This window comes from Streptomyces sp. NPDC048383 (genome assembly GCF_040651775.1).
GTDB lineage: Bacteria > Actinomycetota > Actinomycetes > Streptomycetales > Streptomycetaceae > Streptomyces.
Genome location: NZ_JBEZKS010000059.1, coordinates 1 through 54,707 on the forward strand (window position 1 = coordinate 1; position 54,707 = coordinate 54,707).

A 54,707-nucleotide genomic window follows, 5' to 3' on the forward strand; every position below is an offset into this window, starting at 1 on the left:
GGGGGGGGGGGGGGGGGCCCGGGGGGGGGGGGGGGGGGGGCGGCCCCCCCCCCCCCCCCCCCCCCCCCCCCCCGGCGGGGGGGGGGGGCCCCCCCCCCCCCCGCCGCTACGCGTCCAGGTACCGCAGCACCGCGAGGACTCGCCGATGGCCGCTCCCCGAAGGGGGCAGATCCAGCTTGGCGAAGATGTTCGCCACATGCTTCTCCACCGCTCGCTCCGACACCACGAAGGACGCCGCGATGTCCTGGTTGGCCCGGCCCTCCGCCATGAGCGACAGCACCTCGCGCTCGCGCGGGGTGAGGACGTCCAGGGCCGAGGCGCGGCGGCTGGCGCCGAAGAGCTGGGCGACGACCTCGGGGTCGAGGGCCGTGCCGCCGGCGGCCACGCGCCGCAGGGCGTCGACGAACTCGCCGATGTCGACGACGCGTTCCTTGAGAAGGTAGCCGACGCCCGCGCCGCCGTCGCCGATGAGCTGGGCGGCGTACTTCGTCTCGACGTACTGCGAGAAGATCAGTACGCCGGTGCCGGGGTGGGCGCGACGGATGTCGACAGCGGCGCGGAGCCCTTCGTCGGTCTGGGTCGGCGGGAGGCGGATGTCGATCACGGCGGCGTCCGGAGCGTGTTCGGCGACAGCCGCGCGCAGGGCGTCCGCGTCACCGACCGCGGCGGCGATCTCCAGGTCGCGCAGGCTGAGGAGTTGGACCAGGCCGTCACGCAGAATCGCGGAGTCTTCGGCGATGACGATACGCATGGGCCCTCACGGTCGGCGGTGACCGCCGGCGGCGGCAGTCAGGAGTACGGGAGTACGACGGTGACCATCGTAGGCCCGCCGGCCGGGCTCGCGCAGGTCAGCGTGCCGTCGACCGTACGCACCCGGTCGAGCAGCCCGCGCAGGCCACTGCCGCCGCCCACCGCCGCTCCGCCGCACCCGTCGTCCCGTACGACGAGCCGGAGTTCGCCGTCCGCGCCCGTCACGTCGACCTCCGCCGCCCGCGCCCCGCTGTGCTTGATCACATTCGTGAGGAGTTCGGCGGCGCAGAAGTAGGCGATGGACTCGATGGCCGGCGAGGCACGGCCTTGGAGGTCCGCGGTGAGGGTGACCGGCAGGGCGCTGTCGGCGGCCAGGGTCGCGAGGGCGGTGTCGAGGCCCTGGTCGAGGACGGGCGGATGGATGCCGCGTACGAGATCGCGCAACTCCGCGACGCCCTGGGTGGCGCTGCCCTGCGCGGTGTCGACGACGGCGAGTACCCGCTCGCGGTCGGCATCGGCGGTGAGCAGTTCGCGGATGATCGTGAGCTGCATGCCGAGGCCGACGAGGCGGGCCTGGGTCCCGTCGTGGAGGTCGCGCTCGATGCGGCGCAGGGTGGCCGCGGCGTCGTCGACGGCGTGCGCGCGGGTCTCCTCCAGGGTGCGGATGCGGCGCTCGGTCCGGTCGGAGCCGAGGAGGGTGCGCAGGACCATGCGGTGCGGGACCAGGGCATAGTGCAGCAGCCAGGGGGCGGCCATGAGCAGCGCGGCGCCAGCCGCGACGACGGCCAACCAGCGTGGCCAGCTGTCGAGTTGGATGTTCGCGATTTCCAGGGACACCCGCCGGGTGCTGCCGTCGGGGTCGCGGACGAGGTGGTAGTTCCAGTTCTTCAGCAGCGGGTGCAGCACGAACATCACGCCGTATACGTACGTGAACACGGCGACGCCCAGCGCGAGTGCGGCCGTGAACGGCACGGCCAGGGCGCACCCGACGGCCCGCCAGCCCTCCCGGTCCCCGAGGACCGCCCGCCGCCAGCCGAACGCTCCCGGCGCCTCGGTGCGGCGCTGCGGGGTCTCGATGTCCAGCCCGAGCAGCCCCCGGGCGAGCCTCCGCTGCACCTCAGCGAGGGCCAGCGCGCCGCGCACGGTCCCCGCGATCAGCCAGGGCCCGAGCGCGGTGACGGTGAGCACCCCGCCGAGCAGCAGGCCGAGCAGGACGAGCACGAACGACACTAGGGCGAGGGGCAGCGCGAGGGCCGTGTACATCAGGGCGGTGAGGGCCCGCCGGGTGAAGGGGGCGGCGGCGAGGGCTCGGACGTGCGGCATGGGGTTCAACCTAGAGCTGGTGGGGTCAGAGCTGGTGGATGACCGGGATCGACAGCAGCACGCACCCGGCGGCCACGGCGAGCGCGATCGCCGCCGAGCTGCGCAGCCCTTCCCGGCCCGCCCCGTGGAAGGCGCGGACCAGTCGGGCCTGCAGCTTGGTGAAGCCCTTGATGATCCACGGCATCACGAGCCCGACGAGCACGGTGCCGCCGAGCAGATGCACGGCCCAGGCGCCGGCGAGCGTGGGGCCGCCCCAGGAGTGCGCGTAGTTGTCGCTGTCGGGGCGCAGCGGATAGCCGAGGTTGATCAGCATGACGAACCAGAAGTAGCCCGTGACGACCGTCGCGATGAGATTCAGCGGCAACGTGAGCACGGCGTGCGCGAGAGCCAGCGGCTTGCTCGCTCGATCCGCTTCCGGCACGTCGGCGCCGAGCAGTCGCCGGGCCAGGGAGCGCTGGATGCGGCCTGCGGCCGGGCTGCCGATCAGGGCGAGGGGGAGGCAGAGGACCGCGGCGGGGAGGGCGAGTAGGAGGTACGCCGCGCGGCGCCAGGTCTCACCGGTGAACGGGGCACGCAGCATGCTCCGCCAGACCGGCCGGGTACGGGCTGCGAGGGTTGCCGTAGCCATGAGAACCACCACTTCCTAGGGAGAACGCGACCCCTCAAGCGTCCCGCCGACCCCCCTCCCGAACGATGGTGCAGGCACGGAACCCGGGGGTGGGGCAAACCGAACCATCACCTGAATCCAGCCCGTCCGACGTCCCAATCCAGCCCTCCCCACTCAATCCAGCCCGCCCGGCGTTCCCTGAGTGGGCGTTAAGTCCGATCTTCCTTGGTTCGTGATCACTCGATCGTGGTACTGATCGTCACGTCTACCACCTATTGGGCATGCCCATGCTGAAATGCGGCGCATGGAGCGAGAGCCTTACCCCAGCGACTTGTCGGACGAGCAGTGGGCGTTGACCGAGCCGGTGATCGCGGCGTGGAAGGCCCGGCATCCTTCGGCCAGCGGTCACTAGGGCAAATACGCGATGCGGGAGATCGTGAACTCGGCCGCGGACTTCGAGATGCCGAACAGGGGCGCGATCTGCCGCAGCGTCAGGTTGGTTCGCCAGTAGACGGCCACAAGCAGGACCCGATCCTCAAGCGACAGTGACCACGGGCGCCCCCGGCGGACCTCGTCCGCGCCCTCACGGCGAAGGACGGTGATCAGCTTGCGGAAGAGCTGCGGGCTCAGCCCGGTAAACGGGACTATCCACGAAGGCTCCGAGCCATGATCACACCAGCCATACCAAGATCATGGCAGGCAAAGATCACGCCTTTCCCCAGCTCAGGCAGTTTCCAGTGCTGGGGGAAGGTTCGCGCTCGTGTAGGCGTCCGCGACGCTGAACACACTGGCGCAAGTCGGGCACTCAGCACGGCCGAAGAGGTGCCTGATGCCCTCCGCGATGCGCTGTTGCCCGTCGCGGACCGCAGTGGCGTGCATCCAGCGGCCGGGGTCGGGAAGCCTCTCGACTTGGGCCGGCAGCAGCTCCCGCCGCTCGACGTCGCCGCGATCCCAGTCGCGGATGGCCGAGTAGAAGCCGTAGTCCCCGATCGCGATGGTCACCTCCGCCACGCAGTGCGGACAGGACACCGTGTAGAAGTCGTCGGCGAAGTTCTCCAGGGCGGCACTCCAGTGGTACTGCCCCGCGAGCGCGAGCAGATCACCGAAGACCCGGTGGTACTCGGCAGGGCGGCTCCGCAGTCGCTGGTCCGCCAGGTCGCGCAGTCGGCTGAGCACCTCTGGACGGTCCGCGAGCAGGACTTCCCCGTCAGGATGCTGCAAAGTACCGCGCGCGATGGCGCCCGCCAGTTCAAGAGCCTGCGCAGTTGCGGGGGCCAGGTCCGCCAACCGGGGCAGAGCGGCAAAGCTCGCCGGCGAGACAGTCTCACCGTGCAGGCATAGACGATCCCAAAGCTCCTCCCATGCCTCGGGAGCTTCCTCGCGCTCGACCAGATCGAGAAGCACCGGCACTCGCTCAGTCTCCCCGTGGGCGTCCACCACCTGCGTCCAGTCCGTCACCACGGCATTCAACCGCTCCCGGAGCCCCCGGTGTCAACTAGCCAGAGGGCGGAGCCGCACTCTTCCTTGATCATTACGGGACAGCCCTTAGGGCGCGGTGTTGTCGTTGATGGTGCCGATGTGGGTCCAGCCGTTGGGGCCGGAGGAGTCGCCTCCGTTGTAGAGGTAGGCGGTGGTGCTGCCCGTCGGGGTGGTGAGGAGGTAGTCGGCATGGGTGTCGGCGTTGAAGTCGACGAGGTGGACCCGGTCCTGGGTGGTGGTTGTTCCGGTGGCTGTCTGGTTCAGGGGCTTCCAGCCGCCGTGGCCGTCGCCGCCGCGGTTGAGGTGGGTGGTGAGGCTGCCGTCGGGCCTGATGGTCCAGTAGTCGGCTCGTCCGTCTCCGTCGTAGTCGGCGAGGCGGATGCGACTGCGCTCGCTCGTGGTTCCGTAGGCGACCTGGCCCATCGGCTGCCACGGGGCGACCTTGTCACCGCCGCGGTTGAGGTAGGCGTGGACGGCTCCGTTCTCGGAGATGGTGAGGTAGTCGCCCTTGCCGTCTCCGTCGAAGTCGGCGATGCGGACCTGTTCGGGCCGGTTCGTCGTCCCGTAGGCGACCTTGCCGAGGTCTGTCCATCCGCCGCCGGTGTCACCGCCCTTGTTGAGGTGGACGTTGACGGATCCGTCGGTGTTCACGGCCCAGTAGTCGCTGCGGCCGTCGCCGTCGAAGTCCGCGAGGTGGACACGGCCGCGGTCGGTGGTCGTTCCCAAGGCTACGGTGCCGAGGGCCTTCCATCCTCCGCCGGGGAGGCCGCCCTGGTTGAGCCGGGCGCGTACTTTGCCGTCGTCGGCGATGGTGAGCCGGTCTGGACGTCCGTCGCCGTCGAAATCGGCCCATCGCACGCTTCCGGAGCCACCGGCCTCGGTTCCGGCCCGCGGGACGCGCGGCCGGGTGGCCCAGCCGTCGGTGACGGCCTGCTCGATACCGGCATGGTAGGTAGCGGCCATCTTGCGGTAGCCGGCGTCGTTGGGGTGCAACTGATCGGGCAGCTCGGCCGCCACGTCCAGCCGCGGCGGGGCGACGTAGCGGAAGTGCTCGCCGCGGCTTCGGCGGCCGGCTTCCTCGCCGGCGACGGCGGCGTTGAAGTCCCTGGTCTGCTGCTCGAGTCCGGGAGTTTCCGTGAGGAGGCCCTGGACGATGATGTCCACTCCGGGCCGGTTCGCCTGAATGCGGTCGACGAGCGCCGACAGGTTGGCCGCGGCCGTGAGGGGGTCCGCGCCGTGGTGTCGCAGGTCGTTGATGCCCAGATGCAGCAGCACCACATCCGGGTCTGCGGCGGTCTGCCACTGGTCGATGCCGGACCGGATGCCGTCGATGGTCCAGCCGCTGTGGCCCTCGTTGTCCGGGTCCTGGACGCTGCCGGAGGTTCCTGAGCCGACGAAGTCCGCGGTGTAGCGGTTCTGGCCGCTCATCAGGTCCCACAGGGGGGAGCGGTAGCCGGCGCCCTGAGAGCTGCCGACACCGGCGGTGATGGAGTCGCCCAGCGGCATGATCCTGATCAGAGGCGGTGCCGGCTGCGGCGCAGCGGCGGCCGTCCCGCCGCCCAGGCCGAGGAGGCCCAGAGCTCCGACGATGGTGATGCTCAGGGACACGATGCGTTTTGTCACGACAGTCTTTGGCCTTCGGTAGAGCGGGCCTGGACGCGGAGGCCAAGGGGCGCTTGGCCTCCGTGCGGGCCGGAGGATGGGGAAGGCCGGGCGCCTGCTGTGCGCCCGGCCCGTGAACAAGCTCGCCCGTCACCACGTGAGCCGAGATGACGGGTGGGCTGACAGGTGCACGGCCGCCTGGCAGGCCCTGTCCGGGCTGCCAAGCGAGCGTGGTCACCCTTGGGTGTGACTTACGGCGGGCCGGGGATCACACGCCGCCGTAGGCGACCTTGCCGATGTTGGTCCAGCCGTTGGGGCCGGAGGTGTCGCCGCCGTTCCAGCGGTAGACGGTAGCGCTGCCGGCCGTGTCCTTGTCGGCCAGGACGTAGTCGGCGTGGGTGTCGGCGGTGAAGTCGACGAACTGGACCTTGGTGTGGTCGGTGGTCGCACCAGTGGTGATCTGTCCGACCCACTGCCAGCCGTTGGCGACGACGTCGCCACCGCGGTTGAGGTAGAGATCGACCCCGCCGTTGGCCTTGACGACGTAGTAGTCGGCCTTGCCATCACCGTCGCTGTCGGCGAACCGGACTCGGGTGCGGTCGTTGGTGGCGGTGGTGACCTTGCCGATGCCCTGCCACGGCGCGACGCTGTCGCCGCCGCGGTTGAGGTAGACGTTGAAATTGTTGGCGTCGTTGAACACGATGTAGTCCGTGCGGCCGTCGCCGTCCCAGTCGGCGAAGCGGACCTTGCTGACGTCGGCGGTCACGCCGGTGGCGACCTGGCCGATCTCCTTCCACGGTGCGACCTTGTCGCCGCCGCGGTTGAGCCATGCCTTAACGGTGCCGTCGGGGTTGATGACGAGGTAGTCGAACTTCCCGTCGCCGTCGAAGTCCGCCAGGCGCACGCGGCTGCGGTCGGTGGTGGTGCCCACCGCGACCTGGCCGAGCTCCGTCCACCCGCCAGCGCCGTCGCCACCACGGTTCAGCCACACGGAGACGGCGCCGTTGTCAGCGATGCTGATGTAGTCCGGCTTGCGGTCACCGTCGAAGTCCGCCCAACGGACCCTGCTGCTGCCGCCGGCCTCGTTCACCGCGGCAGAGCTCCGCGAACGCTGCTCGCCGATCCAGGGACCGAGATCATCGACGCGGGTGTTGTAAGCCCCGGTACGGGTCTCTGTGCTGCCGAGGCAGCCGCCCTGCCAGGAGCGGCTGGTTACGGCGGCGAGCACGGCTTTCCCGTTCTCGGTCCGCGTTACAGCACTTCCGGCGTCGCCCTTGCAGACGGTGGCGTCGGTCGGAGTCTTGGCGGTCGTGTCGAAGCCCGTCGCCGCAACGGCGCCGACGGAGAATGCGGCGGTGTGGATCTTACTGGGCGCCCATTCGCCACGCGTGCGGCCGAAGCCGGCCGTGGTGAGCGCTTCGGCCGTGACGGGTGCCTTAGCCGACACGGGTGCCGGGGCGATGGTGAAGGCGGGCGTGTCGAGGCGAGCCATGACCAGGTCCCGGTCCGGGCGCGGCACGAGCTCCACGATGTCGGTCGTGTGCCCGCCACTCGTCGCGAGGTCGGAGCGACCGATGGTCAGGACAGTCTTGGTTTTCGGAGCGCCGGCAGCCACATCGATACTCTCCGCCGGCTTGTCGGCGAAGCAGCTCTTGGCAGTAAGGACCCAGCGCGGGTCAACCAGCGTTGCGGTGCAGGACCGGGTGTCACCGATGTTCAGCTTGCCGGCGAACGCCAGCGGATTTTCACCGGTCGGCGGCTGGGAGACAGGGGACTTGGACCCAGTGACCCGCATCTCCAACAGAACTGCTCGCTCGGGGTCATTGGCTTGCCCCTCGCCGATAGCCTCGCTGCTGCCCGCGGGGAAGGCCAGGGACTGCGTGCTGCCGTCGACGGATATGTTGGCCTTGATGTCCCGGTCGATCGTCTCGATCCGGTAGGCACGCGGGATGTTGACGGACAGGTAGCCCGTGTTGGCGGCCCTGAAGCAGATCGTGGATTCGGCCGTCTTCAGGTGCCTCGCCCAGACCATGATCTGGTACTGGCCGGGAGTGCAGCTGGTGTGGTTGATGTTGCCGTCGCCAGCGATGAGGCTGGCGCCCGTGGCCGCCAGGATGTCGTCGCTGTAGGGGTAGGCCCCGTCGTCAACCGCATGGGGAGCGCCGGCGTTGGCCGGCGGCGTCTCGACTGCCGCGGCGAGCGGGACGGGCGTACCGATGACGACGGCCGCGGTCACGGTAGCTGCGGGCAGCCATCTGCGTATGCGCACTGGTTTTGCTTCACTTTCACGACAGTGCCCCCGCTGTTTAACGATCGGGGTGCGCCAGGAAATGGGAGGCCGTGCCGCGTCGTTGCGGGCAGCGGATTTTGCCTGGGGGCCATCGAGCAGCATAGCCACATGCCTCCGGTTGACGATCATCGAGGTACGTCGCAGCTGTCAGCACGGCACCTCCAGGTAACGATGAGATAAAGATCGTTTTCTCCACTGCAACCATCCGGTCCCCAAGCGGATCTCTGTCCATGCTCAAGCAGAGCCGTACTGGGTCGAGAACCCGGCAAGGGCCTGTCGCCTTCGGCCTGGGGACGCCGAATCACAGAAGGCGGCAAGCCCGTTCCGCGGGCGCCGACCGGCAACGACGCCACCACCTCCGGCACTCGGGAAGTTCTCGCGCGCCGCACGGCATCCACAGACCAGCAAGAGGAACTTCTTCGTGCGTCATACCCAAGACCGTTGGGCACGAGCCCGGGGCAGAGGAGCCGCAGGTGCCGCTAGCGCCGCCCGCGGCCTGCTCCCGCTCGCACTGCTAGCCGGACTGATATCGGCAGCGCCCGCCGCCGCCGAGGGGCCGACTGTCCCCCCACTGACCGACCGCCAGCAGGTACTCCAGCACTGGAAGACAGGCGGCCCTGCCGTCAAGTCCACCGCTGGCACGGCGCTGTCCGGCAACGACGAGCAGATCCGCCAATACCTCACGAGCGGTCAGAAGGTCGCCGAGGAACTCGACCTGCGCGAGGCTGCGCTCAAACTCGTCACCGACGCGGGCCCCGGCCTCAGCGAGGCCGCCTCCAAGGCATTGGCAGGCACCCCGCAAGACCTCGCGGCATTCATGAAGGACGGCTGGAAACAGCCGCTCGCCGACGATGAACGCGTCCAGGCGACTCGCATCATCGACGCCGGTGGCCCCGGCATCCACGAAGCCGGCGACGCCGCGATGCGCGGCTCAATCGACGGAATCCGCGCCTTCCTGAGCGAGGGCCAGTACAAAGAGCGTGACGATGATGCCCGCGTTCGCGTGACGCAGATCGAATCCGCAGGCGGCCCCGCCACCAAGCGAGCGGCCGCTGAGGCCCTTCGATCCGGCATCGAAGCAGTTCGGGACTTCCTCACCTACGGGCAGCACATCGCCCGGGCCCAAGACCAGGAACACGCCACCATCGGCCAGCTGGCCAAGCAGACTGCCGACGCCGGCGCGGCGGCCGAAAAGGCCAGGAAGAGCACCGAGGAAGAGTCCGCGAAGGCCAAGACCTCCGCCGACCTGGCCAAGCAGGAGACCGCCAAGGCTGCACGCGAGACCGAACTCGCAAAGAACGACGCCGCCAAGGCCGCTGATGCCTCCCGCCGGGCTGCAGAGTCAGCCCGACGCGCCGCCGCCTCCGCGAAGTCAGCCATCGCTGCGGCCCGCGCCGCGAACGCAGCCGCCCAGACTGCCGCAATCGCCGCATACAACGCCGCCAACGCGGCACTGCAGGCCTCCCACGCCGCTACCGAGGCATGGAACGCCGCCGCCTCTGGCAAGGTCAACGAAACCATTGCAAATCATGCCCTCGAGGCTGCCGCCCACGCGGAGAAGATCGCCGACTCGGCTGAGGCGATGGCCAAGACGCTCGAAGCGGCCAACACCTCACTCCTGGCATCGATCAATGCGATCGGCGACATGGAAGCCGCCGCCGGCTTCGCTGAAACCTCCGGGAACTGGGCCAAGCAGGCAGGCGCCAACTCCGACCAGGCAACGTCGGCAGCGGCCTCGGCACGCCGCTACGCAGGCGAGGCGCGGCGCGCATCCGCCGCTGCCCAGGGGCATGCGGCCGATGCCATTAAGGCCGCTCGCCAGGCGCGTGACGCAGCCCGTTCGGCCGCAGGCCACGCCCGTAACGCGGCTGCGGCGGCTAGGAAAGCAGGAGAACACGCGGGCAACGCTCAAGCGGCTGCCAACGCCGCAAAGATCAACGCCGATCAGGCCCTCGTGTCGGCTACTGCCGCCGACACCGCGGTGAAGCAGGCACAGTCTGTTCAGGAAGCAGCTCGCAAGGCCGAGGCTGAAGAAGTCGCCGAGCGCACCAATGCATCCGTCAATGAGGCCAGGGACGCCAAGGAGGCCAGCAACCTCACCACGGCTGCTGCTGCCCGCCTCCAGCAGGAAGCGGCCAAACTGGACGCCGGCTTCACTCAGCTAGCGCAGCAGGCAGCCCAGCCTGGCGCCGACGCAGCACAGGTCGCGGCCGCCGGACGCAAGATGGCGCTGACCGCCATGCAGGCCCGCGGGTCATGGAGCCGTACTGCCGCCGAGGCTGCCCTAACCGGCGACAATGCGGCCGTCGTCGAGTACGCCCGCACCGGCTGGAAGAAGGCCGAGGATCAGGACAAGCGTGAAAAGGTCAACCGCCTCTCGCAGGACTCCCCCTACGACGACGTACGCACTGGGGCCGCGGCTGCATTGAAGGGCGACATCGCTCGGGTAGACGCCTTCCTCACCACCGGCCAGTACCAGGCCGCTGTGCCTGACCAGCGCATTGAGGTCACCCGGATCGGCGATGCAGGTGGGGAGGGTGTCAAGGACGCAGTCAAGGCGACCCTTGCCGACCCTAATCCGAAAGCCCTCACCGACTTCCTCACCGCTAAACAGCACCGGGCGCGGATTGAGGACTACCGCGTCGCCGCCGTCCGCCTGTCAGACGGAGGCGGTCCCGAGGTCAAGGCCGCAGCGGAAGCCGCACTGGCCAGCCCTGACACCCATCTGATGGCCTTCATCGAATCCGGCCAGTACCGTGCCAAGCGTCGTGACCAGCTGAACGCGGCGCACATCGCGCAGGTTCAGGGCATCATCGCGCAGGCAAGTGGCGTCGCTGCCACCGCGTTCAGGAATGCCTTCGAAGCTGCGAAGACGGCAGCCACTGCCCAAGGACACGCCGACGTAGCTGCCGGCCATGCCCAGAAGGCGGACTCCTACGCGAACCAGGCCGACACCTACGCCACCCAGGCCACGCAGTCAGCGAACCGCGCGGAAAAGTCCGCCGCCGAAGCACGTGCATCAGCGGCCACCGCCCGGAATGCAGAAAACCAGGCAGCACGCAGCGCGAGAAGCGCAGAAACCTCGGCGGCGTCCGCCCGGGGAAGCTACGTCGCCGCAGTCGGCTACGCCGAAAGCGCCTACAAGGCAGCCGAGTCCGCCCGCAACTCGGCCCTGAACGCGGGCATGAGCGCCAAAGAGGCCGAAGGGAAATACCACGCCACCCTCGACCGTTACCTGGTCGACCAGTTCCTCGAGAACGTGCAGGAAGCCCTCAGGCTTACATCGCTCAACATCCCGGACGACCCCTTCGATCGTCTCCCTCGCTGGGCCAGGATAGCCCTGTCCATGAACGGCATCACTAACCCCGAAGACGGTCGATTCATGATCGACTTGACTCATGCGTCTCTGGACCTCTTCGGCATGATTCCTGTAATCGGGGAACCGGCGGACGGCGCAAGCTGCGCGCTTTATGCAATCGAAGGAGTCATCGACCACTTCACACCCACAGGTGGCGAAAACCTCTGGACAGACGCAGCACTCGCCTGCGCCTCGATGATCCCCTTCGCAGGATGGGCGACCACACCGGCCAAGTGGGCACAGCACGCGGAGAGGCTCGGCCCCAGAGCAAAAGAAGTCTACGAAAACCTCGCAAGGTACTGGAAGAAACTTCCTCCATGCTCGGCAAGTAAGAACAGCTTCCCGGCCGGAACTCTTGTTCTCCTGGGAGACGGATCAACTCGGCCAATTGAGAAAATAAAGACTGGTGACCAGGTTCAGGCAGCCGATCCCGCTTCTGGACTTCATGGACCCCGGCGCGTAGATGCGACAATCCACACTCCGGACGATCGTGATTTCACGACCATCACCCTCGATGCTTCAGGCGGAGGCGGAGTTGTAACATCAACTGACCATCATCCTTTCTGGTCTAATTCCGCTTCCAAGTGGACGGACGCGCAGCAGCTGAATCCTGGCGATTCCCTGCGTACTTACGAGGGCGCTGCCGTGCGCATCAGTGAGGTGCTCCGCTGGAAGGGCCGCCAGAGCGCTTACAACCTTACGGTGAACGAACTTCACACGTACTATGTTCTCTTCGGGCGGACGCCCGTCCTCGTACACAATACTTCGCCATGCATTTTCCCCAACCGGATGCCTAAAGTCCTGGAAAAGGAACTTCGCAGTGCGGAAAATCTAGGGATATCGCCGTCTGAACCGGGAAGTCCTGAATTTGACCGCGCGATCGATGGGGAACTCATCAAGTGGGCCGTATTGCAAGACGGGCGGCTTGTCGTTGTTCCCAAGATGGTTCAGGGGCAGGAGATATTCCACACCGTCTTGAGTCGGGGCGAGCCTGTTCTTGCCGCAGGTGAAGCAATGGTAGTGGGTTCTCATGGCGCCTACTTCGGAGTCGATATAAACAACCATAGCGGGCACTTCAAACCGTCATCGGAAAGCTTGAAACTCGGTAGAGATGCGTTCGCTCGAGCTGGAGTGACCTTCCCTTGAGCTTTGAGGAATTGACTTCACTCAACGCGCTACCTCTCTCGCGTCTAATCCTTTCGGATAAATCTCCCCTTCAGGATTTGACGAATAACCAGCTGCGTCTACTCCTCGGCTATTCCGCAGCAGAGGTCATCGCTGGCGCGAGCAAGGTAGAGCCAGGTGAATGGGGGATCCTATCTGCCGCAATGGATGCGATCTTCAATCGCGTCGTCGAAGTCCAGGAGATGTCAAAACGAGAAGAGGTGATTCGTAGGCTGAATCTGTCTGATGTTCTTTTGCTGCGCGTTCCAGTAAATGACAGCATCCCGCTGCTGGACCCGCACCATCAGGTCACCCTCTTCATCGGAGAGGTGCCGCTGCCTGCAGCGCAAGCCCGTAAATTGGGGCAAGTCTGGAAAAGCCTTGATGTAAAAACAATCAAGCTGCTCCGTGAGACGAAAATGCTCCTCCGGCCAACTCTCGCCATATGTAAGCTCCTTCCGGTAGGAGACAGCGGCGAACGCCTTCTGCGTGAGTGGGCGGACATCTACCCCATTCTCCCCTGACCGGGTCTCCCAGATCACGGAGATCTCCCCTGCGAGAAGTCGCAAGGTTCGCAATGCAGGGCTGATGCACTTAGTCGACGTGGCGGGCCGGGTCGGACCGGTTGATCCCACCACCGCGTTCGCCTAGCCTCGCCGCAACGGCCCGCCGACACATCCGGCGGGCCGTTGCGGTGTCGTGGCTGATTGCGGGTGCGGCGAGGGACCGGCTGGAACGCCGGGTAGCGGTTCCGCGATTAGGGCGAGGAGGACCGGGGTCTCGTCTTGGGCACGGCCATACTTGCGGCCCCGGTCCGTGCCCGTGTCCAGGCGGCGGCCGACGCCTTCGAGCAGGCCGCCCGCGCCCCAGGCGCCCGCTCTCTCGAAGGCTGCGCCCGTGCCGGCTGGCGCGCCTCGACCCGGGCGTTGGAACACGCACCGCGCGCTGCCCAGGGCGGCGGCTCCGCGGTCGTCCTCGCCCTGATACTGGCTCTCGTGGAGGCGGTGGAGGCGGTGGAGGCGGTGGAGGCCGCAGCCTCCTGGCACCGCGCACAGGCCTACCAGGCGCAGGCGATCGCCGCCGCAGAAGCCACCGTCCTGCTGCGGGAGGCAACCGACCTGAATGGCGCCCCGCCGCCCGCAGCAAGGCACCTTTCCCGTGCCCCCCTGTGGCCCGCCCTGGGAGTAGGCGACACTGGCTCCGGGTCCGACGGCGTGCCAACGTCCGGCCGATGCTGCCGGCGCCGGACTCCCTCGCCGCCGTCCAGCAGCCGGTCAGCCTGGTAATGGCCCAGCCGATCACCCGCGCTCTCGACGGCCGCGGCCCCCTGGTCCAGGCCCGCTCGGCCGGCCTCCTCACCTTCGCCTCCGCTCCCCTGCACGGCGGGGAACTCCTGGATTTGATCACGCCCGAACTGGTTGAGTTGATCTGGCCCGGCGCACACCCTGCTACCGCGTGCCTGCTCGCGGCCGGTTCCTGCCCGAGCTTGGACGTCCTGCTGGTCTCGGCCAGCACTCCGGAGCACTGGGACACCGCCGTATCGGCCCTGGACGACCCGCTGACCGACACGGAACTCAGGAAGGTGCTCGATGTACTCGCCCCCCGATGACGCCACCCGACAGCGGATGGAGGCCGCGCATGTCGAAGCGGGGAACCGTCTCTCCACCGCGACCAGCCCGCCGTGTGCGTGGGGCTGGAACGGCCGCACCATCAGCTCCCGCGCGGGCACCGACCACTGGCTCCGCGTAGAAGCCACCTCCGACGACCGCGTTGCCACCCGCTTACCGCATGAGGGCATCATCGGTGCCGAGAACCTCCCGGACGCGGTACCGCGCCCTCGCCTGCATGCCACGGTTCGCTGGACCAAGGACGGCTGGACCTACGACGCCGACCTGATCTCCTACATGCCCCAGCCCGTCATCTCTCAGAACACCCCTGAACTCCTCACCGACCCAGGCCTGACCGACGGGTGGTGGGAGGAGCTGCACCAGGCCCTGGAGGTGCTGGCCGGGGTGGCGACTGAGCGGGAGACGGTCCGGACGCTGTGGATGCGCCGCTCCTTCCCGCTCTTCCTCGGCATCGACGCCCCCGACCCCATCGAACGGGTGACCGAGCACGGCGACCTCCACTGGGCCAACCTCAGCGGTGCCCCGCTCACGGTGATGGACTGGGAACGGTGGGGGAGCGTGCCGGTCGGCTTCGACGCAGGCCTCCTTCATGAGCACTGCCTGATCGCCAACCGGGCGCAGCGCCCGGACGGCTCCTGGTACGCGCTGGACACGGTCCGCCTGTACCAGCACGTCGTGGCGGCCGGGACGCTCTACACCCTCCAGATGACGACCGAGGTGTGCGAGGAGCTCGGGCTGGCGACGGTGCCTCGGGAGGTGACGCCGGGTCTTCGCCCGGTGATGGAGATAGCCGGGATTGATCAGGAGCTCATCGACTGGTCGGCCACCCGCCGGCGACGCATCGAGGACGTCCTGGAGGGCATCACGGACGACTACATCCAGAAGTACGGGCGGCTGCCCGGCGAGCGCGCTCGCCACGGTCTGGCGTGGTGGGCGGCGCAGGAGACCCGCCCGGACAAGAAGACCCCCCGCCCGCTGGATCAGCTTCTCGCGTGGTGGAGGGTCTCCGCGCTCCTGAACTTCGAGCAGCGGATGGTCGACGGGCTGCTTCAGCGGTGCCAGGCAGCCGGGAAGTTGATCCGGGCCCGGGTGAGGCCGCGCGTGGACACCGCGCTCGCCATCGTCGACGTCGCCGCGGTCGTCTTCACCGTGCGCAACATCTACGCCCGCCGCCACGTCCTGGCCGAAACGCGCCGGCACCTGATGGAGACCCTGCGCGGCCGCGCCTACGTGCCCGGCATCGACAGCTACATCGCCGACCGCGCTCTCCAGCGCTACAGCCGTCAGCTCACCGTGCCCCAGAAGGGCCGGCGGACGCCGGCCCCGGACCAGCTCTCCTACACCGCCGACTTCGCCTGGCCCGCCCGCTGGTGGATCGCGGGCACCGATGGGAAACCGCCCCGGGAGTCGACCCGGTATGAGCGGGCCCGGGTCGCCAGCCTCACCCTGCAGAACGCGATCCGCGCCGCCCTCACCGCACCACCAGCCGTACGGGACGAAGCACCGGCCGCGGCCTCGTCGTCCGCAGCCGCGCCGGCCGTACCGCCCGACCACGACCACGACCAGGCTGCGCCGCACGCCGTTGACCACCCAGGCCGGGACGCCGCCCTGACCCCGGCGCAGCGAGCAGCCGCCATCCACGCCCACCAGCAGGCCGCGATGCCACAGGAGTACCTGGAAGGCCGCACGACAGACCCCGCGACGTGGATGACCTCACCGCAGAACCTCGCCCGGATCGCCGCGCTCACCCGCGCGGCCGAAGCCCGCAGCCGCACGGTCGAAGAGCAGGCCGACCAGACGAAGCAGGCGACTCAGGCCCCGGCCGCCGACGCGGTCCGCCAGCAGCAGCGACACCCCACGGCGCAGCCGGATCAAGGCAGGGGGCCGGGCCGTGTGGGCTGAACGACGCCAACCGGCCAGCGCATGGCCGATCTGCGACTTCACCCGCGAGCCCCGGCAGACCGGATCGAGAATCGGACGTTGGCACCCGGCACGGGAGGAACCTTGACCGACCTGCACGAACCGCTGGAACCCCTCGACACCTACCCCGGCGAACTGCCGCCGCCCCGCCAGCGCGGCGACGTGAACCTGGTGGGTCTGCTCAGCATCGCCGACGACCTCGCCCGCAGCCTGGCCGCGCTGAAGATCCGGGTGCAGCCCCGCGACCGGAAGAACTCGTTCGTCAGCCCCGAGCAGGCACGCGAGAACACGGAGAAGGAGGTAGACCGGCTCCTGGGCACTGCCGTCTACTTCCAGCGCCACGCCCACGCCGCGATGCTCGGGCGGTGTGTCCTGGGCGCGGACTCCGAGGAGGACTGCTCCGCCGAGGGCGCCAACCTCCAGCTGAATGTCTGGGACGACACTACCCGCCGGGGCACCGTCGAAGACGGCACCACCGGCTGCGTCGCCCACACGGTTGAAGCCGCCCGCCGCGCCATGGCCGACCCCGCCAGCCGCAAGATCCTGCTCGCCTTCGTCCGCGACGACGAAGGTACCGCAGTCGCCCGCGCCCTCGGACTCGAACCGGACGATACCGAGCAGTTCTTGTACGGCGGCCTCACCCTGCGCCCCGAACACCGCGTCCCCTGACCCACCTCCCCAGCACGTCCGCATTGGAGCGCCACGTTGACCTATGAGGCCAGCCACCTGAACCTGACCGACCCGACGAAGGGCTTCATGCAATTCGTCGTCTACACCGAACCGCGTCTGGGTATCGCTTGCTCTTCGCGGAACGCGGAGCTGGGCATCGAGGCGCATAAGACCGTGACACCGCACGTTCAGGAATGGCTGAGCAGGCTGGTGCGGTGCGAGCCGAACGCGATGCACTGCATGCTTGTTGAGCGGACGAAGATCCCGAGTCTGTTCCACCCGTGCGTCACGGAGGACCCCAGCAGTCCGTCGGCACGTAAGGGCTCGGGCTGCTTGTGCCGCCGTGCCTTCTATGACCTGGAGTTCGGGCTGCCCGTCGTCGGCGAGCACTTCAAGCACCGGGGTGAGGGTGGCACGGATGAGTGGAGCTACAGCACCTTCGCTCCACTCGCCCTGCGTCCCGACGACGTCTTCAGCCGCTTCCACATCAGCTACGGCATGTTCTGGGCCCGGACGGAGAGGGGGGTTCTGTCGATCCTGCCGCAGCGTGAGGGGCGTGGGTACAGCGTCGGCTACAGCGGCGGAGGCCCCGCTGCCTTGGCCGCCTACCTCACCCAGCTCGCCGACAGCGACGGCCAGAACACGGCCGCCGACGCCTCGTACGAGGAAGCACACCCTGCGATCCTCGCCTGGACCCAGAGCGGTGCGGCCGAGCGAGGCACGAACGAGCTGAGCCTGGCCGACCTCAAGGCCATGCAGCGCAGCTGACCGAAGGGCGCCCACGGACGGCGCGTCCGTGGGCGTCCTTCGATCACCGGTCGCGTCGCAGGACCGGGACCGTCCTGCGGAATGGATAGCGAAGTCGCCGCGCCGACAGTCGGGACGCGGCCACGGCGCACGACCCGGAGGTGCCGGGATCGGCCAGGGTGCGGGGGAGTGACCGCTGAAGTGGAGGACTCCATCGACCGCACGATGTCCTACGCCCTGGCCGCCAAGCTGGAGCGGTACGACAGCGGTCACCGTAGCAGGCATCTGGACCCGCCCCGCGGTGTCGGCGGCGGGTGAAGGGTCGGCCGGTGAGCGGGGATTCCTCCGTCCGAGCAAATCCGTTGTCTCGGGGGCTCGGGCCGTGCACCTTGAGAGAATGGACGAAGAGGCCAAGTTTGATGTCTCGGCTCCCTGGAGCTGGAGTGCTCGGTATGTCGCGGACCGGGGTTGCCCGCGTACTGGTGGAGTCGAGTTTCTCCTGTACTCCGACGCTCATGTGACTGGCGACTCCGAGGTCACCTGCTATCCCTACGCCGTCACGAACTGTCTGGGCTTCCCAGAGACGGGGCGTTTGGCCCCAGTGCTGGCGCTGCACCTCGATGACCATTTTCCTGACTTCGATGTGCAGCCGATGAACAAGACAGACACCACGGGCTGGCTGAACCTCACGCTGGACGACGAGATTGCCTGTCTCATCTCCTTGGTAGCCGGCATACGCCTCCGTACCGGCGGCCGTGTTCGCACGTTCAGGGCGGAAGGGGAGCACCGTGGTGCGCCTGAGTTCTACGCCCATCGCGTGCCGGACTGGACACCTGGTGCCAGAACGATTTATCCCGTACCCAAGGGGTTTGACCTAGCGGGTTTGAAGGGATGGTTGGACCGCTACCTTGCCTTGGGGCGAGAGGACGCGGTGGCGCTGGTTCGGGCTGCCCGTCACTTCCGCGACGCCCTTTGGGTAGCGGACACCGACCCAGAGCTTGCCTGGCTGCTGCTGGTGTCCGCCATTGAGGTTGTTGCCGGCCGGCAGACACTCAAGGACACACCGGCTGCTGAACTGCTGAGGCAGGAAATGCCTGAGCTGGCTGCAAAACTCGTTGGTGCAGGTGGTGAGGACCACCTTGAAGCTGTGGCCCCGTACTTGGTCAACATCGTGAAGGCCACGGCTCGTTTCAAGGCATGTGTGGAAAGGTACCGACCCGGTCCGCCCTCGATCCGGCCGGAGCCGTACGCGCAGGTTGAATGGGACTGGCCCAAGCTGAAGAAGGCCATTGACCGGCTGTACGGATACCGGTCTGAGAGGCTGCACGCTGGCGTCCCATTTCCGCACCCGTTGTGCCAGGAACCGATGCGTAGCGGGTCGGCGCTGGACGAGCGTCCATCGGGAACTGCTGCCGCCGTCGGCAACGCGGCCTGGGTGGCCAAGGACCTGCCCATGCATCTGCACACCTTCGGACACATCGTCCAAGGCTGCCTTCTGAACTGGTGGCAAGCTTCCTCGCAAGCCCCACTCGACCACGCCCAGCAGCTGGCCCAGTAACCAGGTTCGAGGGTCCAGGTGACGTAGGCGCCGTGGCGCGAGCGATCCGACGATTGACTCCACAGAGAGTTGCACGGGCCGGTCACGCCGCTGACGTGCGGGTTGACCGATAGCGGGGAGTAGATCGGTCACGCCGGTGACCGGCGTGACCGGTCACACGGTTGGGCAAGCCCGAGGCTTACCTGGGCAAGCCATCCTCCAGGGTGGCTTGCCCAGGTGCGCGTAGCCGGGTTCAGGACCGTTGCATGGTGAGCTCGGGCGGGTCGGTGTGGTGGCGCAGCCGGGGCCCCAGAGGGTGGCGGCGAGGGCATCGAGCAGGATCGTGACGACCTGCCGGTCCATGATGCGGGTCCGCCTCGCCTCGTCGATCACGAAGGGCATCTGCCACGCCTAGAGCTGACTTGCCGCCGTGTTCAGGCGCCAGCTGACCAGACTCATCGCGGCTTGCCCGTCAGGTGCGGCGTTCGGGGTATGACGACGCTCTACGCGGCCCGCTGCGAGCCGTGCCGGGGCCTGAGCCCCGCGATTGAGGCAGGACGCCTCACTGCTCTGCTGCTGGAGGCCGGGGCCGACCACGTGCGCAGCGCCCACCCGGACGCCTGCCCGGACACGGCCCTGACCCGATCACCCCCGTCCCAGGCATGCCCGCCTTCGACGCGGCTGCGTTCAACCGCATCCGTCCTGCGTGTGGTGCGGCCCTCCTGGGCCCCGGAAGGTGCGGGGTGTGCACGGCGTGATGCTGCCTGCGGCCGGAGGCCAGCGGGCTGTACGCATTCGTACGCCCCATGTACGCGATATGTGCGGTTCGACGGGGGGTGCTGCTCCGCGTCAGCCTGTCCGCGCCCGCCCGCTCCACAGCCGCGTTGCGCTCCGGCCCCCGCGGCCGCCCCCGCTGCGGGGCCCTCCTGCCCGCTCGCCAGGGTGGTCCGGGCGGTGTTCCGGTGGGTGGTCCGCGCCCCTGTCTCTCATCACTGAGTTCTGACGCCGCTCGCGATCTCCGAGCGGACGGATTGTCGATCGGGTCGGGCACCACAGACGAGCATCCCGGCCTCGTGGAACTCGGGACAGCGGTTGACGCTTCTGAGCCTCTAATACAAGGAATCGGCCCTGTTCTCGTATAACTCCCCGTAGCTCCCGCCAGGTGGCGCCTGCGCCCCTTGTGGTGGTGTTAGGGCGGCGTCCGGCGTGGACGCCGTCCGGCGCGTACGGAACCGGGTTGGCTTGTTGGGTTCACCCTCATCTCAGAAGCGGAACGGGGCCCCACATGCGCAGTCCTGTGATCTCGGCGGCGATCGCGACCACCGCGGTGGTCGCTCTTGCCTCTCTCAGCCCGGCCTCGGCCGCAGCCCCGGCCGCAGCCCCGGCCGCAGCCCCGGCCGACATCGGCCGTGTCGTCTGCGACGGTGGTTCCCTTACCGCGCAGTTCGATCCCGGCGTCACGTTCAGGAAGAGCACGGTGCGGCTGACCGCCGACGGTGATCTGGGCGCCTGCTCGTCCACGGCGCACCCGAAGATCACCGGTGGCACGGTCCGGCTCGAAGGTGTCCTCAGCGCGGTCTGCCCGGGACCGTTCGGGCCGGGATATGTCCGGGCGACGATCACGTGGAGCAACGGCAGCCGGACGATCGTCGATCAGACGACGTTCCGCGGCGACCAGCAGTCCTTCTCCCTGGAAGGCGGCTCCGTCTCCGCCGGCCCCCTCACGGGAGGCACCGCACAGGCTGCCGGCCGCCCCACATCCAGCCCGATCGAACTCGCAACCCAGTGCGTGCAGGGCGGCATGAACACCTACCCCGCGACGCTCGACCAGTTCGCCGTCGGCGACATCTGAGTGGTCACGCCCACCGCCACCCGGCCGCCGTTCGGCAGGGCGGCGCGGCTGCTCGGGTGAATTTCGCAGACCTCTCTGCGAGGTCTTCGCCTGCGGAAACGATCCCTCTGCGGCAGGAGCGACCCAACTGCTCCTCGCGGTGAGGGGCGCCGAGGGATGAGGCTGTGAAGAGTTTGTGTCTCCCGTCCGTCCGGACACCCGCCCGGCCGCTACGGCATCGGCTCCCACGCTTCGGGGCCGGCACCCCTCCACTCCACGAAGTCGGGATCGGTCAGGTCCACGTCCTCGGCACTCTCCAGGCCGGCGGAGGCCAGGAAGACCCTGATGTCGGAAGGGCGGTGCGCGACTCCGATGGCGACGCCGTCGTAGCGGACCCGGCGCCACCCCTGTTCGTCGGGCGGGTAGACGCCCCGCCCCGGGCCGGGGTGCGGGCCATGCGGTGCGGGGTGGCGGGCAGGTACAGGCCCCTGCTCCTGGCCCGAGGCGGCCGGCCAGGCCCGAGCGCATCTCCAGCCTGGCCGTGCAGGTTACGGGGCGGGCTCGTACACGACGGTGGTGGTGGGGCAGTCCTCGGCGAGTCCGAGGAGCGCCTGACGCTCGTTGTCGTCGACGGCCAGGTCCCATCGCAGCTTGGTGCCGACCCACGTCGCGGCGTAGGTGCAGCGGTACGAGGCGTCGGAGGGCAGCCACTCGGCCGGGTCCTTGTCCGCCTTGGACCGGTTGGAGGCGGCAGAGACGGCGATCAGCGTGTCCGGGGACGCCTGGTCGTTCGCGTACGCCTCCCGCCGCGCCGCCGACCACGGCACCTGCTCAGAGTCGTAGACCTCCGCCAAGGGAACGAAATGGTCCACATCCAGGCGGGCCGCATCGGAGACGACGACGCTGTCGTAGGCGCTGCGCCAGGAGCCGCCCGTCAGCCTGCAGCCAGCCGCGACCTGCGGCGCCCCGATGGCTTCGGCGAGGATGACCTCCTTGCGGGTGTCGCAGCCGTCCCCGGAGTTGCGGCCCTTGTTCCAGTGCTTGTACAGGTCCCGCTTGTAGCCCTCGCGGTGCTCGACGGCCACGGGGAGCCGGTCGATTGCCTCGAACAACGGCAGCGGAGCACGCACCCCGGCCGGGCCGGCCACACCGGTGGCCGCTGGTGCCGCCGTGGCGGCGGGAGCGGAATGCGCGGCCGGAGCAGCGAGGACGGGAAGGGTACAGAGAGCGAGCGCGGGCAGACCGCGCAGCATCAGGTTCTTGATCACACAGCCGGGTCTAGCGGGCCCGAGCCCCGCCCCGACAGGCCCCGCCGGACAACTCACCCGTGCGGACGGCCGGATTCACCGCAGAAACGAGCCTGCGCCCTCCGCCTCATCAGGGTCGAGGTAGCCGCCCTCTCCCGATCCCCTGTCGATGTCCGCGTGGACGAGCACCTGCACTTCGTCCTCGCCGGGCGTACGGCGGAGCCGGCAGGGCCCGCTGGATAGAAAGAGGGTCGAGATCCGGTGGGCCGCTTCGAGCGCGGCCCTTTCGTTGCCTCGGATCTCGATCGTGATCACGCTTTCGTCGCTCATGACCCGGGGAACCGTGGGGTCGCCCTACAGGTTCCGGGCGGTAGACGGGACCACTCCATGGAGCGGCCCCGTCCGGGCGGGAAGCACGGCACGAGTTTGTACCTGGGGGCTATAGAGCGGAGGCGGCGCTGCGCATGAGCCGACGCGTCGGAGGTTCGCTGGCGAAGTGTCAGGTGAGCCAATCTGGCGGGATGAGCGCGTTGCGGGTGCCGTCCCCGTTGGGCCTCCAGTTGCCGATCACGGCCTCTTGGAACCAGTCGTCGGGCAGATTCGCATGGTCGCAAACGATGATCTGCAAGTCGCCTTGGTTGAGTTCCGTGACGTCTTGGAGGAGTCGGAAGTATTCGGTGACGGTGGACCAGTCGGCGTCTGGGACGGTGGAGGCGTCACGGGGCTTGTCCGGGAAGAACGCCTGCGTGGGTTGGTCGAGCGCGAGGAAGCTGGGGACGGGCCTGTGGTGGCGGCGTAGATAGGTGTGCAGGGCGAGGTGGGCTACGAGGTGGTAGCCGATGTAGTTCTTGGCGCTGCCGACGCGCTCCTGGGGTAGACGGTCGTGAGGGCGCCGGATGACCACGCTGAGTTTGTTGAAACTGATGCCTGCTTCGTTCGGCTCTGCTGACTGTCCAAGTTCGAGTCGGCGCGCCCACGGGGTCATGTCAGCGGCGATGTCAGCGAGACGCCGCTCCGTCTCGGCGGGGACGTCATCGGTAGCCGTGCGTTCTTCAAGAACGCTTACGACGTCGTGCGCGGATGTCAGCGCATTCTGCAGCTGGCTGACGTCGTCGGTGGGCCCACGGTCATGAGCGAGGGACTGCGCGATGCGTCCCTGAAGGTGAGCTGCCCGCAGGTGCTGCTCTTGCAGGCGAGACATGTTCTCGTCGCTCGCCATGAGTTCCTTCAGGAGTGACCCATTGGTCTTGAGGCGCTCGGCGAGGCCGTCTCTCTGGGCTTGCAGGGCCCGAAGATGCTCCTGACGGACGGGCTGAACGCCGGCGGCCTGCTCCAGTTCCTCCGAGAGCCGGTTCGTCAGCCTCGCAATGTCCCGGGCTGCAGGGTCCGGATGTTCGAGAGGTTGGGTACACATGGGGCAGACGTCTGTGCCGTGATCCCGTTCGGGCCCCAGAAGATCGAGTGTCTTGAGCCGGTCGACCTGGAGGTGGAGTTCTCCTGTGAAGTCGAAGCTTCTGCGTTGCCAACGGTCAACGGTGGCCAGGGCAGCGTCGAACTCCTGGAGCTGTGCCCGCAGCGTACGACGTTCCTCATTCAGCTCTTGCCGGCGATCACCGATGTCGGAACTGATTGGAGCGAGGGGCGCGACGGTAAGTGCCTTTCGAAGCAGGGAGTCCACCGTGGCGGCGTCAGGGGCCGCAGGGACCTCGCTGAGAAGCCCCTCCCCCTGCGCAAGCCTGAGCAAGGCGATGCCACTGGTGTCCAAGGCCTCGCGCTGTCGCAGACTCGTGTCAAGCTTGCGCTGCGCCGCTCGCAGCTCGCGGCGGGCTTCGACGAGGCGGTACTGCCGCAGGGCTTGGTCAGGGCCGGCAGCACCGAGGAAGTACGGCAGGGCGTCCTTGATGGCCTGCTCGATGCCGGGTTCGGTCTGACGGTGGAACAGAGTCTTCTTCGCCGCGATCTCGTCTTGGTCCTGGAAGCAGAACAGGGCGGCCTGGGCTACCGAGACGTTGAAGGAGTAGCGGGCGGCGCCAGCTGGAGGCTGAAAACGGAAGTCCTCGATGCCTAGATGTGCGCTGACTTCGCCGCGCAGCGCGGTGGCGTTCGAGTTGACGATGAGTTCATTGGTGCCGGGAAGACTGAGGGTCTGGTCTCCGGTGCGCACGAACGCCTCGGTGGTGGACTCGCCAGCCGGTCGAGGCCGGGCGAGAACCATCCGGCGCCCGTCACGAAATTCGGTCAGGAGCGCGTACCAGCCGACGGTACGGTCGATGGGGTTGTCGGGTAGCCCGGGCTTGTCACGGCCCAAGCAGTAGTCGACGATGGCGAGGACGCCGGATTTTCCGGTTTCGGACTCGCCGGTCAGGATGTTCAGCCGGCCGGGGCGGAACCGCAGGACCCTGGGGGTCTTCCTATTGTCTTGGTGGTAGAGGGCCAGGGCAAGCAGCTGCATGGCGGGTCTGGGGCTCCTTGGTCAGGGACGAACGCCGAGAGCGGTATAGGCGCGGTGCGGGTCGGTTACTGCAAGCCAACGACCTACCAGAGCCGCGGCGCGCGCGCACTCAGTAACTTCCGGGCCGACGGCAGGAGCCGATCGGGGCTTGCGCGGACACCTCAAGCCGAGTGGTGTGACTTCCACGGCTTGGTGGCGTACCGCCATACGCAAACTCATTCGCGTGAGGCCGGTCAGCGAGATGGCCCGTTCGGCGAAGGCTGCTTGCTGCAGGGGGTTGTTGTCCGCCCACGCCATGAGGGAGAGCGTCGACTTCCCCGGAAGGCTATTCCGCGCTTTGGCAGGAAGAACGAGCGGCAGGACGAGAAACGCGGATGGCCAAGGCATCGGCTGCCCGGCTTTGCTTTCCGCAGCATGGACGCTGCTGGCCAGCAGGTAGGCGCCGAATGCCGGGTTGAGAAGTGCCTGAGCCTCCGGCGAACGGTGGCGTGGAGCCGGTGTGGTCATTGGCCCGCTGCCTCGATGTGGTCCTTGCACAGACGGGGGTGGTCTGGGTGCCAGCCCACGGCTCGATCGCTGCCCACATTTTCCGCCCTGTCACAGAGGTCGTGGATGGACCCGCGGCCGATCCAGGGTGCCGTGCTGGTGCCCGGTCGAGCCGCCTTGTCAGCGACCTTTTTCATTGTGTCGTCCAGGACCTCTAGACCGATGTCCTGCCGAGCAGCCTCGCTGGTCTCGTCGTCGACGCGGCGGGTACGGCGCAGGAAGACGCTCTCCCACTCGTAGTGCAGATCACGCTCGTATGCGTCCAGCCCGTCCGCAGTGACCTTGAACGTCCGAAGCCACTCGGAGCGCTGCGCACGCGCGTAGTGGTAGTCGCGCAGATGCGTCGCGATCTCTCTGTCCGGGAGGCCGATCCACTGCATCTGCGATACGACCAGCCGGTTCCGGTAGGGGGCCATCTCGGCTTCGGTGAGGTTGCGGAGGGTCTCAGTGATCGGCAGGCTCTTGCCCGTGTACCGATCGACGGCTTCATCGCGGCGGCACAGGAGTTCCTCGGCACTGACCGAGGCCAGCATGTAGGCAGGGTCCTTGCGCTCCAGCAGACGCACTGCCACGCGATACCACCACCCCTTGATCTCATCCAGCACCGCACTGGCGTGCTCGCTGGGGGTGATCCCCAGCTCCTTGGCGAGACTATGGTCGACGTCTGACATCACTGGTGCACCGTCATCCACCACCATGGCGGTGACGAGCCTGAGCCGTTGCGCTGCTGTGAGCTCCATGAAGAGCGCACGGTCTTCAGCCGTGGTGCTGGGTCCGTCTGTGTCGTTGGCGACTTCCTCCATCCGCGCCAGAGCCCGGCCTACGTTCCGGTCCGGGCCTGAACGCAGCCAGTGGAGGAAGGTCCCCTCCTTGGCAACTTGCGTCGAGACGAGCCGCAGGATGGGCAGCGGCAGGGCGGAGCGGCCGGCGCTGAGGTTCAGAGAGTCGATCCAGGAGGTGACTGAGCGCCAGAAGTCTTTTCCGGTCTCGCTGAGCTGTCCTGCCGCCTCTCGATACTTGGACTGCAGCAGCTCAAGGGGATCCTGGGTCTCGTGGTGCAGGAACTCGATGTCATCGAGAAGTTCCATGCGCACTTCTACTGTTATGTCGTCCCAGCTACGGCGTGCAAGTTCCAGAAGGGCCAGCTCGCATTGATAGAGGTAGCCCATCATCTGGCCTGCCGCTGAATGCGATCGCGCTTGCGCCACGTCCCCCACTACTGGTCGAGCTGGACGAACCGTGCGGCCACGTGCCGCAGCAGGATCCCGGCAAGAGGGACCCTGCAACAACGTAGCACCAGGCGCACCCGCTGGTGGGAGCTATGCGGATCCCGTCGCCGCCCTCTGCAGGGCGTGTGGCGAGAGGACTGCCGCCCTCTCGCGCTCTCCTGCACCGTCCCGACGTGGTCGTGAAGTCGACTGGCGCCGCCGTTGTACAGCGGTAAGAAACATCGTCGGTGGCGGAGGTTCAGACGGGGGTGGTCGTCGCTTCTTTGTGTCCGGTGGGGTGGGGGTTGGGGTGGTGGTGTGGCGGTGTGGCGGTGTGGCGCGTGTGGCGGCGGCGGCGTGGTGGTGGTGGCGTGGCGTGGGGCGGCGGCGCGGTGGTGGTGTGGGGGTGTCGGGGCGGGGTGCGGGGTCGTTGGTGGGGGTGATGCCCGGTGTCGGCGCGCCTGGTTTCCCGGCTCGCGGGTGCACGGTCCTGCACCATTTTTCAGGCATTAGAAATTGGCAGCCAGTTACGAGCTGGTGCGTGATTGCGGGTGACGTGTCTTGCTGATGGGTGTCATGATCCGGATGTGGCGATCATGGTCAGTCGGACGGTTCTCGCGCATCAGGTGTTCACGGGAGTCTCGCGGGGGCATCTCGCGGCCCTGGTCGAAGAGTTGGCCGGTCCGTGGCAGGCCGTGGTGGAGGGGCGTCGTCACGAAGCTCGCGGCGGGGCCAGGAAGCGTGGGGCAGGAGCCGGTGTCCAGCATCGGCTGGTAGCCGTCGACCGGCTCGTGGCCACGTTGATTCACTTGCGGCACGATCTGCCGCATGCGGCGTTGGGGCTGCTGTTCGGCGTCGACCGCTCCACCATCACCCGTGCGATCGGCGAGATACGAGGGCTGCTGGCAGAGCGGGGATGCGCGGTCCCAGAACGGCCCGGCCTGCGGCTGCGGACCCTGGCGGATGTGTTCGCATACGCCCAGGCCGAAGGCATCGAGCTGCGGCTGGACGCCACCGAGGTCCAGGTCCGCCGGCCCCCGGCTGGCCGCGGCGGACGCCGTGCTTTTGTCTCGGGGAAGAAGAAGCAGAACACGATGAAGGCCACTGTCGTCGCCGACCATGAGGGCCGCACGCTTTGGACCGATGCCCTGCGACCAGGCCGGATGCATGACGCGACCGCCGCACGCAACGAAGGCATCGGTACCTGTTTCCAGCACTTCTCCGACGTGGAAGTGCTTCTGGACGACGGCTACCTCGGACTCCGTCGCGATCATCCCGGCCAAGCGGTGACCCCGCCCAGGAAGGGAAACAAGATCAGCCCGCCCGAGGTCATCGAAGCCCGCCTACGAGCCCGGCACCGCCACTCCTCGATGCGCATCACCGTCGAACACGCCCTCGCCGACCACAAACGCTGGAAGCAATTGGTCCGCTGGACCCACCGCCGAGAGAACCTGCCCGCCACCTACCGGGCCATCGCAGGCCTCGTCTCCGACCGCAACACCAGCGGCTGACAAAGCCCCCAGGTCAGGCACCCATGTCTCCAACGCAATCACGCACCAGCTCGTAAGGGCTCGCAGAGAATCAACATGCTGACTTGATCTCTGTGGGCATGCTGTTCGCGAGGAACGCGGTGACGTCGGCGGGTGTGCGGAACCTGGCTGTCGAGTGCGGGACGGTGTAGCCGTGCTCGGCGAGGAGGGGCTGGACTTGCTGAACGGCCCTGGTGATGGTGCTGCCGTTGACGCCGAAGAGCTGGGCGATCAGGTCTCGGGTACCGAGTTTGCGCAGGTAGAGAACGGCGGCCAGGACTCGGTCGGCGGTGGTCAGCTTGTCCTTGGCGCCTGCTCCCCGAGCCCGGATACGGTCTCCTCCTCGCTGTTGGGACCGCCCGTGTTCGCGTAGCTCGTCGAGTTTCTGGGACAACTGGTCGACGAGTTCGTCCAGTGCCAGCTCGGTCATGCCCGTGAGTTCCGTATAGCGCAGACCGCGGTCGCAGGGCTGAGGCGGCAGGCCCTCGCCTGACCATGGGTCCCCGGCCGCGCCGGTCGTGTCGCGGTGTTGTGGGTGGAGCGTGTAGTTCCAGTCGCCGTGGAAGCGGTGCCGGCGCATGGGCAGGGCGTCGATGTCTGCGTCGGTGACCTTGATGCCGGTGTTGTAGGTGCCTGGGTCGAGTTCCGCGTGGACTGTCAGTCCGGTGTGGGTGGTGGTTGCCTTGATGCTGTTCACGATGACGTCGTGGCTGGTCAAAGGTCTGCCCCGCCAGTTCATGGAGATGTGGGAGAACAGCCGGTGCTCGATCTTGTTCCACTTCGATGTTCCCGGCGGCATGTGGCAGACCGTGATCTCCAGGCCCGTCTCAGCGGCCAGGGCGGCGAGTTCGGTTTTCCAGGCGCGGGTGCGGTATCCGTTGGAGCCGCCAGCGTCCGCGGTGATCAGCAGCCGGGTGGCCTGCGGGTAGTCGTGGCCGGCGCGGGCCTGCCACCAGCGGCGGATGGACGCGACGGCGAAGGCTGCGGTGTCGTGGTCGGTGCCGACGCTGACCCAGCCGGTGTTCGCGGCGACGTCGTAGATCCCGTACGGGATTGCCTTGCCCGGTCCCTGCCGGTCCAGGAAGTCATGAGTCTTGACCTGGGCCGGAGCCCCCTTCGGCTCCCACTCACGGCCCCCGTTCTTGTAGGGGCCGACCAGTTCCTTCTTCTTGGTGTCCACGCTGATCACCGGGTCGCCGGCAGCGATGTGCTCCCTGGCCAGGCCGTTGACGTAGTGGAACTGGGCATCCCGGTCGGGATGCTGGGCGCCTTCGAGGGTTTTGGCGTTGGCCTGGAGGCTGAACCCCTCCTCCCGCAGGAGGTCGGCTACGGTATCCGCCGAGACGCGGTGGCCCTGCCTGGTCAGCTGGTTGGCGAGCTTGCAGGTGGACTTCGTCGTCCATCGCAGTGGCGACATCGGATCTCCGCGCATGTCGGGCTCGACCAGCGCCAACAGGGCGGGCCGCAGTTCTGGATCCACCTCGGCTGCCCGCTTGCGCCCGCCGCCAGGACGGCGGACCCGGCCCAGCGGCGCCGCCCCCGCCTCCAGCTCGTCCACGCCCTTGCGGACAGTCGTCTCGCTGACCTGGGCGGCTCGGGCGACCGCCCGGATCCCGCCGTGTCCCAGGATCCTGGCCTCAGCCCCCATCAGCAGACGGCGCTGCCGCTCGTCCAGATGAGGGAACAACACCGCGAACTTCAGAACGAGTTGATCACTGACCTCGCCGGATATGCGCATACCACACCAACGACCCGAACCACGGGAAGCAACATGTTGATTCTCTGCGAGCCCTAAGTCCGGGCAGTCTCTGAGGACTCCAAGCAACCCGGCCGGTGTCTCACACATCTCCGGGCAACTGGGTCTGTGTCTCGGTCTTCTCCAGGTACGTGGGTTCTTCGCTGCCTACGGTCGTCGCGCTGGTTGGTTCATGCCGGGGACCCGATGGATGCGGACGAGGTTTCGATGGACGACGTCGAGACGCGGAGCATCCGGTACAGCACACAGTGGCGAAGGGGCCCTTCGGGAACGCTCGGATCCTCGAAGTCGTCAGCCGGGTCCCGGATCATGCCGATCCGGCGCATCACCGCCTGGGAACGAAGGTTGTTGACGGTCGTCGACGCAACGGCCTCAGGCAGCCCGAGGCTCTCGAAGCCGAAGGCCAGGCAGGCCAGAGCGGCCTCGGTGGCGTAACCGTGACCCCATGTCGAACGCGCCAACCGCCACCCGACATCCACACCCGCGAACGGCATGTCCTCGCCGACCTCGTCCAAGCCGGCACGGCCGAGGAACTCACCGGTCTCCCGCGATTCCAGCGCCCACCACCCAAATCCTCGCCCGTCGAACTCGGTTTGCATGAGCGCCACCTCGGCAGCACTTTGCACCCGGGTCAGCAGCTCGCCCAGGTGTTCCCGGACCTCGGGATCGGCGTTCATCGCCGCCCACGGTTCGACGTCGGACTCCCGCCACCGGCGGAGCAGGAGGCGATCGGTACGCATTTCTGGCATGCCGGCCAGCCAACGCCATCACGATCAGGGTGTCGAGCGGATACTTCGAACTGTCGTGGGCGCCAATGCCAGGCCGTAGCGAAGGCCCTCACGGCCTACACCACTTGGCGGGGACGCGGTCCTGTCCGAACTCACCGCTCTCAGGTGGCGGTGTTCACGTGAGAGGCAGCCATCCCAAGAATCGACTCCGAACTGGAAGGACTCATCGTCGCCGGGCCACGCTGACCCGCGCGTTCTCGCCCCTCATTGCCTGCGGCCAGCGGTCATCGATGACACCCGCCGCTTCCCGGCAGGGGCCACAGGCGTCCTCCCGTTCCGGCAGCCACCAGTACTCGGACGGCGACATGCCGGCTTCCTGGATGCCGCACAGCGTCTTGTCTAAAAGGCCGAATGCGTGGGAGACGTCGGCGGGGAGGCCATCCGCGACGGCCTTTTCCCAGCGCATCCCCATGGGCAGATACATCGGCCGTGAGATCTCGGACCACTCGCCGCCCACGTGGGTAGCCGCATGACACCAGGAACAGGACCAGATCTCCTCTTCCCAGGCCGTCGGTGGCACCGGCCACCGCCACATCGACCGCCCGCACACATCACACTCCATAGACGGATACTCACACGCCAGCCCGGACCACCCGAAGCGGCTGACATCGCACCAGTTACCAAACACCCTTGCCAGGACAAGAGCTCCATCAGGCGAGCTACCTGGAGATCTTTGAGACACAGCCGCACTCCTCGTCGCAAAGAAGTCCAGTCACCCCAGGTCAGAGCCCTCACCTGCCTGGAGGTATTTGAGACCGGACATCAGGAGAGCTTCACCATCGTTGCCCAGGCCGAGAGGTATGGCACCTCCTACGGCCGCTGGAGGGCTGTGCTTTCTCAGGCACCGCGGCCCAGTTGGTGTCCGAAGCAGAAGGCGGACGAGCTCAGCTACGACTCCACGACGAAGCATCACTCGAACAACGGGAACGGCATCCAAAACGCCGTGCCGAGGGCCGCCGGTATGGGACAAGGACCTCCGTGGCAACCGCCAGAGCCGGATCCGTGAACGGTGATGCTGCTACACCAACGAGCCCTTCAGGACCGGTTTCAGCTGTGCTTGAACGGCGGGGTGCTGAGGTGCTCGGTTTCGGCCTTTTCGGCATGGTACTCGGGGATTGTGGCTGGTTTCGGTGGACGCGGGCCTATCGCGTGCGCCGTGGCTGTCGGTGGCGTGGGCTACCGTCATCGCGTCCTGCGGGATGCTCCGTTCCCGCCTGACCTCTAAGACAGGTCAGGCGGGAACAAGCTGGCCTCGCCCCTCTTATCGGCACGGAGGCGGGCCTCTTCCGGATGGAAGACCGACACCGAGGTGTCCTGTCCCATTGACAGGGGCGGGCACCCGGATTGCAAGGAAAACCGGGAACTTTCGCCATTTCGTGGGTCGGACGTGCCATCACCTGGGCAGGAGCGGTCGGCCTTGTTCACCTAACGGACATTTCGTGGTCGGTATTGTTCCGCAAAACCATGATCACGTGGCGTAGCGATGAAGTGACGGTCCATGATGTGGCTCCTCAACTTCCGGATCGGCACCCGGTAGTTGGGGTGATTCCGACGCGGCCCCGGATGGCCGCGGACCGACCGACCCCTGGAGTTCTGGATGGACCGAAAGCACATAGTGATCCTTCTTGCCCTACTGATGGTGCTCGCCTGGAGTGTGGCGATGACCGTGATGGGGCAGGTGGCCGCGATCACCGCGCTGGCCCCCGCGTTGGGCCTGACCGTTCAGCAGGTCTTCCACGTGGCCCGTTCGCGGCCCGCGGCGGCCTCGGGGCACCGCGGCACCGCAGTGCCCGACAAGGAGGACAGCGCCCCGTGAGCACACCCCTCGATCGTCCGGAATACGCCGCCTCGGGCCCGGTGCCCGGCGGGCGTCCGGGCCGCAAGCTCGGCCCGATCGCCGACAGCGTGGGCAGTTCCCACCGCGCGTGGCTGGAGCCGACCCGCACCAGCTACCTCGCCAGCGGCCTGACCCTCGCCGATCTCAGCACCCGTGTCCCGCTGGCGAAGTCCAAGCTCTCCGAGCTGATGCGGGGCATCGGCCTCTACCCTCGATGGGAACTGATCGCCGGGATCGCTGTCATCCTGGACATGCCGGTCTGGCCCCTGCAACGACTCTGGCGACAGGCAGCCCTGGACGCGCAGAAGACCCGCGAGTGGATCGAGAGGTCCTCGGGCAAGCACCCGGTGACCACGAGCGCCCTGATCCCCCCGCTGGAACACGGCGCGTTCCGCGAGACCGTTGAGGACGCCTACCGCCTCTACGCCCAGGCCTTCCTGCCCGACGGCCCGCGTGACACCAGCGTCGCCGACACCTTCGACATCCTGTGGCTGTCCTGGAACGGCGCACTCGCCAGCCCCGACATGCGCAGCTACGCCTGGAACATCCTGCGCGCCACCGTCATGGCCAAGACCCCCCACCTCGACGGCCGCCCCGAACTCGGCACCGCCGCGTTCGACACCGTCGTTCTGCGGGCCCTGACCTACGACGCCGACCGGATGACCCAGGTCACCGAAAGCCTGCAGCTGTTCAAGGCCCTCACCCGCCTCCCCGACCTCCAGCTCGACGTCATGGTGCTGCGCCGCCTCTACGGGTTCACTCCCGAGGAGACCTCCGCCCTGCTTGGCCTCCCCAAGCCCATGGTCCAGTCCTCCGAGCGCTACGCCGAACGGTTCCTGGAAAGCGTCTTCACCCCGGCACCCGAGACCGAAGGGCCCACCGAATGACATCTGTACAAGAGCTGCTCTCCCGGGCGCTGCTCGTCCGTGACCGCACTGTGCCCCGGGACATCGTCCAGCCCCCCACCTTCCCCAACGACACCGGCACGCACACCGCACCAGAGCCTGTCACGCCGGCGACCCCCCACCCCGGCAGCGGCTCCGGCTCTGCGGCCGAGGACCTGCGGATCCTGTGCGAGACGCTCGTCAGCCACACCCCCGCTGACGCCGTCGCCGGCTTCGTCACCGACCAGGTACCCGAACCCCGCAGCGCCCTGGTCCTGGCCTGCATTTTGCAGCTGACCGAGAGCGACGACGGCGCCAGGTTCTGGTGGCAGTACGCGGCCGGCGCCGGACAGCCCGCCGCCGCCTACTGCCTCTACCTCCACCACTTGGCGCTCGGCGAAGACGACGCGGCCCGCTGGTGGCACCGCCAGACCGACGACGTCCAGCCCGTGCCGCAGCACTGCGACGACCGCATCACCAGCGCCTCCACCACCACGGTCCTGCGGGTCCTGCACCACCTAGCCCGGCAGATCGCCCGTCCCCGTTCGGCCACGGTCACCGGGCTCATGGACTACATGCCCACCGCCGTCGCCACCGGCTACCTCCGCGCACCCGACATGGAACTTCCGATGCCCGGACCCGACTTCGCCGTCCGCATCCGCGACCTGCTCGCCGAGGTTTCCGACCGGCCCCCGGCCCCCAGCACCCTGCCCGAACGACTCGCCAGCCGGGGCCGCGCGGGTCGAGGCCCGTTCGGTACCAGAGGGTGGCACCGGGCGTATGGGGAGGCCGCCACACGCTGACCGCGCGATCCCGCCCGGGCGGTTCAGCCGCTCGGGCGCGTGGCCGAGGCCCGGCCCCGACCCCGCTACAGGGGCAGGGCTCGACACCCTCGGCGAGCACCCGGTGGACCTCCTCAAAGCTAAGTGGTCGGCGCCGGAAATCCTTCGGGGGTTGATCAGGCTGCCAGTGAGACGGAGGATTCTTGGTGTCGGTCGGTGAGGGTGTGCCGGTCGAGCCGGGCCAGCAGATCGTCCAGGTCGGAGGTGGTGAACTTCCACTGGAACGGCTGTGCCGTGGCGTTGTAGCGGTCTTCGAAAGGTCGGAGCCGGTCCCGGACCTCGGTCAGGTCCATGAAGTCGTTGGGTTGGACGACCTTGCGCTGGACGATGGAGAAGAAGATCTCGATCTGATTGGTCCAGGAGGCGTGGATGGGAGTGTGGACCATGACCGCGTTCGGAAACGCTTTGGTCAGACGGTCGATGGCCTTCTTCCCGGTGGGAGGAGCCGTTGTCGACGATCCAGAAGACGCGTTTCGCGCTGGCGTAGGGCTCGGTGGCCATGACCTGGGCGACCAGGGCCATGAAGGGCATGATGCCGGTCTTCGGCTCGCAGCGGCCGAAGACCTTCGCGCGGTGGACGTCGTAGGAGGCCAGGTAGGCCAGCGCGCCGCCACGGCCGTACTCGTGGTTGACGCGCATCGCCCGGGCCCGGCCCGGGGCCAGGGTTGGATGGCAGCGGCAGCGGGCCTGGACCGAGGTCTTCTCGTCGCTGGAGAGGACGTACTCGTCCTCGCCCAGCGGGGAACTCTCGAAGGTGCGGGCGTAGAGGTCCAGGACACGCTGGGCCTTGGCGCGGAAGTCCGGGTCGTGGATGAAGATCCAGGACCGGTACTGCCAGGGCTTGAGCGCGTCCTCGCGCAGCCAGCGGCGCACCGTGGACGCGGAGATGGTATCGGTGATTCCGCGCGCGGTCAGCTCGGCAGCCAACTCCGGGCACGACCAGCGCGCCAGTGGTACGCCGGTCTCGGCGGGCAACTGGCAGGCCAGCGCCGTGGCCTCTGCGACCTGCACTGGAGTGAAACGGGCGGGGCGTCCTGAGCGCTTGCGATCAGCCAGGGCCGGCAGCCCGCCAGCGGCGAACCGGCCCCGCCAAGCGCGAACCGTGTCCAGGTGCAAACCCGTCTCGCGGGCGATGCGCGCGTTGGATCGCCCCCGCGCCGCATGCAGGACGACCTGCGCGCGGACCCGCAGCCGGTACTCAGTCTTGTGACCGTAGGCCATCTTCTTCAGCCGCTCGCGCTCGGCGGCGGTCAGCAGCATGGAGCGGGCGCAGGGTATGCGCATAGCAGGAGGAACGGCCGATCTCGCTAAGTGGATCACTGACGGTTGTGCAGTTTGTCGCGCAGCTGTGGAGTCGCAGGCTCGCCCAACGATGCCCTGGACTGAGCCTGCGCCCTGCCCTATGACGGACCGGCCCTGCCGTCTGATGTCATTGGCGCTGAGATTGATCTTGATGCCGGTCCGGCTGCTGGCCTTCTCTGGGCTGCCCCGGGCCAGCGCCGGCACACGTAGACAGCCTCAAGCTTGGACAGATCTGGGCAGTCGGACCTCCGTACTCTCTCAGCTCAGCTGGCGTGAAGGACCCGAAAGCGATCGGGTTCCGCCGGATCTCGATCAACGACTTGGATCGGCGTCCCAGCCCATTGCCAAACGCTGATGTCCGGCGTGCGGGAGAACTGGATCTGCCCACGGGTGCCTACGACCGCCACGCGCGGCCAGGATTCGGCGATGCGTGCCCGGTCCGCACCGTGAGAACGCAGCACGTCGGCGAGGACGGTGACCGTGTCGTAGCCCTCGAAGGCGACGAAGGAGGGTGCTTCGCCCAGTTGCTCGAGCAGAGCCTTCTCGACTCGTGCACCGAGTGAGCTGAGGTGCTCGGGCAAGTAGCGCAAGAAGGGGACCCCGGTGCCGTCGTCACCCAGCGATGTCGCCCATTCGGCGAACTCCGGTTGCCCGGCCGGCGCACCGATCAGGATCTCGGCGAGGCGCTGGTCGCCGCGGACGGACTTGACGATCGGCACTACCGGATCCGGGTGGCCGACCAGAAGAAGAAGGGCCGTCGCCCGATTGTCCGCGAGTTCGTCGCACACGTCCGCAGGGGTGAGCGCACTCATGTCGAGTTCGACGACGGTGCCGCCGCGTGCAGCGAGGTGGTCCCGCAAAATACGGGTACCGGTTGCCCAGTAGACACTCGGCTGGGCTGCTACGGCGACGCGACGGTGGCCCGCGCCGAGGAGGAAGTCCGCGTAAACCTGCCAGCCGCGGGACTGCGGCGGGGAGAGGCGCGCAACCCATTCCGTCGGCTGTTCAGTGAGCGCGTCGAGAACCGCTGAAGAGCAGAGGAACGGCAGGCCGAGGGCGTCGGCCCTGCCGGCAGCGGCGCGCGCGACGACGCTGTGATACTCCCCTATCAAAGCGGCCACGCCCAGGCCGGCCAATTCGTCCACGGCCGTAGCGGCCCTCTGCGGATCAGCCGCGGTGTCTCGGACCACCAACTCAAGTGGTCTTCCGCCTACCCCACCGACTTCATTGACTTCGCGAACGCCCAGCTCCAGTCCGGCGAGCAAGTGTTGGCCCGCCTCGACCCAGCCGGGCCAAGTCAGCGGAACGAGAGCGCCGATCCGGATGGGCAATCCGTCAGTCCGCTCCGTACCAGGCTGCGAAGGTGGCGTATTCATGCGTTGGCGTCTCCCTTGTGACGAGTCGGGTGCAGTCCGCCCGGTGCGCAGAGCCGCAAGGCCCGGTAGTACGCGTTCATCTCATCTCGCCGTGGCGGGCGCACCTGGGTGTTCACGCCGGACATTGCATCCACCACCATCGCCGACAGGCAACCGATTAATTCCAGGTGCCCTGACTGCACCTGCGGCCTCTACCTCGCCAGACCGAGCCTGCGATCCTCACTCCGCATGCGCCCTGACCTCATGTCAACCCCCGAAGGACTTCCGGCGCCGACCACTAAGCGCTTGTTTGCAGGTGTCGTCCGGGCCTACCGGAGAGCGATGACATTCGCGTTCGGCCCGGCGCAGCTTCCCGGCTGACGGGCACCTGAGAAGAAAGTTAGGCCGCAGCTCCCGCCCGACGGGACGTCGCGGTCATCGGCCTTTTCTTGCAGGTCAGAGCCGTGCGACCAGATTCCCGACGAGCGGGTCGCCTGGACCACCGTGGACGGCGAGGTGAAGCAGGCCGGTGTGGTCACCTTTCACCACCTCGCCGACAACAAGTCGAAGGTGATGCTGCAGCTCGACTACGACCCGGAGGGGTTCGCCGAGAACGTCGGTGACAAGCTCGGGTTCGTGAAGCGGCAGATCACCGGTGAGCTGAAGCGGTTCAAGGAGTACCTCGAGGAGCGGGGCCGCGAGACCGGTTTCTGGCGCGGAGTGGTCTGAGCCCCACGCTCCTTTGCGTCCGTGGCGTTTCGTGTCCCAGAGGTGGGAGTCCGGCCGCTGCCGGGAGACCGCGGGCCGGGATGGAACGGCCCGCGGCACGATGCCCAACGCGCCCACCTCTGGGATGGTTACGCATGGCCCCGGTCGTCGAAGGCTGGGTTCAGCCGGCCGGTTCGGCCACCATCGTTCGGTCGAATTCGGCGAGGTCGCGTGCCTGGTGGGCGCGTTGCTCGATGAGCCGTCGGAATCCGGGGAGCGCGTAGCGTTCCCCGGTCGCCGCGTGGCGGCCGGGGATTGTGGCCAGGTTGGTTGGCCATGAACTGCTGGGGTTGTGCTTGCCAGCCCACGACCAGGACGCGCAGTCCCTGGCATTCCGCCCGGTGGTGCAGGTCCAGCAGGTGCAGGAGCCCCTCACGGTTCATCAGGATCACACCGTGCAGGTCCAGCATGAGGACCCGCTCGAAGCCGATGTCCCGCTCCAGCACCCGGCCCAGGGCGGCGCCGCCGATCGTGTCGAGTTCGCCACCGACGATGACCCAAAGGGTGTGGGCCCGGTGCTGGACGTCCACAGTGATCAACGCTTGTCGCCCGTCACCCGGCGAGCGGGTGCTTCCGGGGGCCTCATCCTGACGTCGAGGCGACTACGGCGCGTCCATGACGCGCCAGCGCCTGCGCCCTGTGTTGGGCCCTTTCCGGCGCCTGCTGCGCGGGGCCGGCGCGTACCGTTCAGAGCTTGGCCGTTGGTGGGCCGGGGTGGCCGGCGGGAAGGGCGAGGCGTGAGCCGAGGCGGAATCGCATCTCGCCCGCGGCGGCACGTACCTCTTCGGAGCGGGTCTCTTCCTCGAGGGCGCCGAGCAGCATCATGACCGCCCTGGCCTCGTCGCCGGTCAGCAGCTTGAGGCGGCTATCGGTCACGGCGTCCAGGAGTACGCCCAGAAAGTCTTCGTCGTCCATGTCCACGCCTGCACAACGCCGTACCGCCGCCACCGGTCACCGCCCCCTCACTGATCTGCGACAAAGGACGGTCCACCGCCGGGGAGGGGCCTGGTTGTCAGTGCCCGTCCGTACCGTCGAAAAAGCAGGGGCTGGACCGGCCGGCCCCGGCGGGAAGGGAGCGGACATGGGCGAGATCAGCGTGAGCGGGGAAAGCCTGGAGCGGCTGCTCACCGACAGTTCCGGCAGGTACGGCGCCCCCTATCAGCAGGCCTTCGCCGAGCTCGCGCGCACGCATCGCGGCCGGCCCACGGCCGAGATCCTGCCGCTCCTGGCCCGCGCTGCGGACCGGGCGCTCCTCGGCTTCTCTCCGGCGGATCTGTGGGAGCAGGCCCGCGCGATCAGCAGCGGGGAGCCCTACCTGCTGCGCGTCACCGTCACCTGACAGTCGGTACCGAGCGGCGTTGGCCGGACCGGCCGACCACGGCACGCAGTCTCACGTGCCGGCCGTGCGGCCGTGCGGCGAGGTCCGACGGGCGGCCTCGCCGCCAGGAATGGTTTCTACCGCTTCGATGGTGGGACCGCACGGTCGGGTGAGGCAGTGCCCTTACGCCTTCGCTGGCGTGTGCGGGCCGGGGCTTCGGTCGCCTCGTCGACATACCAGAAGGTTGCCGAGGCGAAGCGGTGAAGGGCGACGGCATGAGGACCACCCCCTGGTCGTGCATATCGCCCGCGACATCGCCTCCGGTGTCGAGGGCCGGCTGATGGCGGTGGTCCGGGAAGACCTTCCCACCCACACCGGCATCTCTCGCTCGCCCGCCGCGCCTGCATCCGCCCCGCAGCGGGGGGCTGAGAAGTTCTCACCGCCGTCGCCAACATCGAGCCTGTTGGGGGAGCCGATACTGGCGGCGCAAGCAGCTGACCGGCGCAACCGCGTGGGCCGGTCACCCTGACCGGGTGGCGGCCCGCACTGCTGTGCCCGTCTCCTTCACCTGGTTGGTGGCGGGCGGGGTGCCGTCGGTGGGGCGGGGGCGGAGTGTGGGGGCATGGCCGCGAAGCTGATCGTGTATCCGCCTGATGAGCATGGTTGGCGTCGGGTGCGCTACGACGGGACGGCTATCGGGGTGGCGCACCGGCCCTCCGATATCCGGGTGTTCCTTGAGATGGCAGGGCTCCAGGACGCGGAAGACATCGACCTGACCGACCCGGACGTTGCGGAGTGGCGCGGCGGCGGTCCGGAGGTGTGGGACCCGCTGACCTGACGTGGGTGGGCACCTGCACAGTGGGGGAGGAGCGGGTGCCCACCGGGTGACGGCCGGGGCCGCTCACCGGCCGGCCGCCGTTTCCAGGGTAGGCCGGTAGTCAGTCGATGATGCCGAGCGCGGTATCGGGGCGGCAGTGCGGGCACGCGCGGATCCCCTCGGCGAGTGCCCGCCGTGCTTCGTCCAGGGTGGCCGGCTTGCATCGGGTGCGGGTGTCCCAGCAATCCCCGGTATGCACCCGGACCGCCGGCCGGCCGGCGCCGATCCCGTGCTCGACCAGCCATGCCGGAGGCGCCGGCGCGGGCCTGCGCTCGGCCGACGCCGCGAGGAGCTGCTCCTCGACGGCGATCCAATCCCGCGTGCGCTTAAGATCGCGCACCTGCACCCGCTCAAGGAAGCGGAGCAGGTCCAGACGCGCGGTGGAGGAATCGGACACGATCAGGTTCCGTACTGCGCCCGCCGCGCGGCTTTGCAGGACGTGCAGGTGGGCGAGGCGCCTACCCCGTATTTGCAGGTCGGAGCGTGGCAGATCGCACATGGTCCCGTCTGGCTCGGGGACCAGGTGGCGGGCTGTTGCCTGGACGGAGCGGCCGGGGCGAGGGTGGGGGACGTCATGATGCGCTCCTGACTGGGCGAATTCCCCTATTCCATCATGTGTTCGATTTACTGGCCTACCGCAGTGCACGCGAGGCACGCCCGGAGCGCCCCCGTACGGCGCAAGCCGCGACTGTCGGCCGCTTCCGGCGAGGAATGGTTTCTACCGCTTCGGGTGGTGGGCCCGTACGGTCGGGTGCGTCAGTGCTGATGAGGGGAGATGGTGGTGGAGACGCCAAGGGTGGTCGTGCGATCCGATGCGGGTGGCGAGGTCAGAGTGGTGTGCTCGGGCGAGTTCGACCTGGACTCGGTGGGCCTGCTGGCGGATGCCTGCGACGGCGGGGCCGCCGAAGCCGAGCTCCTGGTCGTCGACGTCGCCGGGCTGGAGTTCGCCGATTCGTCGTTCCTCGGCGTGCTGGTCCATCTGCGTAACACCCGGCATTTGGTTCTTGCGGGTCCGGTGCCGAGTCAGCTTCGTCGGCTGCTGGAGATGACGGGCGTCCTGCCCCTGTTCGAGATCCGGGACGGCACCGCGGCCTGACCGGGCGATGGCGGGGGTGTGAGTCCCGGCGGTGGGTGTCCGGGCAGGGCCCCACCGCCGGGAGAGCCGCGCCGGGGATGCGGGGGAACATCGGCCGCACGGCAGGTAGGCAACGGCACCGGGGCCGTGATGGTCACGGCTGAGCCCTCGGCCGGTTGACGGCCGCTCGGCTCCGGACGCGGACGCGTCCGTGGGGGTGGACTCGTCAGCCATCCGCCACAGCCGGCGAGGCGCCGGGGACCGGGGCGTGGGACGGTGCGAGCGGGAACCGTAATCGACGACGGGCCTCTCTCAACAGGACCCGGCCGGCGCGCCCCGTAGTCACGCCGGCCGGGTTCTGTCATGAGCGGGAAGGGCCCGTGCCCCGGGGCGGTGCGCGGGCGGTCCGGGGTCCGGCCCGTGGGACGGGCGGAGGGTGGGGAGATGGTGTTGCGGCCGCCGGTGGAACCGATGCTGGCGCAGGCCGCCGAGGCGGTCCCTCCCGTACGCCCCCACGCCGCGGTGGCCTATGAGCAGAAGCTCGACGGGCACCGGATGCTCGTGTTCACCCCGGACGGCCCCGGTGGGCGGGTGCTCCTCCAGACCCGCCGCGGGAACTTGGTCCAGGGCGCGTTCCCCGATCTGGTGGCGGCGGCCGAGCAGCTCCCCCACGGCCTGGTCCTCGATGGCGAAGTGCTGGTGTGGGACCCGGAGGCCGGCGCCCTGTCCTTCGAGGGATTGCAGCGCCGGGCCGCCGCCCGAGCCCGCACCGCACCCGCACTGGCCGCACGCCTACCCGCCTACTACATGGCCTTCGACATCCTCCAGCAGGACGGCACAGAACTCCTCACCCTGCCCCAGCGGGAGCGACGCCGACGCCTTGAGGTCCTGTTCGCGGCCCGCGCCCTGACCGCCCCGTGGACGCTCTGCCCGATGACCACGGACGTCGCGACGGCCCGGGAGTGGCTGGAGTCGTGGACCGACGTCTCAGGCGTCGAAGGCTTGGTCGTCAAGAGCCTGACGGGCCGGTACACGCCCGGATACCGCGGCTGGACCAAGGTCAAAAGACGCGACACCACCGAAGCGATCATCGGCGCCATCACCGGCACCCTCACCCACCCGCAGCTCCTGATCCTGGGCCGCCACGACACCACGGGCCGCCTGCGCACCGTCGGCCGCACCGTGACCCTGCGCCCCGACCAGGCCCGCCAGGTCGCCGAACACCTCACCGCGGCCGGCCCCGGGCACCCGTGGGCCGGCGCCAAGTTCGCGGCAGCGTGGGGCAGACGCGACGTCCTCGACCTGACGGTGGTGCGCCCCGACCTGGTCGCGGAGATCAGCGCCGACCGGGCCGTCGACCACGGCGTGTTCCGCCACCCCGTGCGGTTCACGCGGCTGCGCCTGGATGTGGGTGTGGATGACGTGGCCCGGTTCGGGGAGGGGCTGCCGTCGCTGGATGACGAGTAGGCCCCGGGCGCGACGCGTGGACGGGAGCCGGTCGAGCGTGGCGAGGAGATGGTGTCGAGGCGGCGCCGGGCGCTCGGGCGTGTGCTGCTGGGCCGGCTGTCCGCCGCTGTGCTCGGCGCGGTGGTGGAGGCCGTGGTGACCGTGTGGGTGCCGCAGTTGCCGGAGGTCGGGCGGTTCCTGGGGGTGGTTGTCGAGACGGTCGCCGGGCGCCGCTGGGGCCGTTGAGGATATCCGCGCGGTTGACGGAGGAAGCGACGGTGGCCTGGGCGCGCGAGTTCGACCGCTGGCTCAAGCTCGCGAGGTGCGGGTTCTCGGAGCCCGCTGACCTGCACTGGGGAGGTTATCGGTGAGGTTTTCAGTGAGGTTTTCGACAACCTCACCGGGCACTTGGTGAGGTCACCGCAGGGGTCGGGCCGGTACCCAGGATGCGTCGGCCGGTGCCGCGGGCGGTGGGAGCGGTGACGGCCTGGACGTCGGCCGCCCGCTCGGCGGCGAGCCGGCCGCGCGGAACGCCCTCCCGGGCGCGGGACGGCTGCGGATCATCGGACTCGGGGCGGGGGCCGGTGCCGAGCCGGCTGTCCGGTGACAACGAACCTGGACCGATTGCCATCGAAGTTGGACCTCAGCCAGCCTCTGCGCCCAGGCGCGACACAGCCCCGGTCAGGCATCACCTGCTGGACCGGGGCTGTCGAACCTGCTGTCCCTACCCGGCGTTGCTCGGCTCCCCGAAAATTGGGATGCCGCCGAACGTGCCGAGGCCTCCGAAGCCTCCCACGTTGTCGTCGTTGAAGCTCGCTTGGTTCATTCCGTTCTGTCCGTTGGTGCTCGCGTCACCGGTGTTCCAGAAGACGCTGGACCCGTCGTTCAAACCGACGCCCGCCTGAGCGGGTACTGCAACGCCACCGACGAGGATCGCTGCGAGGGCGCCGCCGGCCGCCAGTTGTGACTTCCTGAAGAGGCTCATGCGTCGTAAACGATCACGGGCGGTCCGGGTTATCCCCGGGGCGGGGTACCGGGCCGCGCTCGCCTGTCCCGGCCGGGACCTCTCCTCGATGCGCGGGCCGGGGCTGGGCAAGCCCGGCCGGCGGCCGCCGCTCAGGGGTTGCACCGGAAGGGGGCTCCACAGTTGCCTGGAGAGGTGCTCTGGGCGGGGGACCGGGAGTGTGACCGGAGGTGGGACCCCCCAAAGTCGATGATCTTCCATCGCCGCAGGTCAGGGGCCGTGGGCAAGCCCCTTTCGTAAAACGACACCTCTTTTGTACGCGTCAGCCGGACGAAGAGATTGATCCGATGGGACCGGCCGGGGCGGCCCGCCCGGTCCGGCGGACCCGTCCCCTCATCCCCCGCGTCCGCCAGGAGTCGCTCAGGAACCGGTCCTGACCTCGTGTTCGCAACGGGCCCCCCCGGAACGGTCTGTGGGGGGAGCGTGGCGGGATGGAACGTGGGATGAAGCCGCGGGTGTACGGGTCGGGGCCGGGGGAGCCGGCGGGCCCGACGGCGGGGCACGAGTACGTCGACCTGGTCGGCGGCCCGCTCGATGGGCAGCTGCTCGACGTGACCGGCTGGACGGCCGCGGATCGGGCGGGAGGCGCGCTCCTGATCGCCGATCTCGGCCTCTACGGGCCGGGCGGCCGCGCCGACCACGCCCCCGACGACGATGCCGCCGGCGGCCCGTTCCGGTGGCGCGGCGACACCGCCTGAACCCCCGGCCTGTTCCTGAACGGTGGGGGGAAGCATCGGGGGAACCATGGGGGGAACCTAGTGGGGGAAGCATCCGGGGAACCTGGAGGGGGAACCATGGGGGGAAGGTGCTCCCGGTGAGGTTCCGCGTTGTGGCTGGTCAGGTGCCGTTCCGCGGGTGGTGAGTTTCCGGACTTTCTCTTTGTTGGGTTCTTGTGGGTGGTTGATTGGTTGTTGGTCTCTGGCCGTGGGCTGTCCTGGGTGTTGGTCGGGGTGGTTCTGGTTCTCGGGCTTGGGGTTCGGTCCTGTGTTGAGTTCCTGGCGTTGTTGTTCGTGGGTGATTCCTTGGCCTTGGCTGTGTTGAGTCCCTGAGTCCCTGAGTCCCTGATTTCGTGAGTCCGTGGGTTCCTGGCGGGTGTGTCCGTGGGTGGCCGTGTACGGGTCCCTGACGGCTGTGCCTGGGTAGGGTCGGGTTCAGTCCGTGCCGACATGGGTGTGCGGGTCAGGACCGGTGCCCAGGCGCTCTGGGGCAGTACGACCGGACCGACTTCGGCCTCGGTACACCCACGGTGTGCCGAGGCCGCACTGCGTTCCGGAATTACCCACCCAAAATATTGAATGAGCTTTCGTCAGGTGATCAGGTGCCAGTCGCGTAGCGGTTGCGGGGCTAACCCCTCCCCGTCGCAACCTGCTCCCGACCAACCCGAGACGACCGTCCGGCTGGTCCGCGCTCCACCCCACCGCATGCCGACCCTCGGCATGCCCGACGAAGGGAACACCCGTGTCCTCGCTCGCCCTGGCCGTCCTGCTGCTCCTGGTCCTCGTCACGCTGCTCCTGGCGGGCGGCATCGGCTACGTCGCCCACCGCAACCCCGCCCTCGTCGCGCCGATCACGGCGGCCGGGACGGCCGTCGCCCTGGTCGTCGCCTGCCTCGGCCTCATCGCGGCCCGATGACCCGGACCGGCCCCGCCTACGGCCGACGCTGCGGTGACTGCAAGGGGGTCAAGGGCTTGCCCACCTTGCGAATGCCGGGTGGGCAAGCCCTTGACCCCGCCTGGGCAAGCCTCAGGCCTGCCTGGGCAAGCCCCCGCGCCGGCAGGCTTGCCCACCCCGACGTCAGGGGCCGGGCGCCGCCCACTCGACGCCCAGCTCGGCGAGCGCGGCCAGCTGCTCCGGGGCCAGCCGCTCCCGCCGCTGCTTCTGGTTCACGACCCAGACCCCGGTCCGGTGCGAGCTCCCGTCGGGGAGCTCCTCGACGTGACCTCGACCCGGAACGCCCCCGCCCTCGCGTTCCCGGTACTGCGCGAGGGCTTGAATGCCCGTCTGGAACGCTGCCGCGCCGCGCCCGGCCGGGACGGCCCCGGCCGGCTTCGCGGGCGTCTGACGGGCGCGTGGCGTCTTCTTCACCCCGAGCTCGGCGAGTCGGGCCCGCTGTCCCTCGGTAAGCCGGTCGAAGTCGCGGCGTTGGGTGGTGAGCCAGCGGCCGACGTCCTCGCCGTGTCGAGTCACCCCCGGCACGATCGCGGACAGCCGGGCCCCCTCGGCGAGGAGTTGGGCGAGGTAGGCCTGGTGGCGTTGCCAGTCGACCGTCCAGCCCCGTTCGGCCGGGTTCCAGTCCTCATCGATCGCGGCCAGCGCTGCGGCTCGACGTTCGGCCCGTACGGGGTCCTTGCCGAGTCCGCCGGGCCGGCGGACGTTGGTCAGCCACTGCCCCACCGCGACGTCCAGGGCGGTCGCGTGCCTCGGCGCGGCGAGCGTCCCGTGGAGTTCGTAGTAGGCCCGCGCGGCGCCCAGGTTCCGCTCGAAGCCGGCGTCGGCGGTGTCCCACACGATCCCCAGCGCCTCCAGTTCGGCCGCCCGTTCCCCGGACATCTGTCCGGTCCGGAAGGCGCGTCGCTGGTCGGAGAGCCAGCGTCCGAGGGGGTAGGCGCCCTCGACGTGGTCGTACGGGACCTCCAGCCCGCCCTCCCGTTCCCGGTACCGCAGGCCGGCCTCCAGACCCCTCCGCCAGTTGCGATGCGCCGGTTTGGTGTCAGTGGGGGTTGGCAGTGACGGGTTGTCAGTCGGGGTGTTCGTGCTGGTGGGGTGACCGGGGGTTTGGCCGTCACTGACGTGTGAGTGGTGTCCGGGGGCTTTTCGCTGTCATAGGCCGGTACACCACCTCGGTCTCCACTGCCATGGAAACGGTGCTTCTTATCCATGTCCGGGTCTCGGCCGTGAGGCTTGGCCCTGGTGGCGGTCAGGGTCCGGCGGATGGGTGCGTGATGGCGGGGGAGCGGGGCGGTCTTCCTGAGGCGGCGCGGGTGGGGGTGCGTGCTGCGGCGGTGGGCCGGTTGCTGGAGCTCCGGGGTAACGGGCGCTTGTCCACGGAGCATGTACGTCTGGCTGCAGGGGCGTTGGGCGTTTCGGAACGGACCGTGTGGCGGTGGCTTGCTGCGCCCGTTTCCGGGCCCGGGATGGTCCCGGGGGTTCGGCTGGCGCGGGCGGACCGGTTCGTTGTGACGGACGAGGTACGTGCGTTGCTGGGTCTGTGGGGCGGGAACGTGGCCGCGGTACAGCGTGAGCTGGCCGAGCGTGCTGCCCTGCAGTCACCGCAGGGTGGCGTGCCGTCGTTGACGACGTTGCGTCGTGCGATCCGGCGGGATCCGATTGCGGGGGAGCGGGCGGGGCTTGCTGGTGGTGAGCGTGAGGCCCGCAGGCATGATGTGTTCCTGGCCCGGCCTCGGGGCTGGCGAAACCAGGTGTGGGAGGCCGATCACGTTCAGGCGCCGGTTCTGGTCGAGGTCGAGGGCACCGCGGGTCGTCCCTGGGTGACGTGGTTCGTGGACTGCGCGACTAACACGGTCATGGGGGTCGCGGTTACGCCCGGATACCCGTCGCGGGAGTCAGTTTTGGCCGCGCTGCGGGCGTCGGTGCTGCGTCAGGAGCCGTTCGGGCCGCAGGGCGGGCTTCCGGAGAAGGTCCGGGTGGACCGGGGCAAGGACTTCTTGTCGAAGACGGTCGCGGCGGCGTTCGGCGCGCTGGTGGTCGAGGTGGAGGACCTGCCCGCCTACACGCCGCATCTGAAGGGCACCGTGGAGGGCCTGAACCGGGCGGTGGAGTCGATGTTCCTCGCCTCATTGCCCGGCTACGTACGCCAGCCGCGCCCGGGCCGGCGCCCTGGCCGGCCGAAGGACGAGGGCCTGCTCGACTTCGAGGACTTCACCTCCCGGCTGCTGGGCTGGGTGGAGTGGTGGAACACCTGCCACTTGCCGCAGCCGCTGCAGGGAAAGTCGCCTCTGCAGGCCTGGGAGGCGGATCCGACTCCGGTGAGGGAGGTCAGCCCGGAGGAGTTGTGGACGTTCACGCTGGAGGACGACGGCCGTGTGCGGGTGGTCTCCACCAGGGGTGTCCGGTTCCGCAGGCGAGACTATGTGGGGCCGTGGATGACGGGTCTGGCGGGTACCGGGGTGAGGGTGCGTTTCATGCCGCACCACGATCACCGGATCGAGGTTTTCGACGCGACGACCGGCCGTTACCTGGGAGCTGCGACCGTCGCGGATGAGGCGAGCCCGGAGCAGATCACCGCGGTCCGCTCCGCGCGGGCCGCGCGGAGCCGGCGTCTGCGCAAGGACCTGTCGGCGGCGCAGCGTGAGCGCTATGCCACGGTGACGCGGCCGGGGAAGCCGGAGCGGCTGGGCGCGGTGTCCGCGGTGGAGGCCGGGGCGGAGCTCGCGGAGGCTGACCGGGCGGACCTGTCGAGGCTGGCGCTGCCGGACTTGATTCCGCCGGCTGCCGCCCCGCCGGGCTGGCGTACTCCGCCGTCGCTCGCGGCCCGCACTCGCCGGGCCGCTGAGGACGGTGGGCCGGCAGCGCAGCCGGGCGGCAGGGAGCAGGAGCAGGGCGGAGGCCTGCGGTGACCACTCCCACGTACCAGTACGTCGATCTGCCGGACGCCTCCATCGTGACCACGAGGGCGTTGCTGACCGCGCGGGAGAACATCGCGGACACGGTCGCCGCGCGGGCGATGATGTGTATCCACGGAGGCGCCGGCTTCGGAAAGACCCTCGCGGTCAACACCTGCCTGCAGGAACTGGAGGACACCTGCGGCGAGGAGGTCTGCCGGGTCACCTTCCGGGCCCGTCCGACCGCCCGCGCGGTCCGCTACGAGTTGTTTGAGACGCTCCGCCTGCCCGGGGAGCCTCCCCGCCACCCCAGTGAGTTCGACCGTTTGCTGAAGACCTCCTTGTCCGAGCGACCCCGTACGTTCCTCGTGGACGAGGCTCAGTGGCTGAACGGGGAGGCGTGTGGATGAGCCGGTTGTTTCGCTGGCAGGGGTTGCCTTTCCTCGGGTGGGTCGTTGGGTTTGTCGGTGGTGGCGCGATTGTTCAGGTGCTGCCTTAACTGACGGGCTTCGGGGTGCTGCGGGTGGGTGTGGGGGAGCGGGGCGGGCTGCGCCTGGTCGGAGGCGGGTTGGCCGAACCGGATGCCGGGGCGGATCCGTGGGTATTCCAGGCCGAGTGTGCTGAGGCGTTCGCGAGGTCGTGGGTGGTGCGGGGATTCGCTCCGACGACGGTCCGTGGTTACACCTCTCTCCTGACCCGTGCGCTGAGGCGTTTCGACTGCCCGGTGTGGGCGGTGGAAACCGAGGACGTGGATGAGATGCTCCACGCCCTCGTTGTCACGGGTCTGGCGGCGGGCACGCGCAGGCAGTACCTGCAGATGCTGCGCGCCTTCCATGCCTTCGTCGTGCAGCGGTACGGGACGCAGGTCCGTGCGGTGTTCGGGGTGCCGGTCGGTGATGGCGGGCTGGACCGGTTCAACCGTGTCCGGCATGCCGGGGACGACGCCGCGGTGGGACCGCCGCCGGGCCGGGAGCGGCTGCAGGCGTTCTTCTCGTTCGCCCGTTCCCAGGTGGCGGTCGCGACCGACTACCAAGCGATGGCGCGGGACTATGCGCTGCTGCGCACCGCGTATCACTCGGCGCTGCGGGTGAGCGAGCTGGTGCGCCTGGACCTGTGCGATGTCCATCCGGCTCTGGGAACCTCGGGCAAGCTGCATGTGCGGTTCGGGAAGGCGGCGAACACGTCGGGCCCGCGGCCGCGGTGGGCGCCGATGTTGGAGGGCCTGGACCGGATTCTGGCCTGGTACCTGGCGGATGTCCGGCCGCTGTTCCCCACGGCCGCGCCGCTGTTCTGTGACGAGGACGGACAGGGTTTGAAGACGGGAACGGTCCGGGATCGTCTGGCCCGCCTTCTTGATGTTGAGGGTGTGGTCTGGGACGAGCGGTTCACACCTCATGCGTTGCGTCGGGCGTGTGCGACGCACCAGTACGAGCGGGGCATGGACCTGGTCGCGGTCCAGCAGCTGTTGGGGCACCGGCATATCGCCGCGACGATGGCGTACGTGAGGCCGTCGCAGAGGTTCATCGAGTACGCCTGGCAGCGCGCCACCGACTCCGCGGTCCGCGCGCTGGCAGGCTGACCATGAGAGGCGAGGACATGACCTCAGCAGGATGCGGGCTCCCGTTCCCCGCCTCTCCAGGGGTTGAGTGGCGGCTGCGGATGGCAGCAGCGGAACGCGGCGTGTGGACCGGGACCCAGCTGCGCCGTCTGATGGCCGACAAGGCGGGTCTGGAGCTGTCACCGGCCTCGGTATCCGCGCTGTTCACCAAGGACCCGTCCCAGGTGAAGCTGTCCACCCTCGCCGCTTTGTGTGCGGCTCTGGACTGCGCCCCCGCAGACCTCCTTGTACTGGAAGCCACGGCACCGGCTGTGGTGCCGGTCCCACGCGAGACCGCAGTACGGCCCGCGGTCACGGTCCTTACCGCTACCCGCACGCGGTCCCTGCCTCCCCTGTGACACAGGGAGACTTTCCGAACCGGTAACAGTCCCGTGGGAGGTGGGCCCGTATGGCAGTGCCCGTTGCCGACGCTGCCCGGGGCCTGTGCCCGGGGTGTGCGAAACAACGCTGGCTGAGCCCCGGCTCGGGGCGTTGTGCGTGGTGCTTGCGCAGGTGTTCCGGCTGCGGTGGTAGCAGGCGCTCGGCGGTGGAGGTATGCGCCGCGTGCCGACGCCGAGCCGCAGGTGTTCCGGCCGTCGGCCCGTGCCGGCGGTGCGGGCGCCGCCGCACGCTTGAACCCGAGACACAGTGGTGCCGTCCGTGCTTCGATCCGGCCACGGCCGAGCAGGTCGACTCTTGCACGGGGTGCGGTGTTCCGGCGCAGTGGGCGAGGGGCATGTGTAAGCCCTGCTACGAGAACTCGCCTCACACCGTCCAGAGCCGGGCGGCGGGGTGGGCACGCCGTATGCCGGCCGTGCCCCTCTGGTGGGACACCTTCACCGCTCACCTCCAGACTCACCGGCACCCCTTCTATGCCGCGGATGCCATCACCCATACCGCCCGCCTGATCCTCGACGCCGGCACCACCGACCCGGACACACTCGTGGACAGGGCGCAGCACGCCATCCCCTGGCTGGTGCGGACCCTCACCGATTTCTTCCGCACCCATCACCTCCACGACGCTCCCAGCAAGATGGCCGAGGACGTCAAGGCCGCCGTCCTGAGAGAGCGCCGCATCGAAGCCGTTCCGCTACCGCTGAGACCAGCGGTCCGGGCCTTCGCACAGGCGCTGCTGGGCCAGCGTGAGCGTGCCGCCGCCCTGGGCCTGCGCCCGAACCGGTTGAAGACCATTGAGATCCGCCTCGACACGGTCCGGGACCTTGCCCTCCACGTCACAGGCAGGGGCCACAGAGCGTGGGCTTCCCTGAGCATCACGGACCTGGAGGCGTTCCTCGCCCAGAACCCGGCCCGTAGGGCCTCCTGGCTGGCGGGCCTGCGCCAGTTCTTCGCCCACGCCCACCGCACCGGAGCCGTGCTCCACAACCCGGCCGCGTCCCTCGACGCCCGGCAGGCGCGCGGCTTCAGGGGCGCCACCCTCACCCTGGACGAGCAGCGCAACCTTTACCACCGCTGGAACGGGCCTGTCGAGATGCATCCGCACGAGGCGTTCATCGGCCTGGCGGCGCTCCTCCACGCGGCCACGACCACCGAACTCCGCCTGCTCACGATCGACGACCTCACACCTGCCCGCCACGCGGTGCGCTTTCCAGGACGCACCGTCGACCTCAGGCTCGACACCGCGACGTGGAAGGCCCTGACGGGCTGCCTCAGCCACAGGGCCTCGCTGGGCACCGACAACCGGTACGTCCTGGTGACGCGCCTGACCAGAACCACCAGAGGACCGGCCGGCGCGGCCCATATCCGTGACAGCCTGGCCCCGGTCGGCCTGCTGCCGCGCATCCTGCGCTCGACACGGCTGCTCACCCTGGCCACCGAACTCGATATCAAGCAGCTCACCGCGGCGCTGGGCATGTCCTATGCCGGAGCTGCGCACTACGCATAGCCCCTGGAGAACTGCTGCGCCGGAGGCGCAGACCCCACCTCTACCGTGCCCAGTCGGCGCCGAGTTCGGCGAGGGCGGCGAGCTGGTCCGGGCTGAGGCGGTCGCGGCGGGCCTTGATGTTCCCGATCCAGATCCCGGTACGGTGCTCGCTCCCGTCGGCCAGGACCTGGACGTCGCCGCGCCCCGGCAGCCGACCCTCCCGCGCGACGTACTGCGCGAGCGCCTCCACGCCCTTCTGGAACGCCCCGCCGCCCTTGCCCGGCCCGGACGCCACAACCGTCTTCGCGGGAGCCTTACGGGCCCGTACTGCCTTCTTCACGCCGAGCTCGCCGAGCCTGCGCTGTTGCTCGGCGTTCAGCTTGCTGAAGTCCCGGCGCTGGGTGGCGAGCCAGCGGCCGACGTCGTCGCCGTGCCGGGTGACCCCGGGCACGACGTCGTCGAGCCGGGCGCCTCCCGCGAGGAGCTGGGCGAGGTAGGCGTAGTGGCGCTGCCAGTCGACCGTCCACCCGTTCTCGCGCGGGTTCCAGTCCGGATCGACCGCGGCCAGCTGTTCGGCCCGCCGGCGGGCGCGGTCGGGGTCTTTCCCGAGCCCGCCGGGGCGTCGGATGTTCGTCAGCCACTGCCCGATGGCCCGGTCCAAAGCGGTAGCGTGCCGCGGGGCCGCCAGGGTTCCGTGGAGCTCGAAGTAGGCGCGCGCGGCAGCGAGGTTCTCGGCGAACCCTTGGTCGGCGGTGTCCCAGACGATCCCCAGCTCCTCCAGTTCGGCCGCCCGCTCCCCGGTAATCTGCCCGGCCCGGTACGCACGCCGCTGGTCGGAGAGCCACCGTCCCAGCGGGTACGCGCCCTCGGTGTGCTCGTAGGGCACGTCGAGGTGTTCCTCGCGTTGCCGGTAGCGGTACGCGGCCTCAACACCACGGCGCCAGTCCTGCCGCTCGGTGTTGATGACCTGATAGCTGATCCACTTCGCGATCAACGCCGGATCACGAGGAGCCGCGAACCGAAGCAGCAGCCGCCCTTCCTCCTCACCCTCGGCGGGCGGCGGACCGACCGGCAGCGACGGATCGACAACACGTTTCCGGGCCTCCTGCGGAATGACAAGCATTTCCACAGCCTTTTCATCGTGCGCCCGAAGCCCTTCCAAAACCCGAACCAAAGGGCGATACGAATTAGAGGAAAGCATGTCTTCCGGCTTCTCGTCCGCTTTGAGGAAGACGGGAACGATGAGTGTGGCCATCTTCCCCTGACCCGGGTTCTGCCGCAGTGCCCGCCCGATGGCTTGGACGATGTCGACGGCCGAGCCCTTCGGGTCGATGAGGGCGACGGAGTCGGTGGCGCGGATGTCGACGCCCTCGCCGAGGACCTTGCAGTTCGACAGCACGGCGCGCCCGGCCCGGCGCCCGAAGTCGCCCAGTACGGACTGCCGGTGGGAGCCCTCGTGCTCCCCACACAGCCACCCCGCCCACACCCGCTCGGGATGCCGCTCCGGATCCACGGCGTGGAGCCGGGCCGCGACCCGGGGCAGCCCGGCCGCGAAGGCCTCCGCCTCGACCGTGCGGTGGTGGAAGGTGATCGTCGTCCGCAGGCCATGAGCGGCCATGGTCTCCAGCAGCGTGGTCTGCATGGCCCCGAGCCGCTCCCCGCGCAGCTGCTCCTCGTAGCGTTCGACGCCCACCAGCCGCTCCGGGGTGACGACGGGATCGGTGAGCTCGGCGACGACGATCTGGTACTTGGCCAAGAGCCCGCGGGCGACGGCGTCAGCGAGGGACAGCTCGTAGACGACCGGCCCGAACACGCTCTCATCGTCCATGGAGCAGGCCATCTCACGTGGCAGCGGGTCCCGCACCGGGCGGGTCCGTCCCGGCGTCTCCTCATCCACAACCGACTGCTGCGCCTCGTACAGCTCCTGCTCGGTCCGCGACCGGGTCGGGCGTTCCTTCCAGATCCGGGGTGTGGCGGTCATGTAGAGCCGGCGCATCGCCGGGATGACGTCCTGGTGGTGGATGTCCGCCCACGCCTTCCCCGCCGAGCCCGACGTCCGGTGCGCCTCGTCGACGACCACGAGGTCGAAAACGTCCATCGGCAACCCGTACGCGCCCTCGTGCGCTTCGGCCAGGACCGGCAGGGAGGCGTAGGTGGCGTAGACGGTGACCGGGCCCCGGCCATGCCACAGCCCGAGCTGCGGCGCCGACGTCGTCGCGCGCACCCCAAGGGCCCACAGGGCGGGGTCGTCCCCCAGCGAGCACACCGCCACCGCGGGCCCGGTATGGCCGGCCAGCCGCCATTCCCGGGCCGTCTGCGTCAGTAGATCCAGCGTCGGCAGCAATACCAAGACCCGTCCATGCCGGGCCAGACGGAGCGCCGCAGCGGCGGCGATGAACGTCTTTCCGGTCCCGCATGCCGCCACCACCGTGGCCCGTAGACCGGCCTCCGGAATCCGTTTCCCGGGCGGAATATCGAGCCCCCGGACAATCGCCTCCACCGCTTCCCCCTGGTGAGGACGCAGTACGATGTCACCAGACTTCTGCATTCGGCACTCCACTGAAACGAAGTGGCGGAAAACTCCGCCAGGGGAGGGGGTAGCGGTTTCTCGGGATCCTACACAGCTACACGCATCAGATCCCGCATGATGCACACTGATGACTGTACTGGGACGACGCTCTCCGTGTGCTGCCCCGTCCAGATTCGGCGGGAGCTCCACCGCGGTACGGCGGCTTCGTGCAACCTGAAAGAGGTGACAGATGATCCTGTCGCGGGCTCTCTTGCGGGGAGGTGCATGAGCTGCTTCAACGCCACCACCGCAGCAAGCTGGCCAGGGAGAAGAATGGTCAGCCGATCTACAAAGACTGATCATGCCTGGACAGCGTCACCACGCGGCCTCCGCCCAGGCCAGTTGCGCGTCGCTCAGTGGGGGGTCGAACCCTTCTGGGAACATCAGCATGAGTGGTTGCGGCCACACGCTCTCGGGCCCGTGGTCTTGGCAGTCCAGGGCGATGAGGTGCGGTCCTTCCTCACAGGCCTTGTCCAAGTAGAAGCAGTCATGGGTCTGGCAGAAGTACCCGAACGCTGAGCAGTTGTCCTCATCGCTCGGCTCGTAGAGGCCGGGATCACGGACGATCTGGGTCACGGGATCCTGCCGATTGAACCGGGGGATAGGCCGGGGGTCGCGCCACAGCAGTCGGGGAGGGAGCATGCGCTCATCCTGCGCCCGAGACCGCCCCCTCCGGTAGCGGGTTACAGCCGCAGCCCCTTCCCGTAGCCAGCCGCCCGCGCAGCGGGCTGGTCTTGGAGGCGAAGCCGGAAGGACCTGGGGTGGGGGAGCGGAGCGGACCCACCCAACGGGCCGAAGGCCCGAACCCCGTGAAACGGGGTCACCCAGGCCTGCGAAGCAGGATGCCCGTCCTCCTGGAGCGCGCCCGCGTCCAGGAGGAGGCGCAGATCGAGATCGCCGAGTCGTTGGAGGCCTTCCCCTCCACGCTGCCGACCCGC

Annotated in this window: 49 protein-coding genes and 4 pseudogenes; 27 read left to right on the plus strand and 26 right to left on the minus strand. The window is 68.7% G+C overall.

What is annotated here, in order from left to right:
- Positions 1-106: 106 nt before the first annotated feature.
- From AB0D46_RS31105 to AB0D46_RS31115, 3 genes are read right to left on the minus strand one after another with little or no spacing between them, the layout of a single operon-like run.
- A complete protein-coding gene (locus tag AB0D46_RS31105) occupies positions 107-751 on the minus strand; it encodes a response regulator transcription factor (protein WP_362882432.1) in 645 nt (214 codons plus the stop codon).
- Between the two features lie 38 nt (positions 752-789).
- Complete coding sequence (locus tag AB0D46_RS31110) at positions 790-2,073, minus strand: sensor domain-containing protein (RefSeq protein WP_362882433.1); 1,284 nt, start codon at positions 2,071-2,073, stop codon at positions 790-792.
- A 25-nt stretch (positions 2,074-2,098) separates the two neighbouring features.
- Positions 2,099-2,701 (minus strand): hypothetical protein, encoded by a 603-nt coding sequence (locus AB0D46_RS31115; RefSeq protein ID WP_362882434.1) that lies wholly within the window; start codon positions 2,699-2,701, stop codon positions 2,099-2,101.
- 283 nt (positions 2,702-2,984) lie between these two features.
- Between AB0D46_RS31115 and AB0D46_RS31120 the strand changes: the two are divergent.
- Positions 2,985-3,089, plus strand: a pseudogene (locus AB0D46_RS31120) (IS5/IS1182 family transposase); the annotation flags it as partial.
- A gap of 35 nt (positions 3,090-3,124) precedes the next feature.
- On the opposite strand, the pseudogene AB0D46_RS31125 reads toward AB0D46_RS31120, so the two are convergent.
- The 4 genes and pseudogenes from AB0D46_RS31125 to AB0D46_RS31140 all read right to left on the minus strand — a co-directional run.
- Positions 3,125-3,363, minus strand: a pseudogene (locus tag AB0D46_RS31125) (transposase family protein); the annotation flags it as partial.
- A 40-nt stretch (positions 3,364-3,403) separates the two neighbouring features.
- Entirely contained in the window at positions 3,404-4,138 is a 735-nt protein-coding gene (locus tag AB0D46_RS31130) for a hypothetical protein (RefSeq protein WP_362882436.1), read from the minus strand.
- Between the two features lie 87 nt (positions 4,139-4,225).
- Positions 4,226-5,767, minus strand: coding sequence for an FG-GAP-like repeat-containing protein (locus tag AB0D46_RS31135; RefSeq protein ID WP_362882438.1), 1,542 nt, complete (start codon positions 5,765-5,767; stop codon positions 4,226-4,228).
- Between the two features lie 262 nt (positions 5,768-6,029).
- Entirely contained in the window at positions 6,030-7,997 is a 1,968-nt protein-coding gene (locus tag AB0D46_RS31140) for an FG-GAP-like repeat-containing protein (RefSeq protein ID WP_362882440.1), read from the minus strand.
- Positions 7,998-8,472: 475 nt separating this feature from the next.
- On the opposite strand from AB0D46_RS31140, the gene AB0D46_RS31145 reads away from it, so the two are divergent.
- From AB0D46_RS31145 to AB0D46_RS31185, 9 genes are all read left to right on the plus strand, one after another.
- Positions 8,473-12,555, plus strand: a complete 4,083-nt coding sequence (locus AB0D46_RS31145; protein ID WP_362882442.1) for a polymorphic toxin-type HINT domain-containing protein — start codon at positions 8,473-8,475, stop codon at positions 12,553-12,555.
- The gene (locus tag AB0D46_RS31150) at positions 12,552-13,097 is read left to right on the plus strand and encodes a hypothetical protein (protein WP_362882443.1); all 546 of its coding nucleotides are present in this window, start codon (positions 12,552-12,554) and stop codon (positions 13,095-13,097) included. Before AB0D46_RS31145 ends, AB0D46_RS31150 begins: the two co-directional genes overlap by 4 nt.
- Before the next feature lie 707 nt (positions 13,098-13,804).
- A complete protein-coding gene (locus AB0D46_RS31155; RefSeq protein ID WP_362882445.1) occupies positions 13,805-14,182 on the plus strand; it encodes a hypothetical protein in 378 nt (125 codons plus the stop codon).
- Positions 14,163-16,103: a relaxase domain-containing protein gene (locus tag AB0D46_RS31160; protein ID WP_362882446.1), complete on the plus strand. Its 1,941-nt coding sequence runs from the start codon at positions 14,163-14,165 to the stop codon at positions 16,101-16,103. Before AB0D46_RS31155 ends, AB0D46_RS31160 begins: the two co-directional genes overlap by 20 nt.
- Positions 16,104-16,205: 102 nt before the next feature.
- Positions 16,206-16,790 (plus strand): hypothetical protein, encoded by a 585-nt coding sequence (locus AB0D46_RS31165; protein ID WP_362882448.1) that lies wholly within the window; start codon positions 16,206-16,208, stop codon positions 16,788-16,790.
- Positions 16,791-16,826: 36 nt separating this feature from the next.
- Positions 16,827-17,558, plus strand: coding sequence for a hypothetical protein (locus AB0D46_RS31170; protein ID WP_362882450.1), 732 nt, complete (start codon positions 16,827-16,829; stop codon positions 17,556-17,558).
- A gap of 168 nt (positions 17,559-17,726) precedes the next feature.
- Positions 17,727-17,855, plus strand: coding sequence for a hypothetical protein (locus AB0D46_RS31175; protein ID WP_362882452.1), 129 nt, complete (start codon positions 17,727-17,729; stop codon positions 17,853-17,855).
- A gap of 79 nt (positions 17,856-17,934) precedes the next feature.
- Complete coding sequence (locus AB0D46_RS31180) at positions 17,935-19,095, plus strand: hypothetical protein (RefSeq protein WP_362882454.1); 1,161 nt, start codon at positions 17,935-17,937, stop codon at positions 19,093-19,095.
- A gap of 1,264 nt (positions 19,096-20,359) precedes the next feature.
- The gene (locus AB0D46_RS31185) at positions 20,360-20,926 is read left to right on the plus strand and encodes a hypothetical protein (RefSeq protein WP_362882455.1); all 567 of its coding nucleotides are present in this window, start codon (positions 20,360-20,362) and stop codon (positions 20,924-20,926) included.
- Between the two features lie 527 nt (positions 20,927-21,453).
- Here AB0D46_RS31185 and AB0D46_RS31190 read toward each other — a convergent pair.
- The 5 genes from AB0D46_RS31190 to AB0D46_RS31210 form a co-directional block, all read right to left on the minus strand.
- Positions 21,454-22,173 (minus strand): HNH endonuclease family protein, encoded by a 720-nt coding sequence (locus AB0D46_RS31190; RefSeq protein WP_362882457.1) that lies wholly within the window; start codon positions 22,171-22,173, stop codon positions 21,454-21,456.
- 75 nt (positions 22,174-22,248) lie between these two features.
- Positions 22,249-22,482: a hypothetical protein gene (locus AB0D46_RS31195; protein ID WP_362882459.1), complete on the minus strand. Its 234-nt coding sequence runs from the start codon at positions 22,480-22,482 to the stop codon at positions 22,249-22,251.
- A 169-nt stretch (positions 22,483-22,651) separates the two neighbouring features.
- Positions 22,652-24,604 carry a DUF3732 domain-containing protein gene (locus AB0D46_RS31200; RefSeq protein ID WP_362882461.1) on the minus strand — a complete coding sequence of 651 codons (1,953 nt, stop codon included), beginning with the start codon at positions 24,602-24,604 and terminating at the stop codon, positions 22,652-22,654.
- Between the two features lie 21 nt (positions 24,605-24,625).
- On the minus strand, positions 24,626-25,111 hold the full coding sequence (locus AB0D46_RS31205; RefSeq protein WP_362882463.1) for a three component ABC system middle component: 486 nt from the start codon (positions 25,109-25,111) through the stop codon (positions 24,626-24,628).
- Entirely contained in the window at positions 25,108-26,238 is a 1,131-nt protein-coding gene (locus tag AB0D46_RS31210; protein WP_362882465.1) for an ABC-three component system protein, read from the minus strand. The genes AB0D46_RS31205 and AB0D46_RS31210 overlap by 4 nt, the downstream gene beginning before the upstream one ends.
- 716 nt (positions 26,239-26,954) lie before the next feature.
- Between AB0D46_RS31210 and AB0D46_RS31215 the strand changes: the two genes are divergently transcribed.
- Positions 26,955-27,869 (plus strand): transposase family protein, encoded by a 915-nt coding sequence (locus AB0D46_RS31215; protein WP_362882510.1) that lies wholly within the window; start codon positions 26,955-26,957, stop codon positions 27,867-27,869.
- Positions 27,870-27,939: 70 nt separating this feature from the next.
- Here AB0D46_RS31215 and AB0D46_RS31220 read toward each other — a convergent pair whose 3' ends face one another.
- From AB0D46_RS31220 to AB0D46_RS31230, 3 genes are all read right to left on the minus strand, one after another.
- Positions 27,940-29,625, minus strand: coding sequence for an ISAzo13 family transposase (locus AB0D46_RS31220; RefSeq protein ID WP_362882467.1), 1,686 nt, complete (start codon positions 29,623-29,625; stop codon positions 27,940-27,942).
- 188 nt (positions 29,626-29,813) lie between these two features.
- Positions 29,814-30,392, minus strand: coding sequence for a GNAT family N-acetyltransferase (locus AB0D46_RS31225; protein ID WP_362882468.1), 579 nt, complete (start codon positions 30,390-30,392; stop codon positions 29,814-29,816).
- 202 nt (positions 30,393-30,594) lie between these two features.
- Positions 30,595-30,855 carry a hypothetical protein gene (locus AB0D46_RS31230; RefSeq protein ID WP_362882470.1) on the minus strand — a complete coding sequence of 87 codons (261 nt, stop codon included), beginning with the start codon at positions 30,853-30,855 and terminating at the stop codon, positions 30,595-30,597.
- Positions 30,856-32,028: 1,173 nt separating this feature from the next.
- On the opposite strand from AB0D46_RS31230, the gene AB0D46_RS31235 reads away from it, so the two are divergent.
- The 3 genes from AB0D46_RS31235 to AB0D46_RS31245 are packed head-to-tail and all read left to right on the plus strand — an operon-like array spanning position 32,029 to position 33,955.
- Complete coding sequence (locus tag AB0D46_RS31235) at positions 32,029-32,247, plus strand: hypothetical protein (RefSeq protein ID WP_362882472.1); 219 nt, start codon at positions 32,029-32,031, stop codon at positions 32,245-32,247.
- Entirely contained in the window at positions 32,244-33,155 is a 912-nt protein-coding gene (locus AB0D46_RS31240; RefSeq protein WP_362882473.1) for a sigma-70 family RNA polymerase sigma factor, read from the plus strand. The genes AB0D46_RS31235 and AB0D46_RS31240 overlap by 4 nt, the downstream gene beginning before the upstream one ends.
- Positions 33,152-33,955, plus strand: a complete 804-nt coding sequence (locus AB0D46_RS31245; protein ID WP_362882475.1) for a hypothetical protein — start codon at positions 33,152-33,154, stop codon at positions 33,953-33,955. Before AB0D46_RS31240 ends, AB0D46_RS31245 begins: the two co-directional genes overlap by 4 nt.
- A 155-nt stretch (positions 33,956-34,110) precedes the next feature.
- Here the strand turns inward: AB0D46_RS31245 and AB0D46_RS31250 are convergent, their stop codons facing one another.
- The 3 genes and pseudogenes from AB0D46_RS31250 to AB0D46_RS31260 form a co-directional block, all read right to left on the minus strand.
- On the minus strand, positions 34,111-34,380 hold the full coding sequence (locus tag AB0D46_RS31250; RefSeq protein WP_362882516.1) for a hypothetical protein: 270 nt from the start codon (positions 34,378-34,380) through the stop codon (positions 34,111-34,113).
- A 100-nt stretch (positions 34,381-34,480) separates the two neighbouring features.
- A pseudogene (locus tag AB0D46_RS31255) lies at positions 34,481-35,278 on the minus strand (IS630 family transposase); the annotation flags it as partial.
- A 281-nt stretch (positions 35,279-35,559) separates the two neighbouring features.
- Positions 35,560-36,672: an ABC transporter substrate-binding protein gene (locus AB0D46_RS31260; protein WP_362882477.1), complete on the minus strand. Its 1,113-nt coding sequence runs from the start codon at positions 36,670-36,672 to the stop codon at positions 35,560-35,562.
- Between the two features lie 435 nt (positions 36,673-37,107).
- Here AB0D46_RS31260 and AB0D46_RS31265 point away from each other — a divergent pair.
- A pseudogene (locus tag AB0D46_RS31265) lies at positions 37,108-37,380 on the plus strand (cyclase); the annotation flags it as partial.
- Positions 37,381-37,508: 128 nt separating this feature from the next.
- Here AB0D46_RS31265 and AB0D46_RS31270 read toward each other — a convergent pair.
- Both AB0D46_RS31270 and AB0D46_RS31275 read right to left on the minus strand, forming a co-directional pair.
- Entirely contained in the window at positions 37,509-37,949 is a 441-nt protein-coding gene (locus AB0D46_RS31270) for an STAS domain-containing protein (protein ID WP_362882479.1), read from the minus strand.
- A 157-nt stretch (positions 37,950-38,106) separates the two neighbouring features.
- Positions 38,107-38,334 carry a hypothetical protein gene (locus AB0D46_RS31275; RefSeq protein ID WP_362882481.1) on the minus strand — a complete coding sequence of 76 codons (228 nt, stop codon included), beginning with the start codon at positions 38,332-38,334 and terminating at the stop codon, positions 38,107-38,109.
- Positions 38,335-38,500: 166 nt separating this feature from the next.
- Between AB0D46_RS31275 and AB0D46_RS31280 the strand changes: the two genes are divergently transcribed.
- A complete protein-coding gene (locus tag AB0D46_RS31280; protein ID WP_362882482.1) occupies positions 38,501-38,758 on the plus strand; it encodes a hypothetical protein in 258 nt (85 codons plus the stop codon).
- A 601-nt stretch (positions 38,759-39,359) separates the two neighbouring features.
- Complete coding sequence (locus tag AB0D46_RS31285) at positions 39,360-39,575, plus strand: hypothetical protein (RefSeq protein ID WP_362882484.1); 216 nt, start codon at positions 39,360-39,362, stop codon at positions 39,573-39,575.
- A 100-nt stretch (positions 39,576-39,675) separates the two neighbouring features.
- Here AB0D46_RS31285 and AB0D46_RS31290 read toward each other — a convergent pair whose 3' ends face one another.
- Positions 39,676-40,011 carry a DUF6233 domain-containing protein gene (locus AB0D46_RS31290; RefSeq protein ID WP_362882486.1) on the minus strand — a complete coding sequence of 112 codons (336 nt, stop codon included), beginning with the start codon at positions 40,009-40,011 and terminating at the stop codon, positions 39,676-39,678.
- A gap of 378 nt (positions 40,012-40,389) precedes the next feature.
- On the opposite strand from AB0D46_RS31290, the gene AB0D46_RS31295 reads away from it, so the two are divergent.
- The 3 genes from AB0D46_RS31295 (at position 40,390) to AB0D46_RS31305 (ending at position 42,381) form a co-directional block, all read left to right on the plus strand.
- On the plus strand, positions 40,390-40,710 hold the full coding sequence (locus tag AB0D46_RS31295) for an STAS domain-containing protein (RefSeq protein WP_362882487.1): 321 nt from the start codon (positions 40,390-40,392) through the stop codon (positions 40,708-40,710).
- 450 nt (positions 40,711-41,160) lie between these two features.
- On the plus strand, positions 41,161-42,156 hold the full coding sequence (locus AB0D46_RS31300) for an ATP-dependent DNA ligase (protein ID WP_362882512.1): 996 nt from the start codon (positions 41,161-41,163) through the stop codon (positions 42,154-42,156).
- A 48-nt stretch (positions 42,157-42,204) separates the two neighbouring features.
- The gene (locus AB0D46_RS31305) at positions 42,205-42,381 is read left to right on the plus strand and encodes a hypothetical protein (RefSeq protein WP_362882489.1); all 177 of its coding nucleotides are present in this window, start codon (positions 42,205-42,207) and stop codon (positions 42,379-42,381) included.
- A gap of 151 nt (positions 42,382-42,532) precedes the next feature.
- Here the strand turns inward: AB0D46_RS31305 and AB0D46_RS31310 are convergent, their stop codons facing one another.
- Together AB0D46_RS31310 and AB0D46_RS31315 are read right to left on the minus strand one after the other, a co-directional pair.
- A complete protein-coding gene (locus AB0D46_RS31310; protein ID WP_362882491.1) occupies positions 42,533-42,766 on the minus strand; it encodes a hypothetical protein in 234 nt (77 codons plus the stop codon).
- A gap of 93 nt (positions 42,767-42,859) precedes the next feature.
- Positions 42,860-43,120, minus strand: coding sequence for a hypothetical protein (locus tag AB0D46_RS31315; RefSeq protein ID WP_362882492.1), 261 nt, complete (start codon positions 43,118-43,120; stop codon positions 42,860-42,862).
- 470 nt (positions 43,121-43,590) lie between these two features.
- On the opposite strand from AB0D46_RS31315, the gene AB0D46_RS31320 reads away from it, so the two are divergent.
- Both AB0D46_RS31320 and AB0D46_RS31325 read left to right on the plus strand, forming a co-directional pair.
- Positions 43,591-43,857, plus strand: a complete 267-nt coding sequence (locus AB0D46_RS31320; RefSeq protein ID WP_362882494.1) for a hypothetical protein — start codon at positions 43,591-43,593, stop codon at positions 43,855-43,857.
- A gap of 760 nt (positions 43,858-44,617) precedes the next feature.
- Positions 44,618-44,791 carry a hypothetical protein gene (locus AB0D46_RS31325; RefSeq protein ID WP_362882496.1) on the plus strand — a complete coding sequence of 58 codons (174 nt, stop codon included), beginning with the start codon at positions 44,618-44,620 and terminating at the stop codon, positions 44,789-44,791.
- Between the two features lie 162 nt (positions 44,792-44,953).
- Here the strand turns inward: AB0D46_RS31325 and AB0D46_RS31330 are convergent, their stop codons facing one another.
- Positions 44,954-45,886: a helicase associated domain-containing protein gene (locus tag AB0D46_RS31330; protein ID WP_362882514.1), complete on the minus strand. Its 933-nt coding sequence runs from the start codon at positions 45,884-45,886 to the stop codon at positions 44,954-44,956.
- A 449-nt stretch (positions 45,887-46,335) separates the two neighbouring features.
- On the opposite strand from AB0D46_RS31330, the gene AB0D46_RS31335 reads away from it, so the two are divergent.
- From AB0D46_RS31335 to AB0D46_RS31355, 5 genes are all read left to right on the plus strand, one after another.
- Positions 46,336-47,736 (plus strand): transposase family protein, encoded by a 1,401-nt coding sequence (locus AB0D46_RS31335; RefSeq protein ID WP_362882497.1) that lies wholly within the window; start codon positions 46,336-46,338, stop codon positions 47,734-47,736.
- Positions 47,733-48,131, plus strand: a complete 399-nt coding sequence (locus AB0D46_RS31340) for an ATP-binding protein (protein ID WP_362882499.1) — start codon at positions 47,733-47,735, stop codon at positions 48,129-48,131. Before AB0D46_RS31335 ends, AB0D46_RS31340 begins: the two co-directional genes overlap by 4 nt.
- Before the next feature lie 158 nt (positions 48,132-48,289).
- Positions 48,290-49,300, plus strand: a complete 1,011-nt coding sequence (locus tag AB0D46_RS31345) for a site-specific integrase (RefSeq protein WP_362882501.1) — start codon at positions 48,290-48,292, stop codon at positions 49,298-49,300.
- A gap of 80 nt (positions 49,301-49,380) precedes the next feature.
- On the plus strand, positions 49,381-49,677 hold the full coding sequence (locus tag AB0D46_RS31350; protein WP_362882502.1) for a helix-turn-helix domain-containing protein: 297 nt from the start codon (positions 49,381-49,383) through the stop codon (positions 49,675-49,677).
- Between the two features lie 446 nt (positions 49,678-50,123).
- Complete coding sequence (locus AB0D46_RS31355) at positions 50,124-51,221, plus strand: integrase (protein ID WP_362882504.1); 1,098 nt, start codon at positions 50,124-50,126, stop codon at positions 51,219-51,221.
- A 40-nt stretch (positions 51,222-51,261) separates the two neighbouring features.
- Here the strand turns inward: AB0D46_RS31355 and AB0D46_RS31360 are convergent, their stop codons facing one another.
- Positions 51,262-53,748: a Helicase associated domain protein gene (locus tag AB0D46_RS31360; protein ID WP_362882506.1), complete on the minus strand. Its 2,487-nt coding sequence runs from the start codon at positions 53,746-53,748 to the stop codon at positions 51,262-51,264.
- A 336-nt stretch (positions 53,749-54,084) separates the two neighbouring features.
- The gene (locus AB0D46_RS31365; RefSeq protein WP_362882508.1) at positions 54,085-54,411 is read right to left on the minus strand and encodes a hypothetical protein; all 327 of its coding nucleotides are present in this window, start codon (positions 54,409-54,411) and stop codon (positions 54,085-54,087) included.
- Positions 54,412-54,707: the final 296 nt, after the last annotated feature.

Bases quoted from the DNA above. Each gene is read 5' to 3' on its own strand.
- AB0D46_RS31235 (WP_362882472.1), top strand. From the start codon at position 32,029: ATGGACCGAAAGCACATAGTGATCCTTCTTGCCCTACTGATGGTGCTC.
- AB0D46_RS31200 (WP_362882461.1), bottom strand. From the start codon at position 24,604: ATGCAGCTGCTTGCCCTGGCCCTCTACCACCAAGACAATAGGAAGACC.
- AB0D46_RS31280 (WP_362882482.1), top strand. From the start codon at position 38,501: ATGGGCGAGATCAGCGTGAGCGGGGAAAGCCTGGAGCGGCTGCTCACC.
- AB0D46_RS31210 (WP_362882465.1), bottom strand. From the start codon at position 26,238: ATGGAACTTCTCGATGACATCGAGTTCCTGCACCACGAGACCCAGGAT.
- AB0D46_RS31315 (WP_362882492.1), bottom strand. From the start codon at position 43,120: ATGAGCCTCTTCAGGAAGTCACAACTGGCGGCCGGCGGCGCCCTCGCA.
- AB0D46_RS31110 (WP_362882433.1), bottom strand. From the start codon at position 2,073: ATGCCGCACGTCCGAGCCCTCGCCGCCGCCCCCTTCACCCGGCGGGCC.
- AB0D46_RS31215 (WP_362882510.1), top strand. From the start codon at position 26,955: ATGGTCAGTCGGACGGTTCTCGCGCATCAGGTGTTCACGGGAGTCTCG.
- AB0D46_RS31305 (WP_362882489.1), top strand. From the start codon at position 42,205: ATGGTGTCGAGGCGGCGCCGGGCGCTCGGGCGTGTGCTGCTGGGCCGG.
- AB0D46_RS31205 (WP_362882463.1), bottom strand. From the start codon at position 25,111: ATGACCACACCGGCTCCACGCCACCGTTCGCCGGAGGCTCAGGCACTT.
- AB0D46_RS31285 (WP_362882484.1), top strand. From the start codon at position 39,360: ATGGCCGCGAAGCTGATCGTGTATCCGCCTGATGAGCATGGTTGGCGT.
- AB0D46_RS31300 (WP_362882512.1), top strand. From the start codon at position 41,161: ATGCTGGCGCAGGCCGCCGAGGCGGTCCCTCCCGTACGCCCCCACGCC.
- AB0D46_RS31115 (WP_362882434.1), bottom strand. From the start codon at position 2,701: ATGGCTACGGCAACCCTCGCAGCCCGTACCCGGCCGGTCTGGCGGAGC.
- AB0D46_RS31360 (WP_362882506.1), bottom strand. From the start codon at position 53,748: ATGCAGAAGTCTGGTGACATCGTACTGCGTCCTCACCAGGGGGAAGCG.
- AB0D46_RS31295 (WP_362882487.1), top strand. From the start codon at position 40,390: ATGGTGGTGGAGACGCCAAGGGTGGTCGTGCGATCCGATGCGGGTGGC.
- AB0D46_RS31245 (WP_362882475.1), top strand. From the start codon at position 33,152: ATGACATCTGTACAAGAGCTGCTCTCCCGGGCGCTGCTCGTCCGTGAC.
- AB0D46_RS31250 (WP_362882516.1), bottom strand. From the start codon at position 34,380: ATGGTCCACACTCCCATCCACGCCTCCTGGACCAATCAGATCGAGATC.
- AB0D46_RS31365 (WP_362882508.1), bottom strand. From the start codon at position 54,411: ATGCTCCCTCCCCGACTGCTGTGGCGCGACCCCCGGCCTATCCCCCGG.
- AB0D46_RS31180 (WP_362882454.1), top strand. From the start codon at position 17,935: ATGGACGAAGAGGCCAAGTTTGATGTCTCGGCTCCCTGGAGCTGGAGT.
- AB0D46_RS31310 (WP_362882491.1), bottom strand. From the start codon at position 42,766: ATGGCAATCGGTCCAGGTTCGTTGTCACCGGACAGCCGGCTCGGCACC.
- AB0D46_RS31350 (WP_362882502.1), top strand. From the start codon at position 49,381: ATGGCAGCAGCGGAACGCGGCGTGTGGACCGGGACCCAGCTGCGCCGT.
- AB0D46_RS31230 (WP_362882470.1), bottom strand. From the start codon at position 30,855: ATGTATCTGCCCATGGGGATGCGCTGGGAAAAGGCCGTCGCGGATGGC.
- AB0D46_RS31195 (WP_362882459.1), bottom strand. From the start codon at position 22,482: ATGAGCGACGAAAGCGTGATCACGATCGAGATCCGAGGCAACGAAAGG.
- AB0D46_RS31160 (WP_362882446.1), top strand. From the start codon at position 14,163: ATGTACTCGCCCCCCGATGACGCCACCCGACAGCGGATGGAGGCCGCG.
- AB0D46_RS31220 (WP_362882467.1), bottom strand. From the start codon at position 29,625: ATGCGCATATCCGGCGAGGTCAGTGATCAACTCGTTCTGAAGTTCGCG.
- AB0D46_RS31105 (WP_362882432.1), bottom strand. From the start codon at position 751: ATGCGTATCGTCATCGCCGAAGACTCCGCGATTCTGCGTGACGGCCTG.
- AB0D46_RS31155 (WP_362882445.1), top strand. From the start codon at position 13,805: ATGCTGCCGGCGCCGGACTCCCTCGCCGCCGTCCAGCAGCCGGTCAGC.
- AB0D46_RS31185 (WP_362882455.1), top strand. From the start codon at position 20,360: ATGCGCAGTCCTGTGATCTCGGCGGCGATCGCGACCACCGCGGTGGTC.
- AB0D46_RS31225 (WP_362882468.1), bottom strand. From the start codon at position 30,392: ATGCCAGAAATGCGTACCGATCGCCTCCTGCTCCGCCGGTGGCGGGAG.
- AB0D46_RS31260 (WP_362882477.1), bottom strand. From the start codon at position 36,672: ATGAATACGCCACCTTCGCAGCCTGGTACGGAGCGGACTGACGGATTG.
- AB0D46_RS31320 (WP_362882494.1), top strand. From the start codon at position 43,591: ATGGAACGTGGGATGAAGCCGCGGGTGTACGGGTCGGGGCCGGGGGAG.
- AB0D46_RS31355 (WP_362882504.1), top strand. From the start codon at position 50,124: ATGCCGGCCGTGCCCCTCTGGTGGGACACCTTCACCGCTCACCTCCAG.
- AB0D46_RS31275 (WP_362882481.1), bottom strand. From the start codon at position 38,334: ATGGACGACGAAGACTTTCTGGGCGTACTCCTGGACGCCGTGACCGAT.